General features: G+C 68.0%; 51 protein-coding genes and 2 pseudogenes (2 of these 53 cut by a window edge). 22 read left to right on the top strand and 31 right to left on the bottom strand.

Annotated features, from left to right (window positions below; genetic code table 11):
* The 7 genes from FHQ07_RS10595 to FHQ07_RS10570 all read right to left on the bottom strand — a co-directional run.
* Positions 1-1,093, bottom strand: the 5' portion of a protein-coding gene (locus FHQ07_RS10595; RefSeq protein ID WP_139716771.1) for a phytoene desaturase family protein. 527 nt of this gene lie to the left of the window's left edge; only the first 1,093 of its 1,620 coding nucleotides appear in the window; the start codon lies at positions 1,091-1,093; its stop codon lies off the left edge, out of view.
* 65 nt (positions 1,094-1,158) lie between these two features.
* Positions 1,159-1,674: an SET domain-containing protein gene (locus tag FHQ07_RS10590; protein WP_139716770.1), complete on the bottom strand. Its 516-nt coding sequence runs from the start codon at positions 1,672-1,674 to the stop codon at positions 1,159-1,161.
* 8 nt (positions 1,675-1,682) lie between these two features.
* Positions 1,683-2,201: a peptidoglycan-binding domain-containing protein gene (locus FHQ07_RS10585; protein WP_139716769.1), complete on the bottom strand. Its 519-nt coding sequence runs from the start codon at positions 2,199-2,201 to the stop codon at positions 1,683-1,685.
* 82 nt (positions 2,202-2,283) lie between these two features.
* On the bottom strand, positions 2,284-3,516 hold the full coding sequence (locus tag FHQ07_RS10580; protein ID WP_139716768.1) for a RuBisCO large subunit C-terminal-like domain-containing protein: 1,233 nt from the start codon (positions 3,514-3,516) through the stop codon (positions 2,284-2,286).
* Positions 3,513-4,172 (bottom strand): IspD/TarI family cytidylyltransferase, encoded by a 660-nt coding sequence (locus FHQ07_RS10575; RefSeq protein WP_168191543.1) that lies wholly within the window; start codon positions 4,170-4,172, stop codon positions 3,513-3,515. The genes FHQ07_RS10580 and FHQ07_RS10575 overlap by 4 nt, the downstream gene beginning before the upstream one ends.
* On the bottom strand, positions 4,165-5,502 hold the full coding sequence (locus FHQ07_RS14405) for a tetratricopeptide repeat protein (protein ID WP_168191542.1): 1,338 nt from the start codon (positions 5,500-5,502) through the stop codon (positions 4,165-4,167). Before FHQ07_RS14405 ends, FHQ07_RS10575 begins: the two co-directional genes overlap by 8 nt.
* Before the next feature lie 26 nt (positions 5,503-5,528).
* The gene (locus tag FHQ07_RS10570) at positions 5,529-6,770 is read right to left on the bottom strand and encodes a hypothetical protein (protein WP_168191541.1); all 1,242 of its coding nucleotides are present in this window, start codon (positions 6,768-6,770) and stop codon (positions 5,529-5,531) included.
* A gap of 347 nt (positions 6,771-7,117) precedes the next feature.
* Between FHQ07_RS10570 and FHQ07_RS10565 the strand changes: the two genes are divergently transcribed.
* A complete protein-coding gene (locus tag FHQ07_RS10565) occupies positions 7,118-8,266 on the top strand; it encodes a cytochrome-c peroxidase (RefSeq protein WP_139716765.1) in 1,149 nt (382 codons plus the stop codon).
* Here the strand turns inward: FHQ07_RS10565 and FHQ07_RS10560 are convergent.
* The 3 genes from FHQ07_RS10560 to groES all read right to left on the bottom strand — a co-directional run bounded on the left by FHQ07_RS10560 (position 8,263) and on the right by groES (position 11,968).
* The gene (locus FHQ07_RS10560; protein ID WP_139716764.1) at positions 8,263-9,735 is read right to left on the bottom strand and encodes a hypothetical protein; all 1,473 of its coding nucleotides are present in this window, start codon (positions 9,733-9,735) and stop codon (positions 8,263-8,265) included. The two genes, FHQ07_RS10565 and FHQ07_RS10560, sit on opposite strands and share 4 nt — an antisense overlap.
* A gap of 245 nt (positions 9,736-9,980) precedes the next feature.
* Positions 9,981-11,621: a chaperonin GroEL gene (gene groL, locus FHQ07_RS10555; protein WP_139716763.1), complete on the bottom strand. Its 1,641-nt coding sequence runs from the start codon at positions 11,619-11,621 to the stop codon at positions 9,981-9,983.
* A gap of 56 nt (positions 11,622-11,677) precedes the next feature.
* Positions 11,678-11,968, bottom strand: a complete 291-nt coding sequence (groES, locus tag FHQ07_RS10550) for a co-chaperone GroES (protein WP_139716762.1) — start codon at positions 11,966-11,968, stop codon at positions 11,678-11,680.
* A gap of 208 nt (positions 11,969-12,176) precedes the next feature.
* Between groES and cutA the strand changes: the two genes are divergently transcribed.
* The 14 genes and pseudogenes from cutA to purD all read left to right on the top strand — a co-directional run bounded on the left by cutA (position 12,177) and on the right by purD (position 25,482).
* Positions 12,177-12,500, top strand: a complete 324-nt coding sequence (cutA, locus tag FHQ07_RS10545; protein WP_425476912.1) for a divalent-cation tolerance protein CutA — start codon at positions 12,177-12,179, stop codon at positions 12,498-12,500.
* A gap of 10 nt (positions 12,501-12,510) precedes the next feature.
* Complete coding sequence (locus tag FHQ07_RS10540) at positions 12,511-14,808, top strand: protein-disulfide reductase DsbD family protein (protein WP_425476966.1); 2,298 nt, start codon at positions 12,511-12,513, stop codon at positions 14,806-14,808.
* Complete coding sequence (locus tag FHQ07_RS10535) at positions 14,808-15,413, top strand: TlpA family protein disulfide reductase (protein WP_240703470.1); 606 nt, start codon at positions 14,808-14,810, stop codon at positions 15,411-15,413. The genes FHQ07_RS10540 and FHQ07_RS10535 overlap by 1 nt, the downstream gene beginning before the upstream one ends.
* A gap of 237 nt (positions 15,414-15,650) precedes the next feature.
* A complete protein-coding gene (gene aroQ, locus FHQ07_RS10530) occupies positions 15,651-16,091 on the top strand; it encodes a type II 3-dehydroquinate dehydratase (RefSeq protein ID WP_139716759.1) in 441 nt (146 codons plus the stop codon).
* 18 nt (positions 16,092-16,109) lie between these two features.
* Complete coding sequence (accB, locus tag FHQ07_RS10525; protein WP_139716758.1) at positions 16,110-16,601, top strand: acetyl-CoA carboxylase biotin carboxyl carrier protein; 492 nt, start codon at positions 16,110-16,112, stop codon at positions 16,599-16,601.
* A 12-nt stretch (positions 16,602-16,613) separates the two neighbouring features.
* Positions 16,614-17,981, top strand: coding sequence for an acetyl-CoA carboxylase biotin carboxylase subunit (accC, locus tag FHQ07_RS10520; protein ID WP_139716757.1), 1,368 nt, complete (start codon positions 16,614-16,616; stop codon positions 17,979-17,981).
* Between the two features lie 78 nt (positions 17,982-18,059).
* Entirely contained in the window at positions 18,060-19,376 is a 1,317-nt protein-coding gene (locus FHQ07_RS10515; RefSeq protein WP_139716756.1) for a hypothetical protein, read from the top strand.
* A gap of 67 nt (positions 19,377-19,443) precedes the next feature.
* Positions 19,444-20,172: a hypothetical protein gene (locus FHQ07_RS10510; RefSeq protein ID WP_139716755.1), complete on the top strand. Its 729-nt coding sequence runs from the start codon at positions 19,444-19,446 to the stop codon at positions 20,170-20,172.
* A 43-nt stretch (positions 20,173-20,215) separates the two neighbouring features.
* A complete protein-coding gene (prmA, locus tag FHQ07_RS10505) occupies positions 20,216-21,127 on the top strand; it encodes a 50S ribosomal protein L11 methyltransferase (protein WP_139716754.1) in 912 nt (303 codons plus the stop codon).
* Positions 21,124-21,630 (top strand): DUF3426 domain-containing protein, encoded by a 507-nt coding sequence (locus FHQ07_RS10500; protein WP_139716753.1) that lies wholly within the window; start codon positions 21,124-21,126, stop codon positions 21,628-21,630. The genes prmA and FHQ07_RS10500 overlap by 4 nt, the downstream gene beginning before the upstream one ends.
* A gap of 101 nt (positions 21,631-21,731) precedes the next feature.
* Positions 21,732-22,034: a DNA-binding transcriptional regulator Fis gene (gene fis, locus FHQ07_RS10495; RefSeq protein ID WP_139716752.1), complete on the top strand. Its 303-nt coding sequence runs from the start codon at positions 21,732-21,734 to the stop codon at positions 22,032-22,034.
* Between the two features lie 55 nt (positions 22,035-22,089).
* On the top strand, positions 22,090-23,679 hold the full coding sequence (gene purH / locus FHQ07_RS10490) for a bifunctional phosphoribosylaminoimidazolecarboxamide formyltransferase/IMP cyclohydrolase (RefSeq protein WP_139716751.1): 1,590 nt from the start codon (positions 22,090-22,092) through the stop codon (positions 23,677-23,679).
* A gap of 2 nt (positions 23,680-23,681) precedes the next feature.
* Positions 23,682-24,194, top strand: coding sequence for a GNAT family N-acetyltransferase (locus FHQ07_RS10485; protein ID WP_240703468.1), 513 nt, complete (start codon positions 23,682-23,684; stop codon positions 24,192-24,194).
* Positions 24,191-25,482: pseudogene (purD, locus tag FHQ07_RS10480) on the top strand (phosphoribosylamine--glycine ligase). Before FHQ07_RS10485 ends, purD begins: the two are co-directional and overlap by 4 nt.
* Position 25,483: 1 nt before the next feature.
* Here purD and FHQ07_RS10475 read toward each other — a convergent pair.
* Positions 25,484-26,050, bottom strand: a complete 567-nt coding sequence (locus FHQ07_RS10475; RefSeq protein ID WP_277871791.1) for an arylesterase — start codon at positions 26,048-26,050, stop codon at positions 25,484-25,486.
* Positions 26,051-26,057: 7 nt separating this feature from the next.
* Here FHQ07_RS10475 and FHQ07_RS10470 point away from each other — a divergent pair, with 7 nt between their 5' ends.
* Positions 26,058-26,807, top strand: coding sequence for an ABC transporter ATP-binding protein (locus tag FHQ07_RS10470; RefSeq protein ID WP_139716749.1), 750 nt, complete (start codon positions 26,058-26,060; stop codon positions 26,805-26,807).
* A 20-nt stretch (positions 26,808-26,827) separates the two neighbouring features.
* Positions 26,828-29,293, top strand: coding sequence for an ABC transporter permease (locus FHQ07_RS10465; RefSeq protein WP_168191540.1), 2,466 nt, complete (start codon positions 26,828-26,830; stop codon positions 29,291-29,293).
* 3 nt (positions 29,294-29,296) lie between these two features.
* Here the strand turns inward: FHQ07_RS10465 and FHQ07_RS10460 are convergent, their stop codons facing one another.
* Positions 29,297-30,514 (bottom strand): NAD(P)/FAD-dependent oxidoreductase, encoded by a 1,218-nt coding sequence (locus FHQ07_RS10460; RefSeq protein WP_139716747.1) that lies wholly within the window; start codon positions 30,512-30,514, stop codon positions 29,297-29,299.
* A gap of 80 nt (positions 30,515-30,594) precedes the next feature.
* On the opposite strand from FHQ07_RS10460, the gene FHQ07_RS10455 reads away from it, so the two are divergent.
* Positions 30,595-31,056, top strand: a complete 462-nt coding sequence (locus FHQ07_RS10455; RefSeq protein WP_139716746.1) for a hemerythrin domain-containing protein — start codon at positions 30,595-30,597, stop codon at positions 31,054-31,056.
* 36 nt (positions 31,057-31,092) lie between these two features.
* Here the strand turns inward: FHQ07_RS10455 and FHQ07_RS10450 are convergent, their stop codons facing one another.
* From FHQ07_RS10450 to FHQ07_RS10425, 6 genes are all read right to left on the bottom strand, one after another.
* Entirely contained in the window at positions 31,093-31,368 is a 276-nt protein-coding gene (locus FHQ07_RS10450; protein WP_139716745.1) for a hypothetical protein, read from the bottom strand.
* A 132-nt stretch (positions 31,369-31,500) separates the two neighbouring features.
* A complete protein-coding gene (gene ygiD / locus FHQ07_RS10445) occupies positions 31,501-32,364 on the bottom strand; it encodes a 4,5-DOPA-extradiol-dioxygenase (RefSeq protein ID WP_139716744.1) in 864 nt (287 codons plus the stop codon).
* An 84-nt stretch (positions 32,365-32,448) separates the two neighbouring features.
* Complete coding sequence (locus tag FHQ07_RS10440; RefSeq protein ID WP_139716743.1) at positions 32,449-32,982, bottom strand: DUF4199 domain-containing protein; 534 nt, start codon at positions 32,980-32,982, stop codon at positions 32,449-32,451.
* 107 nt (positions 32,983-33,089) lie between these two features.
* The gene (locus tag FHQ07_RS14650; RefSeq protein WP_139716742.1) at positions 33,090-33,530 is read right to left on the bottom strand and encodes a LuxR C-terminal-related transcriptional regulator; all 441 of its coding nucleotides are present in this window, start codon (positions 33,528-33,530) and stop codon (positions 33,090-33,092) included.
* 172 nt (positions 33,531-33,702) lie between these two features.
* Positions 33,703-34,590: an NERD domain-containing protein gene (locus FHQ07_RS10430; protein ID WP_139716741.1), complete on the bottom strand. Its 888-nt coding sequence runs from the start codon at positions 34,588-34,590 to the stop codon at positions 33,703-33,705.
* On the bottom strand, positions 34,587-37,379 hold the full coding sequence (locus tag FHQ07_RS10425) for a DNA methyltransferase (protein WP_139716740.1): 2,793 nt from the start codon (positions 37,377-37,379) through the stop codon (positions 34,587-34,589). The genes FHQ07_RS10430 and FHQ07_RS10425 overlap by 4 nt, the downstream gene beginning before the upstream one ends.
* Positions 37,380-37,539: 160 nt before the next feature.
* Between FHQ07_RS10425 and FHQ07_RS10420 the strand changes: the two genes are divergently transcribed.
* Entirely contained in the window at positions 37,540-39,450 is a 1,911-nt protein-coding gene (locus tag FHQ07_RS10420; protein ID WP_139716739.1) for an MFS transporter, read from the top strand.
* 132 nt (positions 39,451-39,582) lie between these two features.
* Here the strand turns inward: FHQ07_RS10420 and FHQ07_RS10415 are convergent, their stop codons facing one another.
* From FHQ07_RS10415 to FHQ07_RS10400, 4 genes are read right to left on the bottom strand one after another with little or no spacing between them, the layout of a single operon-like run.
* The gene (locus FHQ07_RS10415; RefSeq protein WP_139716738.1) at positions 39,583-40,485 is read right to left on the bottom strand and encodes a regulatory signaling modulator protein AmpE; all 903 of its coding nucleotides are present in this window, start codon (positions 40,483-40,485) and stop codon (positions 39,583-39,585) included.
* 25 nt (positions 40,486-40,510) lie between these two features.
* Complete coding sequence (gene nudC / locus FHQ07_RS10410) at positions 40,511-41,437, bottom strand: NAD(+) diphosphatase (protein WP_139716737.1); 927 nt, start codon at positions 41,435-41,437, stop codon at positions 40,511-40,513.
* Entirely contained in the window at positions 41,434-41,799 is a 366-nt protein-coding gene (gene erpA / locus FHQ07_RS10405; RefSeq protein ID WP_425476965.1) for an iron-sulfur cluster insertion protein ErpA, read from the bottom strand. Before erpA ends, nudC begins: the two co-directional genes overlap by 4 nt.
* 56 nt (positions 41,800-41,855) lie before the next feature.
* Positions 41,856-42,560 (bottom strand): DUF6776 family protein, encoded by a 705-nt coding sequence (locus FHQ07_RS10400; RefSeq protein WP_240703467.1) that lies wholly within the window; start codon positions 42,558-42,560, stop codon positions 41,856-41,858.
* Positions 42,561-42,653: 93 nt separating this feature from the next.
* Here FHQ07_RS10400 and FHQ07_RS10395 point away from each other — a divergent pair, with 93 nt between their 5' ends.
* The 3 genes from FHQ07_RS10395 to FHQ07_RS10385 all read left to right on the top strand — a co-directional run bounded on the left by FHQ07_RS10395 (position 42,654) and on the right by FHQ07_RS10385 (position 47,392).
* Entirely contained in the window at positions 42,654-43,235 is a 582-nt protein-coding gene (locus FHQ07_RS10395; protein WP_139716735.1) for a DUF4126 domain-containing protein, read from the top strand.
* A gap of 96 nt (positions 43,236-43,331) precedes the next feature.
* Positions 43,332-45,122: an EAL domain-containing protein gene (locus tag FHQ07_RS10390; RefSeq protein ID WP_139716734.1), complete on the top strand. Its 1,791-nt coding sequence runs from the start codon at positions 43,332-43,334 to the stop codon at positions 45,120-45,122.
* Positions 45,119-47,392 (top strand): ATP-binding protein, encoded by a 2,274-nt coding sequence (locus FHQ07_RS10385; protein WP_425476909.1) that lies wholly within the window; start codon positions 45,119-45,121, stop codon positions 47,390-47,392. Before FHQ07_RS10390 ends, FHQ07_RS10385 begins: the two co-directional genes overlap by 4 nt.
* Positions 47,393-47,405: 13 nt before the next feature.
* On the opposite strand, the gene bfr is transcribed toward FHQ07_RS10385, so the two are convergent.
* From bfr to FHQ07_RS10335, 9 genes and pseudogenes are all read right to left on the bottom strand, one after another.
* Positions 47,406-47,876, bottom strand: a complete 471-nt coding sequence (gene bfr, locus FHQ07_RS10380) for a bacterioferritin (RefSeq protein WP_139716733.1) — start codon at positions 47,874-47,876, stop codon at positions 47,406-47,408.
* Between the two features lie 123 nt (positions 47,877-47,999).
* Entirely contained in the window at positions 48,000-48,203 is a 204-nt protein-coding gene (locus FHQ07_RS10375) for a (2Fe-2S)-binding protein (RefSeq protein WP_139716732.1), read from the bottom strand.
* 66 nt (positions 48,204-48,269) lie between these two features.
* A complete protein-coding gene (queD, locus tag FHQ07_RS10370; RefSeq protein WP_139716731.1) occupies positions 48,270-48,623 on the bottom strand; it encodes a 6-carboxytetrahydropterin synthase QueD in 354 nt (117 codons plus the stop codon).
* 35 nt (positions 48,624-48,658) lie between these two features.
* Complete coding sequence (locus FHQ07_RS10365; protein ID WP_139716730.1) at positions 48,659-49,138, bottom strand: DUF4019 domain-containing protein; 480 nt, start codon at positions 49,136-49,138, stop codon at positions 48,659-48,661.
* A gap of 71 nt (positions 49,139-49,209) precedes the next feature.
* Positions 49,210-50,112, bottom strand: a complete 903-nt coding sequence (locus FHQ07_RS14575) for a hypothetical protein (RefSeq protein WP_240703466.1) — start codon at positions 50,110-50,112, stop codon at positions 49,210-49,212.
* Positions 50,113-50,121: 9 nt separating this feature from the next.
* Positions 50,122-50,547, bottom strand: a pseudogene (locus tag FHQ07_RS10355) (helix-turn-helix domain-containing protein); the annotation flags it as partial.
* 563 nt (positions 50,548-51,110) lie between these two features.
* Positions 51,111-54,341, bottom strand: a complete 3,231-nt coding sequence (locus FHQ07_RS10345) for a type I restriction endonuclease subunit R (protein ID WP_139716729.1) — start codon at positions 54,339-54,341, stop codon at positions 51,111-51,113.
* Positions 54,342-54,366: 25 nt separating this feature from the next.
* Complete coding sequence (locus tag FHQ07_RS10340) at positions 54,367-55,494, bottom strand: restriction endonuclease subunit S (RefSeq protein WP_139716728.1); 1,128 nt, start codon at positions 55,492-55,494, stop codon at positions 54,367-54,369.
* 80 nt (positions 55,495-55,574) lie between these two features.
* A protein-coding gene (locus FHQ07_RS10335; protein WP_139716727.1) for a type I restriction-modification system subunit M crosses the window boundary here: on the bottom strand, positions 55,575-56,563 show its 3' portion. Its footprint extends 1,060 nt past the window's final position; only the last 989 of its 2,049 coding nucleotides appear in the window; its start codon lies off the right edge, out of view — the gene reads right to left on this strand; it ends in the stop codon at positions 55,575-55,577.

Genomic DNA, 56,563 nt, shown 5'->3' with positions numbered 1-56,563 from the left:
ACGGCCCGATCAGGATCCCGCTGGAGTGGTGCGGCTGTTGTTGCGTGCCCGGCATCGCGGTGAAATCCGGCAGTTCGCTCAGCGCCACGTTCATGCGGAAGGTGCCCGAACCGTTGCGATGGCGTTCGATGCGGTTGGCGGTGTCGTCGTCCAGTTGACCGCGTTCGACCAGCTTGGTGTACAGCAACTTCGGGTTGAGGTTGCTGGCGATGGTGGCCGCGCGCAGCTCGCGGCCGTCGGCCAACGCGACGCCGACCGCCTTGCCGTTCTCGACGATGAGTCGCGCGACTTCCGCATCGGTTTCGATGGCGACGCCGCGCGCCTCGCATTCCTTGCGCATGGCCTGGGTGATCGCACCCATGCCGCCGATCGCATGGCCCCACACGCCGGTCTTGCCGTTCACTTCGCCGAACAGGTGGTGCAGCAGCACGTAGGCGCTGCCCGGGGTGTAGGGGCTGGCGAAATTGCCGACCACCGAATCCCAGCCCAGCACCGCCTTCAGCGGCGCGCCCTCGAAGTAGTGGTCGAGCAATTCGCCGGCCGACTTGGTGAACAGGTCGAGCAGGTCGCGGCGGCCGCGCAGGTCGAGGTGCTTGAGCCGCTTGGCCACCGCGTAGGAATTCAGCCAGTCGGCGAAGGCGATGCGCTCGCCGATGTTCGGCGGGGTCAGGTGCACCAGCTCCTTCAACACCGCGACCACCCGATCCAGCATCGCGTTGTAGCCGGCCCAGCGCGCGACGTCGCCCGGCGCGAACTTGGCGATCTCGGCTTCGGTGTGGCCGCCGCCGAGGCGGAAGCTGCGTCCGTCCGGCAACGGCAGGAAATTCGCGTAGGGGCGCTCGACCACGCGCAGGCCGTGCTGGTGCAGGCGCAGGTCGGCGATCACCTTCGGGTTGAGCAGGCTGACCGTGTAGCTGGCCACCGAGTTGCGGAAGCCGGGGTGGAATTCCTCGGTCACCGCCGCGCCGCCGACCAGCTGCCGGCGCTCCAGCACCCGCACCTTCAGTCCCGCGGCCGCGAGATAGGCCGCGCAGACCAGGCCGTTGTGGCCGCCACCGATGATCAGGACATCGTCGTTCCGGGATTCGCGCACGGGTACCGCCTTCGCCTCGTTTGCCGCCGATGATCCCTGTCCGGCGCGGAAAACGGAAGCGTGCTTCAGCCCGGCTCCGGCTCGTTGAGGAAGCCCCGGCAAAGCGCCGCGCCGCAACGGCAGGGAATCGGGTCGATCTCGCCGCGCAGGTGGTAGTCGAACAGCAGTTCCTCGCCCGCGGCGATCGGCCGCAGGCTGAGCAGGAATACCCGGCGGTGGTCGAAGCGGGCGGCCAGGTTCGGTTCGCAGCCGTGGTTGATGTACTGCGCGCCGCTGCCGCCGATGCCGCCGTCGATCAGCCGGCGCGCGCTGCAGCGGAACAGGTACAACTGCGGACGCAGCCGGCGACGGAAGCCTTCGCGCAGGCCGATCCGCTGGCCGGTGTATTCGATCACCCGCCGTCGCGCCGGGATGTCCTGGTCGGCGTACACGCCCCAGCGGTGGATCCGCGAGCGATCCAGGCGCAGCCGGAACGCACTGGCCCCGGCCTCGAGCCGGGGTTGCTGCCACGGTCCGCCCGGCATCAGGACTTCGCGCACGAAGGCGGTGGCGTCCTCGCCCGGGTCAGCCGCCCCAACCATGCGCGGCCTCAATAGCCCTTGGCACCGCCGCCCTTCTGCGGGAACGGGAATCCGCCGCCCCCGCCGGGCGGCATGCCGCCACCGCTTTTCTGCCCGAATGGATCGCCGGGACTGCCGCCCTTGCCGCCCGGCTGGCCGAAGCCCTTCTGCCCGAACGGATCGCCGGGACCGCCGCCCTTGCCGCCCGGCTGGCCGAAGCCCTTCTGCCCGAATGGATTGGCCGGGCCTTTCGCAGCGGCGGGGCTCAGCGGCTGGTTCGGGTAGGGGTCGTTCGCCCTGGCCTGCAGGTTGCGCAAGGTGGCGCCGCCCGGATCCACCCGGCCATCGCAGACGCAGCCATTGCCGCGCTGGAATTTCTCGATCGCCGCGATGGTCTTCGGGCCCGCCGCGCCATCCACCGCCAGCTCCTGCATCGGCCCGCCGGCTGCGGCAGGCACGCAGTTGAGCAGGTACTGCACGGTCATCACGTCCAGCGCGGGGAAATTCCTGCCGCCGCGACCGACGGTTCCGCCAATGTTCTTGGGCATGGGCCACCTCGCGATCGGCATCGACGATGCCTCTGCCCATGCCAACGCATCCGCCATCCGATGGCGGACACGCCCATCCGGCTCAGCCCGGCGCCTGCCGGTCCAGCGCGTCGCGGAAGATGCCGGCGGCGTTGCGCATGCCCTGCGCATGGCCATCCACCCAGGACGCGACGATCAGCATGTAGTCGTCGCTGCCGATCGCCGCGCGGTAGCGCGCCAGTCCGTCGGGCGACTTGCCGCCCTGCAGGATCGGCATCGCCCGCTGCGGTCGCGCGAACGGCCAGGCATCGGCCATGCCGGCGCCGTCATGCGCGCCGTACTCGCCCGAGGTCACCACCCAGTCCGCGCCGAAGGCCTCGTGCAAGGCGCACATCACCGGATGCGCGACGCCCCAGCCGGGATTGCGGGTGAGCAGGTCGCTGAAGGTGTTGTGGGCCAGGATCGGCATGCGCCGCTGGCGCGCCAGCATCTCCAGCGTGCCCATGCCCTGGATGCCGGGCGCCACCAGCACCGCGTCCACGCCGGCCTCGCACGCGACCTCCCAGCGCGACTGCAGTTCCCAGGGCTCGCAGATCAGGTTGGCGAGGTAGCCCTTGCGCTGGCCGCTGGCCGCGCGCGCGGCATCGCGCGCGGCCACCATCGCCTGTACATGGCGGGCGAAATCCCCGCCATCCGCGAACACCTGCAATTCGTCGTCCTTGACCATGTGGAAGCCGCCTTCCAGCACCTCGCGGTTGAGCCGCGCCATGGTGTCGGTGTCCAGGCCGACAGCGGGCCGCATCGAGCGGCACAACACCGGCCCGCGCTCGATTCCCAGCATGGCGCGGATGCCGGACACGCCGAAGCCCGGACCGGGCCCGAAACCTTCCGGCAACGCCAGCGCGGCCAGTTGGAACCGGGTCAGGAACCCCAGCCGCGGGATTTCACCGACCACCACGTTCCACAGCTGGGCCGGCTTGCCGGCCAGCAATCGCCGGGGGATGGCCAGTTCGACGCGCCACGCGCTTTCGCCGCCTTCCTCGTCGGCGTACACCTCGGTCTGCAGGTGGTAGGGCGCCACCGCGCCCGCGGCATCGCCATCCGCCTGCACGTCGAGCACGCGGATCGTCCAGTCCTCCAGCATCGCCGGTTCGACGTGCCCGCGGATCGCGGTGGTCGCCGCGCTCTGTTCCATCGCCATCGCCATCGCGGTGGCGACGCCGTCGTGTTGCGACGCCACCCGATAGGTCGCCCGCAGGTAATCCGCCGGCGACAACCGGGCTTGCCACTGGAACAGTTCGGGGTGCTGCGTGCGCGGCATGTTGCCACTGCTCATGTCAGGTATTCCTCCAGCAATGTCGCGACCCGCCAGTCGATCGGCGTGGTCAACTTGATGTTGTGTTTCTCGCCGGCGACGGCGGCCACCTCGATTCCCGCGTCGATCGCCAGTTGCAAGGTCGATTGCGGCCGGTAGCCGCGTTCCTGCGCATGCGCCAGCAGCCTGCGCATCGTCTCGCGCGAGAATGCCTGCGGCGACTGGAACACGCCCGCTTCGTGGCGCAGCAGGACCGCTGCCACCTTGCCGTCGCGCAGCCGCGCCACCGGCACTTCGGGATCCACGAACGCGCCGGCGCAACCGGTTTCGCGCGCGCGGGCCAGCACCGCGGCACACAGCGCGATGCTGGAGAACGGCCTGGCAGCATCCTGCAGCAGCAACCAGTCGCCGCGCGCGGCGCGGGCCAGCAGGGCCACGCTGTCGTGGCGGGTTTCGCCGCCGACGATCACCCGGCAATCGGGCAACAGCGCGTTGGCTTCGTCGAGCCGGTCGGCCGGCACCGCGACCACGACTTCATCCGCGACCCGGCGCCCCTTGTCCGCCAGCCAGCGCAGCAGGGGCCGCCCGGCCAGTTCCAGGAAACCCTTGCAGCCGAGCCCGAGCCGATCACCGCTGCCCGCCGAGGGAATCAGGCATGACACTTCGACTTCAGCCATCGAAACGCAGCCCGTCATGGCCGGCGGCCTGCAGCCTGGCCAGCAGGCCGCGCACTTCGGCCAGGTCTTCGCGCGCCAGCAGTTGCGCGCAATAGGCCACCGCGCGCGCCCATTCCCGCCCGCGCAACGCATGCGCCAGCCGCAACAGGCCCAGCGTCACCGCGCGCGGCAAGGACTCCGCTGTCCGGCTCGGGTTCGACAGCATGGTGTCGCTGTAGCAGCGGTCGTATTCGATACCGGCATCCACCCGCCGCTGTTCGCGCCAATCGGCGCCGTACATCGCGCCCAGGAATGCATCCAGCGGCTCCGGGACCGGCCAGTCGCGGCCATCCCAATGGAAGGTCCCGATCCGGTACGCGGGCATTTCGGAGGCCAACTGGTCCGGCCAGCCCATCTGGTTGCGCATGCGCCCGTCCGGCCCGCTGCGCGGGAGCATCAGGTCCACGCCGATGCCGCTGGCGACATGCAGCAGTCCGATCACGGTGACAGGCGCCGACGGCGGCGGCGGGAACGCGCGATAGTCCGGATTGGCGGCGAAATGCGCGCGGACCCGCTCGCGGCCGTGCTCGGAAAGGTCGGGGAGGGCCAGGTCGATGTCCTTGTCGTGCGGGAACGGCCGCCCGTCCTTGACGATCGCCAGCAGGACGCCCGCGGTCAGGTGATAGCCGACGCCCAGCGCATCGAGCTGCGCGCACGTGTCGTGCAGCACCGCCGTCACCCCGGCATCCGCCGGCGGGCGCAGGCCGCTTCGTCCCGGCGCAGCGAAATCCGTCGCTGCGGACAGACCGCGCAAGGCCTGCAACACGGCTGCGCGCGCCTCGTCGTGGCACATGCGCAGGCGCGCCTGCTCTGCGTGGGCGAGCGCGAGTTGCCAATTGCCGGGCAGCCGCGCCGCGGCATCCCGCAGGACCTCCAGCGCGCGGTCGTCCCGCCCCACCGCGCGCTGCATCTGCGCATAGTTCAATGCCGCCGCTTCCAAGCCGGGCACCAGCACCAGCGCCTGGTGCATGGCCTGCGCGGCATCGCGCCGTCGTTGCAGCATCCAGCTGGCGACGCCGTAATTCACCCAGGCGTCGGCATGGCGACTGTCCAGCTGCAGCGCGCGCTGCGCATGCGCGCGCGCGCCGGCGGCATCGCCCAGGCCGATGCCGAGCGCGGCGAGGTTCGACCAGCTCGCGGGATGGCGCAAGGCCTCTTTCTGCGCCTTGCGATAGCCCTGTTCGGCCTCTTGCCTATCCCCCGCGTCGAGCGACCTGGCGGCCTGGACGATGGCATCCGCCGCCGGCTCCGGGGATCGCGCGACCCGGACGTTCCACTGCAATTGGCTCACGATGCCCCCTGAGAGCGCCGCGCATGTTACCGAATCCGACCGCCCGACAACCGTGCTTGCACCTCGCGCACCGCGTCCTGCTGTTCGACGGCGAGGATCTGGTGGCACAACGCCGCCGCCGACCGCATCTGGCCCTCGTGCAAGGCCGTGAGAAGCGACAGCAGGGCGCGGTTGAGCGCTGCCGGGCGACTCGCCGACGCGATCCCCGGGCTGTGCAAGCCCTTCTGGATGAATTCCCGGGGCACCGGGGTGCCGGCCACCATCTGGGTAGGCAGCGCCCAGTCGTCGCCGTAGATCCATTGCAGGTATTCGTCGAGCGGCTGCGGTAGCGGCAACGGCACCTGCATTCCCGCGCATGCTTCCTCGACGATCGAGAATGCGGGCGTGTCGAACACCAGGTGATCCGGGGCGCCAAACGAGCCCCGCCAGCGCCCGCCGCTCCGGTCCTGCAGCATGATGTCGATCGGAATGCCGCTGGCCTCGTGCACCAGGCCGAGCACGCCGATCGCGCCGCCACTCGGGGCAATCTGCCCTTGCCGGGCGAACGGACGGTAGCCGTCGGCGAAGGCGGCGCGCAGCGCGTCGTGGCCGACCCGGCTATCGACGACGATGTCGATATCCTTGCGCGGTTCTGGCAGCCCGCCGTGCAACGCGTAGATGCGCACCGCGCCACCCGCCATGCATGGATCGCAACGCAGGGGCGCCAGCCTCCGCAGGCAATCCTCCAGCACCCCGCGCCATGCCTCGAGCGAATGGGGAAGCTGCGCGGGCAGCTCGGGCAGTGCCGGACTCGGCAATCCCTCGTTCGCCATCAACTGCAATGCCTCCAACGCATGCTGGCGGCAATCGCCGAACCGCCCGAGGATCCGCTCCAACTCCGCCATCGCCCGCAACAGCGCCGCCGTCCGGGTGCCGCATTCGCGCGCCGCGCGCATCACCTCGTAGGCTTGGGTCACGCGATCCACGCTACGCAACATGTAGGCGTAGTCGATCGCCGCCGTTGCGTTCGCGGGCGCGAGTTCGACTGCATGCGCCATTGCCCGTGCGCCGTCCTTGCGCGCTCCGGCATGCCAACAAGCGACCCCTGCGTTCACCCACGCCTCCGCCTGCGCCGGCGCCATGCCGATCGCCTTGCGCGCATTCGCGAGCGCGGCATCGAAATCCTTCAGTCCCAGCGCGAGCGCCGACAGGTTCGACCAGCACTGCCAGGTCGAGGCCCGTCGCAACGCTTCGGCATAGGCACGCCGCGCCTGGTCGTGGTCGCCCATCGACAATCGACGCGTCGCCTCCGCGGCCAGACGGGCAGCCGGCGGAAACGCGACGGACGCGGGCTGAGTGATGACACAAGCGGAAAGCAATGCAGCGGCTCCGACCACACACGTACGGCAAGCATACCCAGTCGAGGTCCGCACGAAGGAAAGGCCGCCGAAGCCGAGGCGGCATGTCGATGCAAGGGCATGCATGCAACCGCGGATCGGAAATCCCTGCCGCTGGCCCATCGGCGCCGGCCCGTACTTCTCGGACCGGCGATCGAGGCGGCGGCGGGTGCGGCGATGCTGGCGACCCTCGGCAAACCGGCTAGGATGAATCGCGGACGAACCGGGAGAGGACGGGCTTGCGAAGCATCAGGGCGCTCACCTGCGCCGCGGCGATCCTGGCGCTGGCGGCATGCGGCCGCGAGGACGTCCCGTCCCCCACTCCGGCGGGCGTCGCCGCCGCCACCCGCATCGATTTCGCGCAGGTCGCCAATTACGCCGCGCCGCCGCTGCCCGCCTATTTCGACGGGACGGTGGCCGCGCTCGACAACAGCCCGGCGTCCAACCCCGGCGACGACCGGGTGGCGACGCTCGGGCGGGTGCTGTTCCACGACCTGCGGCTGAGCACCAACAACCGCAGCTCCTGCGCCGCCTGCCACCAGCAACGCATCGGCTTCACCGATCCGCTGCGCTTCAGCAACGGCATCAGCACCGCCGGCACCACCGACTTCCATGCCATGCGGCTCGGCAACCTGCGTTACTGGCGGCCGGGCAGCGCCTTCTGGGACCGGCGCATGCCCACCGCGGAAGCGCAGGCGAGCCAGCCGCTGCACAGCCTGGTCGAGATGGGCTGGGGCGAGACCGCGGGCGGCATCGATGCCCTGCTCCGCAAGATGGCGGCGACGGCTTACTACCCGGACCTGTTCGCCTGGGCGTTCGGCAGCGCGACGATCAGCGAGCCGCGCATCCAGCAGGCGCTGGCCCAGTTCGTGCGGGCGATGGTCTCGCACGACAGTCGCTGGGATGCCGGCTATGCGCGGGTGTTCTCGCCCACCGCGCCGAACCGGGCGCTGGACGTCGACCTGCCGAATTTCACTGCCCAGGAGAACCACGGCCGCCACCTGTTCATGACCTCCGTGGACCAGGGCGGCGCCGGCTGCGCGTCCTGCCACCGGCCGCCGACCTTCGCCCTGGCCGCGGATGCGCGCAGCAATGGCCTCGATGCCGGCGAGACGCGGCTGTTCAAGGCGCCATCGCTGCGCAGCGTGGGCCTGAGCGGGCCGTACATGCACGACGGCCGCTTCGCGACCCTGGCCGAGGTGATCGATTTCTACGCTTCGGGAATCCAGGACGGCCCGGCGCTCGACCCTCGCCTGCGCGACGGCGGCGCGCCACGACGCCTGCACCTCGATGCGACCGACCGCGCCGCGCTGGTCGCCTTCCTGAAGACGCTGGACGATCCCGCGCTGACAACGGATCCGCGCTTCGGCGATCCGTTCCGCCGCTAGGCGCGGATCGCGTACAGGGTCGCGTTGCTGATCGCGTAGACCCCGCCGTCGGCACCCACCAGGGTCGGCGTATAGGCCTGGCCGAGCCCGGCGTTGAGCCGCACGTTCTGGGTGAAGGTGTTGGTGGTGAGGTCCCAGCGATACAGGATGCCGTCCTCGTTGTTGGCCAGGATCGACTTGCGCGCCGGGTCCGCGGCCATGGTGTTGATGCACCATTCGCGCCGCGCCGTGGTCGAGCCGACGTCCAGCGTCGGGCCGAGGATGGTGAGCACTTCCTTCATCACCTGCATGGCCGGCACGATCGTGTCGGCCTGGCTCGCGCCCGGATCGAGGATGGCCAGCTGGTTGAGCCCGATGCCGGTGCCGACGCCGGCATAGTTGTTGTACTTCTGCGCAAGCAGGTAGGTCGAGGCGCCGGTGTAGGACGGCACCATCGATGCCGGGATCACGCTCGGCGACACGTCCCAGCCGAAGCTGCCCGGCACGCCCACCGGATTGAGCATGGCATCGAACTGCAGCAGCCAGCCGCGCGCGTTGTGGGTGCCGAACGTGCGTTCCAGCACGCCGTAGAACACGTGGCCATCGGGGCCGATCACCGGCGTCGCCGTGCCGTCGTCGCTGAGACGTGCAGGAACGCCCAGGTTCGGATCCATCAGGGCGACGCTGGCGCGGGTGGCCAGCGTGGTGCTGTTGAGCGCGAGCAGCACGCCGTTCTGGGTCGCGCTGGTCGCGCCGCGATTCGCCGCGATGTAGACGGTGCTGCCGTCGTTGGAGAGCGCCGGCGCGCAGTTGAGCACCGGCTTCACGATGGTCGGATCGGCGGCGGCGGCGGCGACGCCGACCCAGGTGCCGGTGCCGTCCGCGGCGATGCGGGCGATGCCGCTCACCAGCCCGGCCGGATTGCTCCCCGTCACCTGGAAGCCGAAGAACAGATTGCCCTGCGCGTCCGCGGTCACCGGCGTGTTGATGAAGACGGTGGCGTCGAACGCGGCCGGATTGGCGTTGTACTGCGCGGCGCCGTAGAACACCTGCGGCGTGAACGTGCCGGTGGCGGCGTCGCCGTCGGCCCGCATCAGCAACTTGCCGCCGGCGCCCGGCGCATACAACCGGCCCTGCGGGGTGAGCAGCAGGTTGTAGGGCGGAACCCAGTTGTGCGGCGGGGTCACGTAGTCGGTATTCGCCTGCCAGACCAGCGCGCCGTTGGCGCCGTTGCGGCCTTCCACGCGGTAAGCGCCGGTGGCCGTCGTCTTCACCGGGATGAGCACGGTGTTGTGGGTGGTCACCACCGGCGAACCGTAGTGGGTGAGCAGCGCGCCGGACGGTGTGTATTGCGGGGCCAGGTCGACCGGCGTCGTCCATGCCACGCGCGCCAGGTCCTGCGTGGCGATCGCGCTGACCGCGGTGTGCTGCGCATCGTGCCCGTAGCTGAACCAGGCCGGGCCATTCACTGCCGGCGGGGGCGGCGTCACCGGCGGTGGCAACGGCGACGGCCCGGGACTGGACCTGCCGCCCCCGCCGCCGCATGCGGCCAGCGCGATGGACGACGACAACATCGCCAGTGCTTGACGGCGCGAAAAGAGCAAGGGCTTCGGCGGCGCGGGATGGCGACTCATGGCGCGGGCATGCTCCTTCCTTAGATGCGCCGCACTCTGCCGCAAAAACGAAGCCCGGCACAAGGCCGGGCTTCGCATTCAGGCTGACGTGGCGGGCCGGATCAGAAATCCATGCCGCCCATGCCGCCCATGCCACCGCCGGCCGGCATCGCCGGCTCGTCCTTCTTCGGGGCCTCGGCCACCATCGCTTCGGTGGTGATCATCAGGCCCGCGATCGACGCGGCGTTCTGCAGCGCGGTGCGGGTGACCTTGGTCGGGTCCAGGATGCCGAACTCGATCATGTCGCCGAACTCGCCGTTGGCGGCGTTGTAGCCGAACGCACCGGAACCTTCGACCACGCGGTTGAGGATGACCGACGGCTCGTCGCCGGCATTGGTCACGATCTCGCGCAGCGGGGCTTCCATCGCGCGCAGGGCGATCTGGATGCCGTGGTTCTGGTCTTCGTTCACGCCCTTGATGCCGGCGATCGCGGCCTTGGCACGGATCAGGGCGACGCCGCCGCCCGGGACGATGCCTTCCTCGACGGCCGCACGGGTCGCGTGCAGGGCGTCTTCGACGCGCGCCTTCTTTTCCTTCATCTCGACTTCGGTGGCGGCGCCGACCTTGATCACCGCCACGCCGCCGGCCAGCTTGGCCACGCGCTCCTGCAGCTTCTCGCGGTCGTAGTCGGAGGAGGTCTCCTCGATCTGCGCCTTGATCTGCTTGATGCGGGCCTGGATGCCGTCGGCTTCGCCGGCGCCGTCGATGATGGTGGTGTTTTCCTTCGACACCTGGATCTTCTTGGCGCGGCCCAGGTCCTTGATGGTGGCCTTCTCCAGCGACAGGCCGACTTCCTCGGAAATCACCACGCCGCCGGTCAGGATCGCCATGTCTTCCAGCATCGCCTTGCGACGGTCGCCGAAGCCCGGGGCCTTCACCGCGCAGACCTTGACGATGCCGCGGATGGTGTTGACCACCAGGGTCGCCAGCGCCTCGCCTTCCACTTCTTCCGCCACGATCAGCAGCGGCTTGCCGGCCTTGGCCACGCCTTCCAGCACCGGCAGCAGGTCGCGCACGTTGGAGATCTTCTTGTCGTACAGCAGGATGAACGGGTCGTCCAGGTCGGCCGACATCGACTGCTGGTTGTTGACGAAGTACGGGCTCAGGTAGCCGCGGTCGAACTGCATGCCCTCGACCACGTCGAGTTCGTTGTCCAGGCCGCTGCCTTCCTCGACGGTGATCACGCCTTCCTTGCCGACCTTGTCCATCGCCTGCGCGATCAGGTCGCCGATGTTGGCGTCCGAGTTCGCGGAGATCGCGCCGACCTGGGCGATTTCCTTGCTGGTCGACGACGGCTTGCTGATGTTCTTCAGCTCGCCGACCGCGGCCTTCACGGCCTGGTCGATGCCGCGCTTCAGGTCCATCGGGTTCATGCCGGCGGCGACCGCCTTCATGCCCTCGCGGATGAACGCCTGCGCCAGCACGGTGGCGGTGGTGGTGCCGTCGCCGGCGTTGTCGGAGGTCTTGGAGGCGACTTCCTTCACCATCTGCGCGCCCATGTTCTCGAACGCGTCGGCGAGTTCGATTTCCTTGGCGACGGAGACGCCGTCCTTGGTGATGGTCGGCGCGCCGTAGCTCTTCTGCAGCACGACGTTGCGGCCCTTCGGGCCCAGGGTGGCCTTGACGGCATTGGCGAGCACGTTGACGCCGCGCACCATCTTGGAGCGCGCGTCCTCGCCGAAACGAATGTCCTTGGCAGCCATTGCAATTACCTCGATGAGAATTCAGTAGATAGGGAATGCGGGGAAGCGACGCGCGATCAGCCGAGGATCGCGAACAGGTCGTCTTCCTTCACCACCAGCAGCTCGACGCCGTCCAGCTTCACTTCGGTGCCGCTGTACTTGCCGAACAGGACCTTGTCGCCGACCTTGACCTGCGGCGCGCGGACCTGGCCGTTGTCCAGCACCTTGCCGGTGCCGACGGCGATCACTTCGCCCTTGATCGGCTTCTCGGTGGCCGAATCCGGGATCACGATCCCGCCGGCGGACAACTTCTCTTCTTCCATGCGCTTGATGACCACGCGGTCGTGCAGCGGCTTGATATTGGACATGGCAACCTCGTAAATGGTTGATTGACGTGGGAAAACCCGGCGATTTTAGCAGTCGGTCGAAGCGAGTGCCAAATTGCGGACAACAGCACCGGGCGAACCCGGCATGGCACCGAGATGGGGCGGCTGGCGGGGCTTTCAAGGGCAAACGGCAACCATTCGCGAACCTTCGGCAGGTTCGCCGGCCCGGGGCTGCCGCTACCCTATGCGGATGACTGCGCTGCTCTGCTACTGCACCTGCCCCGACGCCGATACCGCCGGGCGCATCGCCAGCGCGCTGGTGGAGGAACGGCTGGCCGCCTGCGTGAACATCCTGCCGGGGATGCGCTCGATCTACCGTTGGCAGGGCCAGGTCGAGACCGCGGATGAAGTCCTGCTGCTGATCAAGACCAGCCGCGAGGCCTACCCCGCCCTGCAGGATCGCCTGCGCGACCTGCATCCGTATGAACTGCCGGAGCTGCTGGCGGTCGAACCCGCGCTTGGCCTGCCCGGGTACCTGCAGTGGCTGGCCGATGAAACCCGTCGCAAGGACTGACCGAATGCCGTTGTCCCGTTTCCGTCGCTGGCTGGCTGGCTTCGCGCTGGCGATGGCCCTGCCCGCCGTCGCGGCCGATGTCGAGTTGCCGCCGGTCGACGAGGTCTTCGTGCTGTCCGCGCAGGCCACCGCGCCGGATCGCATCGAGGTGCGTTGGCAGATCGCCAAGGGCTACTACCTGTACCGCCATCGCACCTCGGTCAAGGCCGATGCCGCCTTCACCGGCGCCAAACTGGCGCTACCGACCGGCGACAAGCATCGCGACGAATTCTTCGGCGATGTCGAAACCTATCGTCGGCAACTGGTCGGCACGCTGCGCGGCACCCCCGCCGCGGGTGCGGCCACGACCACCCTGACCGTGAAATACCAGGGCTGCGCCGATGCCGGCGTCTGCTATCCGCCGCAGACGCGCACGCTGAAGGTCGCGCTGCCGGGCGAAGCCGCCGGCGACGGCGGCTTCGGTTTCGCGAAGAAGGGCGGCGGGCTGTTCGGCCTGGGCGGCAACGACGCGGGCGCGGTCGATGCCGCGCCGTTGCCGGTGGAACGCGCCTTCACCAGCGAGGTCATCGCCGATGGCGGCGACCGGCTGCTGCTGCGGCTGACCCCGGCCAAGGGCTACTACCTCTACCGCGACAAGCTGTCGGTGAAGCTGGACGCCGGCAAGGGCTTGTCCGCCTCGTTGCCGCCGGCATCGAAACTGCCGAAGGCCCAGCCTTACCGCGACGAGCATTTCGGCAATGTCGCGGTGTATTTCGACCAGGTCGAGATCGCGCTGCCGGTGACCCGCCGCGTGACCGATGCCGCCAAGGGCACGCTGGTGCTGGGCCTGCAGGGCTGCCAGGACGGCGGCATCTGCTATCCGCCGATGACCCGGCGGCTGGCGGTGTCGCTGCCGGCGGGCACGGTCACGCCGGCCGCGGCCATCGCGCCGGCGGCGGGCGGCGATGCCGCAGGCGCCAATGCCGATCCGGGCACTGCCAGCGATGCGCCGATCGCAGCGGCCCCGGCAAGCGATGCCACCGCAAGCGATGCCCCACCTTCCGGCGATGCCGAACGCACGCAACCGCCGCAGCAACAGACCCGCGGCCTGCTCGGCTCGTTGCTGCTGGCCCTGCTCGGCGGCCTGATCCTGAACCTGATGCCCTGCGTGCTGCCGGTGCTGTCGCTGAAGGCGCTGGCGCTGGCGCAGGGCGGCGAGAGCCCGCAGCGCGCGCGCAACCATGCGCTGGCCTACACCGCCGGCGTGCTGCTGAGCTTCGCCGCGCTGGGCGCGCTGGCGCTGGCCCTGCGCAAGGCCGGGCTGGCGCTGGGCTGGGGCTTCCAGCTGCAACAACCGCTGGTGGTCGGCGTGCTGGCACTGGTGGTGTTCGCCTTCGGCCTGAGCCTGTCGGGGCTGTGGTACGCCAATGTCGGCATCGGCCAGCGCGGCAGCGCGCTGATCCGGCGCGGCGGGATGTCGGGCGATTTCTTCACCGGCGTACTGGCGGTGGTGCTGGCCACGCCCTGTACCGCGCCGTTCATGGGCGCGGCGCTGGCCTATGCCTTCACCGGCCCGGCCGCGGGCGGGATGCTGGTATTCCTGATGCTGGGCCTGGGCCTGGCGCTGCCGTTCCTGTTGATCGGTTTCGTGCCGGCGTTCGCCCGCCTGCTGCCGAGGCCGGGCGCGTGGATGGAGACGCTGAAGCAATTGCTGGCCTTCCCGATGTACGTCACCGCCGCCTGGCTGGTGTTCGTGCTGGCCTCGCTGCGCGGCGCCGAAGCCGTGTGGCAATGGCTGCTGGCGGCGATCGGGCTGGCGTTCGCCGCCTGGGCCTGGATGCGGGCGCAACAGGGCGGGCGCAACCGCTGGAGGGCGGCGGCGCTGCTGGCCCTGATCGCGACGGCATGGCCGCTGGCCACGCTGCATGGCTTGCCGAAACCGGAAGCCGCGCCCGCCATGGCCGCGCGCAACGGCATCGCCAGCATCGCCTTCTCCGAACAGGCCTTGGCCGACCTGCGCGCGCAGGGCCGGGTGGTGTTGGTCAACATGACCGCCGACTGGTGCGTGAGCTGCAAGGTCAACGAAAAGGCCGTGTTCGCCCGCGACGGTTTCCGCGCGGCGATAGACGCCGCCGATGCGGTGTACATGACCGGCGACTACACCGATGTCGATCCGTCCATCACCGCCTACCTGGAACGGCACAAGGCGGTCGGCGTGCCGCTGTACGTGGTCTATCCGCGCGGCGGCGGCGAAGGCCGGATCCTGCCGGTGATCCTGACCCCGGGCCTGGTCGAGGACGCCCTGGCGCAGGCTGCGGGCGGGCGCTGATGCCATCGAACAAGGCGATCATCGGCGTCGCTTTGCTGGCGGCGCTCGCCGGGGCGGCCGCAAGCCTGTACTTCGAGCCCAGCATCGCCCAGCGCCTGGCCGGCACCGAACTCGGCCAGCGGATGCTCGGCGCGGTGCTGCAAACACGTGCCCCGGCGCCACCGCATGGGGTGATCGTCGCCGAACGTGGCGACATCGTGCCTGCCATGCGCCTTTTGACGGTCGATGGCGCCGCAACCGGCATCCCCAAGGCCTGGGCCGGCAGAACCACCCTGGTCAACCTGTGGGCCAGCTGGTGCGCACCCTGCCTGAAGGAAATGCCGGAACTTGAGGCATTCGCCCGCGAACAGGGGGCAAATGGCACGCAAGTCGTCGGCATTGCGCTGGACGATGCAGCTTCGGCGCAGGCCATGCTGCAGCGACTGCGCATCGCCTATCCCAACCTGGTCGACGCCCCCGGCCCCGCCGATGCCGGTGTGCGCCTGGGCAACCCGGCCGGCGTGCTGCCGTACACGGTGCTGGTCTCGGCCGAAGGGCGCGTGTTGAAGACCAGGATCGGGCCGTTTGAAAGCCGGCAGGACATCGCCGACTGGACGCAGCACTGAAGAGCCGGCGGGCATGCAAAGGAGCACGGGCGGCATTCGCGGCACTGCCGCCGCTCCGTCGTGATGACCGGATGAAGCGGTTGCACATGCCTGCCCCTCAGTCGCAGCGGCCAACCAGCCCATTAGAGCCTTCGCTCAAACAAGCGCTTAAAATTCCGTTATCAAGCTGAAGTTCGCCGAACTGGACAGCATCGCCGGCTTGCGCGACACTGCGCGCCCGCTCCGACGGCCTTGTCGATGGCACAGCTGCTGGTCCTGCACGGCCCCAACCTCGACCTGCTCGGCAGCCGCGAGCCCGAGGTCTATGGCCGCACCACGCTGGCCGACATCGACGCCGACCTGGCCGCCCGCGCCGCCGCCGCCGGCCATGCCCTGCTGTCGCTGCAGTCGAACGCCGAGCACGTGCTGATCGAACGCATCCATGCCGCCCGCAACGACGGCACCGCCTTCATCCTGATCAACCCCGCTGCCTTCACCCACACCTCGGTGGCCCTGCGCGACGCGCTGGCGGCCGTGGCCATCCCCTTCATCGAAATCCACCTGTCGAACCCGCACAGCCGCGAACCCTTCCGCCAGCACAGCTATTTCAGCGACAAGGCGGTCGGCGTGGTCTGCGGCTTCGGTGCCGATTCCTATCGCTACGCCCTCGATGCCGCGCTTGCGCGGCTCGCGGCCTGACCCAAGAGGACCCGTTCCATGGACCTGCGCAAGATCAAGAAGCTGATCGACCTGCTGGAAGAATCCAACCTGGCCGAGATCGAGATCAAGGAAGGCGAGGAATCCGTACGCCTGGCGCGCGTGCCGAAGGGCGGCCTGGTCCAGGCCGCCGCGCCGATGGTCCAGCACGTCGCCGCGCCCGCCGCCGCGCCGGCGCCGGCCCCGGTGATGCCGATGCATTCGCCGTCGGAAGCCGCCACCGGCGGCTCGCACAAGCCGCATGCCGACCTGCCGCCCGGCCACGTGGTGCGCGCGCCGATGGTCGGCACCTTCTACGCCAGCCCGTCGCCGGACAAGCCGGCCTTCGTCAGCGTCGGCCAGGCGGTCAAGGCCGGCGAGACGCTGGGCATCATCGAGGCGATGAAGATGTTCAACCCGATCGAGGCCGACGTCTCCGGCACCGTGCTCGCCATCCAGTGCGAGAGCGGGCAGCCGGTCGAATTCGACCAGCCTCTTTTCGTTATCGGGTAATCGGGGGTTCCCATGCTCGATAAAGTCGTCATCGCCAACCGCGGCGAGATCGCGCTGCGCATCCTGCGCGCCTGCCATGCGATGGGCATCCGCACGGTCGCGGTGCATTCCACCGTGGACCGCAACCTCAAGCACGTGGCGATGGCCGACGAATCCGTCTGCATCGGCCCGGCGCCATCCAGCGAGAGCTACCTCAACATGCCGGCGATCATCGCCGCCGCCGAGGTGACCGACGCGCAGGCCATCCACCCCGGCTACGGCTTCCTGTCGGAGAACGCGGACTTCGCCGAACGCGTGGAGCAGTCCGGCTTCGTCTTCATCGGCCCCAAGGCCGACACCATCCGCCTGATGGGCGACAAGGTGGAAGCGATCCGCGCGATGAAGGCCGCGGGCGTGCCCTGCGTGCCCGGCAGCGGCGGCCCCTTGGGCGACGACACGGCGACCAACGTGAAGATCGCCGCGGAGATCGGCTACCCGGTGATCGTCAAGGCGGCCGGCGGCGGCGGCGGCCGCGGCATGCGCGTGGTCCACACCGAAGCCGCGCTGGCCAATGCCATCGCCACCACCAAGCAGGAAGCCAAGGCCGCGTTCGGCAACGACATGGTCTACATGGAGAAGTTCCTGGAGAACCCGCGCCACGTGGAGATCCAGGTGCTGGCCGACGGCCAGGGCAACGCCATCCACCTGGGCGAGCGCGACTGCTCGATGCAGCGCCGCCACCAGAAGGTGGTGGAGGAAGCGCCCGCGCCCGGCATCAGCGACGAACAGCGCGCCGAGATTGGCCGCGTCTGCGTGGAAGCCTGCATCCGCATCGGCTACCGCGGCGCCGGCACCTTCGAGTTCCTGTACGAGGCCGGCCGCTTCTACTTCATCGAGATGAACACCCGCATCCAGGTGGAGCACCCGGTCACCGAACTGGTCACCGGCATCGACCTGGTGCGCGAGCAGTTGCTGATCGCCGCCGGCCACAAGCTCAGCATCAAGCAGAGCGACGTGGTGCTGAAGGGCCATGCGATCGAATGCCGCATCAACGCGGAAGACCCGGACACCTTCATGCCCTCGCCGGGCCTGGTGACCCACTTCCACTCGCCGGGCGGCCCGGGCGTGCGGGTGGATTCGCACATCTACGAGGGCTACCGGGTGCCGCCGAACTACGATTCGATGATCGGCAAGCTGATCGTGCACGGCGCGACCCGCGAGCAGGCGATCGCGCGCATGCGGGTGGCGCTGAGCGAGATGGTGGTGGACGGGATCAAGACCAACGTGCCGCTGCAGCAGCGGATCCTGGCCGATGGCGGTTTCGCCCAGGGCGGGCAGAACATCCATTACCTGGAAAAGAAGCTGGCGGAACGCAAGGACAAGGCGCTGTCGGTGATCTGACGCGCCCGCCGGCGTGACCGGTCTTGCCGCGAAAATCCGCTATCCAGTGGAAGATCGACACGAAAACCCGGAGCCGCCATGCAACGTCGCCACCTGCTCTGCCTTGCCCTGACCACCGCGCTCGTGGCCCTGCCCGCGTCCAGCCAGAAGGCCAAGAACCCGCCGACCAACCTGTACATCGACGTCCTCACCCACAACATGGCGGGAATGCCGGACATGGGCGGGATGATGGGCGGACTTGGCGGTTTCATGGCCAAGCGCATGGGCGGCGGCGCCGAGAACCGGTTCGTCTACCCGACCGCGCGCGTCGGCGGCATGACCGGGCAGTACATGGACATGGCGCTGCGCAACGACCTCAAGCCGGGCGTGGAAGCGCAGGACCTGATCCCGGGCGGGCTGAAGCTGGGCAAATCGCTGACCTTGATCGAGCCCGAACCCAGCACGCCGACCAAGGGCAGCACCCCGCCGGGCAAGATCCCGGATGTCGAGGTGAAGATCTCCGAATACTGGGGCTGCGGCGCGGCGGTGCGCCCGGGCCAGCCCAAGGTCGCGACCTTCAAGATCAAGGGCGGCGGCAGGACCATCGACCCGAAGAACCCGATGGGCGGCATGCAGGGCGTGGACTTCCAGTCCAGCGGCAGCCTGTCCAAGGGCCAATACGTGCCGGACCGCGACATCGACCTGAAGCCGGGCTGGGTCTACTGGCCTAACCGCAAGTCCGGCAAGCAGGTGCCGAGCGGCGCGCGGTTGGCCGGCGAGCACAGGATCACCGGCGACGGCATCCCGGCCTCGATGCAGTTCCAGGTCGAGCAGTCCGCCGACTTCATGCCCAAGCTGATGCTGCGCACGCAGGGCGAAGCCACCGCCGCGGTCGGCCTGAGCTGGCCGTCGGTGGATCGCGCGCGCGCCTATTTCATCAGCGGCATGCACATGCAGATTCTGGGCGAGAACTCGTACGCGCTCACCGTCTGGAGCAGCGCCGAAGTTCCCGGCGCCGGCCAGGAACTGCACGCCTACCTGAGCGGCAGCTACATCGACAAATGGCTGAAGCAGAAGATCCTGCTGCCTTCCAGCGCCACCAGTTGCACCGTCCCGAAGGGCATCTTCGCCGGCGCCTCCAACGTGCAGGGCCAGCAGGCCAGCATGCCGGGCATGCTGATGATGACCGCCTACGGCCCGGAAAGCTGGATCACCTATCCGCCCAAGCCGGCCGACCCGAAGCAGCCGTGGAATCCGGAGTGGAGCGTCCGCCTGCGCGCCAAGTCCACCGCCACCGCGATGCTGGGCATGGACTTCGGCAACATGCAGCAGATGGACGACGGCGACGGCCAGCAACAGCAGCAACAGAAGAAGCCCGGCATGAAGGGCCTGCTGAAGGGCATCCTCGGCGGCTGAGCCAGCGCGGCGCAGCGCCCTGCCCGCGTCCATGCCACCATGGGCGCGGGTCCGAAGCCAGGCCGCCATGTCCGATCCCGCATCGTCCCCGTCCAGCAACGCCGGTCCCGCGCTGGCGGCGCGCTCGTCGGCGAAGACCGCGCTCGACGCGACCGTGGTCAACATCGAGCTCACCCTGATCAGCATCATCCAGGGCCTGGCCCTGGGCGTGCTGGCGAGCGCCAGCGTGGCGCCGCTGGTCGAGCTGCAATGGCAAGCCTGGCCGTACATCGCCACCGGCCTGCTGGTGGTGCTGATCTTCTGGTCGCGCGCGCTGCTGCACACGCTTTCGTTCATCGGCTGGCCGCTCGAATTCGGCCATACCTTCGTGTATTTCGGCGCGACCCTGCTGGAGGCCGTGGCCCTGACCCAGGTCGGCGACCCGCAGCGCTGGTTCGCCTTGAACGCGCTCTACGCGATCGCGGTCTGGGGCCTGTACGGCTACGACCTGCGCATCGTGCGCAGGCATGCGGACGATTTCGGCACCGCAGACGAACGCGCCCTGCTCGACGACATCGTCAGCGACCAGCGCATCAACATCCGCTTCATGATGCCGGCCGCGATCGCCTTCCAGGGGCTGGCATGGTGGTTGGTGCGGACCTACCCGGCCATCTTCGTCGATCGCGGCTGGCACCTGTTGCTGATCGGCCTGACCCTGCTGTTCAGCGTCAACTACCTGCTTGGCGGCGTGCGCCTGCTGCAGCGGCGGCAGGCATGGATCGTCTCGCGCAACGCGCAGGAACGGCTCGAATCCTGAAACGGCCATTCCCGCGACGGCCGCAATGCCCAATACTTGGCGCATGCCCTACCTGCAACTCGCCATTCCCTGCACCGAAGACCGGCAACCGCGCGTCGAGCGCGCGCTCGAGGACGTCGGCGCGCTTGCCGTGACCCTGCAGGACGCGCACCTGGATGCCGCCGACGAGCAGGCGATCTTCGAACCCGGCGTCGGCGAGATCCCGCTGTGGCGGGAGATGACCCTGACCGCGCTGTTCGATGCCGACAGCGACGCATTGTGGCTGCTGGCCGCGCTGGAAGCCTTCGATCCCGGCATCGACTGGACGCAGGCGCGCTTCGAGAAGGTCGAGGACCAGGACTGGGAACGCGCCTGGCTCGACCAGTTCCAGCCGATGCGCTTCGGCGCGCGCACCTGGATCGTGCCGTGGAACCACGAGCTGCCCGATGCTGCACAAGCCGGCGATGCCGCGGTCGTGCGCCTCGATCCCGGCCTGGCGTTCGGCTCCGGCACCCATCCGACCACCGCGCTCTGCCTCGCGTGGCTGGATGGACTCGCCGCGCGCGGCGAACTGCAGGGCCGCGAGCTGCTCGATTTCGGCTGCGGCAGCGGCATCCTCGCGCTCGCGGCGCTCAAGCTCGGCGCGGCGCGCGCGGTCGGCGTCGACAACGATCCGCAGGCATTGATCGCCACCGCCGACAATGCCCAGCGCAACGGCATGGTCATCGACGTATTCCTGCCGCAGGACGAACCGGTGCGCGCCTACCCGGTGGTGGTCGCCAACATCCTCGCGGTCGCGCTGGACGCGTTGGCCGAGACCCTGGCCGCGCGCACCGAGGCGGGCGGACGCATCGCGATGTCCGGCATCCTCGCCGGCCAGGAAGGCGAACTGCTGGAACGCTATGCCGCCTGGTTCGACGAGCTGCGCGTCGCCCGCCAGGATGACTGGATCCGCATCGAAGGCCGGCGCAGGTGAGCCGCGCGCCCAGCTTCATCCGCGAAGCCGCGCCGCGCCGCGCGCGCATCGGCGAATGGATCGCGCTGGCGCTGCTCGCGCTGGCGCTGCTGGCGCAGTTGTTCTTCAGCCAGCGCGCGCCGCTCGCGGCGGATGCGCGCTGGCGCCCCATGGTGGTCGCAGCCTGCGGCGCGCTCGGTTGCAGCGTGCCGGCATGGCGCGAACCCGGCGCCTTCAGCATGCTTTCGCGCGACGTGATCGCAGTGCCCGGGCGCCCCGGCGTGCTGCGCGTGCAGGCCAGCTTCCGCAACGACGCCGCCTGGGCGCAACCGTGGCCGGCGCTGGTGCTGGCGCTGTCGAATGCCGAGGGCCGGCAGCTCGGCATGCGTCGCTTCCTGCCGCGCGACTACCTCGGCAATGCGCCGAAGGACGCGCTGCTCGCCCCCGGCCAGGCCACGCAACTGGCGTTCGACATCGTCGAACCGGCAGCGGGCGTGGTCGCCTTCGACTTCCGCTTCGAGTGACGCACCGCACGATTCCGCGCGGCGGCAGGATATTTTTCGATGAATGCGTCGGCGCGCTGCGCGGCGCAAACATTTCGCGCTAGACTCGCCCTCCCGCGGCGATGGATTCGCTCGACGCGGTTCGCATCGAGGGCTCCCGCTTGAACGTTTCCGCCGACCGCCAGGACGCCAGCCGCGCGCCGTTGCGCGACCACGTGGCAACCTCCGTGCGCCGCTACCTGCGCGATCTCGACGGCTGCGATACCGACGACCTGTACAACATCGCCCTGCGCGAGCTGGAAATCCCGCTGTTCGCCGAGGTCCTGAAGCACTGCGACGGCAACCAGAGCCGCGCCGCGACCATGCTCGGCATCCATCGCGCCACCCTGCGCAAGAAACTCAAGGATTACGGGCTCTCCTCCTGAGCCTGCGGCGGCAGCGCGTTTATAATTCGCGCTCCCCTCCGCACCGCCTCTCCGCATGACCGCAAACCTGTTCGAAGGCCCGTCCGTGGCCGTTCGCCGCGCCCTGCTGTCCGTCTCCGACAAGACCGGCCTGCTCGATTTCGCCAAGGCGCTGGCTGCGCACGGCGTGGAACTGCTCTCCACCGGCGGCACCGCCAAGACGCTGCGCGAGGCTGGCCTCACGGTGAAGGACGTCAGCGAGCACACCGGCTTCCCGGAAATGATGGATGGCAGGGTGAAGACGCTGCACCCGAAGGTGCACGGCGGCCTGCTCGGCCGCGCCGGCACCGACGACGCGGTGATGGCGGAACACGGCATCGACAGGATCGACCTGCTGGTGCTGAACCTGTATCCGTTCCTGAAGGTGTCGATGGATCCGGCCAGCAGCTTCGAGGACGTGATCGAGAACATCGACATCGGCGGCCCGGCGATGCTGCGCAGCGCGGCCAAGAACTTCGCCCGCGTCGCCGTCGCCACCGATCCGGCGCAGTACGCCGGGATCGTCGACGAGTTGAATGCCAATGCCGGCGCGCTGTCGGCGAAGACCCGCTTCGGCCTGGCCGTCGCGGCGTTCAACAACGTCGCCTTCTACGACGCCTGCATCAGCAATTTCCTGTCGGCGAAGCAGGACGACGGCAGCCATGCGCAGTTCTCCGCGCAGGCCAACGGCAACTTCGTCAAGGTGATGGACCTGCGCTACGGCGAGAACCCGCACCAGCAGGCCGCGTTCTACCGCGACCTGTGGCCGGCGCCCGGTTCGCTGGCGACGTTCACCCAGCTGCAGGGCAAGGAACTCAGTTACAACAACATCGCCGACAGCGATGCCGCGTGGGAATGCGTGCGCCAGTTCGAGCTGCCGGCCTGCGTGATCGTCAAGCACGCCAACCCGTGCGGCGTGGCGATCGGCGCCGGTTGCGCCAATGCCTATGAAGCCGCCTACGCCACCGACCCGACCAGCGCGTTCGGCGGCATCCTCGCGTTCAACACCAGGCTGGATGCGGCGACCTGCAAGGCGATCCTCGACCGCCAGTTCGTCGAAGTGCTGATCGCGCCGGATTACGAGGATGGCGCGCTCGATTACGCGCGCAAGAAAGCGAATGTGCGCGTGCTGCGCATCCCGATGGCCAAGCCCTCGCCCGGCTTCATCGACACCAAGCGCGTCGGCTCCGGCATGCTGATGCAGACCGCCGACGACCGCGTGATTACCCGCGACGACTTGAAGGTCGTGACCAAGCTCGCGCCCACCGAGGCGCAGTTCGCCGACCTGCTGTTCGCCTGGAAGGTAGCGAAGTTCGTGAAGTCGAACGCGATCGTCTATGCGAAGGACCACCGCACCATCGGCGTCGGCGCCGGGCAGATGAGCCGCGTGTATTCCGCGCGCATCGCCGGGATCAAGGCGCAGGACGCGGGCCTCGTGGTCGAAGGCTCGGTGATGGCCAGCGATGCCTTCTTCCCGTTCCGCGATGGCATCGACGCCGCCGCGCAGGCCGGGATCAAGGCGGTGATCCAGCCGGGCGGTTCGATGCGCGACAACGAGGTGATCGCGGCGGCGGACGAGCACGGGATCGCGATGGTGTTCACCGGCGTGCGCCACTTCCGCCACTGACGATGGCCGACGCGATCCTGCGCGATGCCGTGGCGGCGGACTTCGAGCGCGTGCTTGCGCTGAATGCCGCCGAAGTGACGCAGACCAGCGCGATGGATCGCGTGCGGCTGGAGGCATTGGCCGCGCTGGCCTGTCGCTTCACCGTCGCCGAAGCGGATGGCCGCGTGGTCGGCTTACTGCTGGCGATGGATCACGACGCCGCCTACGACAACGACAACTTCCGCTGGTTCGCCGCGCACGCGCCGCGCTTCGTCTACGTGGACCGCATCGTGGTGGATGCCGCCGCGGCCGGCATGGGCATCGGCGGCACGCTCTACCGCGACCTGTTCGCGCAGGCGCGCCGGCGCGGCATCGATCGCGTCGTGTGCGAATACAACCTGGCGCCGCCGAATCCGGCGTCGAAAGCCTTCCACGACCGCTTCGGTTTCGTCGAAGTCGGCCGGCAACATGTCGCCGGCGGCAGCAAACTGGTGTCCCTGCAGCAACTCGTTCTTGCCCCGGAGGCAATGTCATGAAAGTCCTCGTCATCGGTTCCGGCGGCCGCGAACACGCGTTGGCGTGGAAGCTCGCGCAATCGCCGCGCGTGTCCGAAGTGCTGGTCGCACCCGGCAATGCCGGCACCGCGACCGAAAGCAAATGCCGCAACGTCGCGGTCAAGGCCACCGACATCGACGGCCTGCTGCAGCTCGCGCAGATCGAGGACATCGCACTGACCGTGGTCGGCCCGAGCAGCCACTGGTGGCCGGCGTGGTCGATGCGTTCCGCGCGCAGGGCCGGCGCATCTTCGGGCCCACCGCCAAGGCGGCGCAGCTGGAAGGCAGCAAGGCGTATGCGAAGGACTTCCTGCAGCGCCACGGCATCCCGACCGCGTTCTACGCCGTGCATACCGATGTCGATGCCGCGCTTGCCTACCTCCGCGAGAAGGGTGCGCCGATCGTGGTCAAGGCCGATGGCCTGGCCGCCGGCAAGGGCGTGATCGTGGCGATGACGCAGGACGAAGCCGAAGCCGCCGTGCGCGACATGCTCAGCGGCAACGCCTTCGGCGACGCCGGCGCGCGCGTCGTCATCGAGGAATTCCTCGATGGCGAGGAAGCCAGCTTCATCTCGATGGTGGACGGCAAGACCGCGCTGCCGATGGCCACCTCGCAGGACCACAAGCGCGTGGGCGATGGCGACAGCGGCCCCAACACCGGCGGCATGGGCGCGTATTCGCCCGCGCCCGTGGTCACGCCCGAGGTGCATGCGCGGGTGATGCGCGAAGTGGTGAATCCGACCGTGGCCGGCATGATCGCCGACGGCATCCCGTTCACCGGCTTCCTCTACGCGGGGCTGATGATCGACGCCGACGGCGCACCGAAGGTGATCGAATTCAACGTGCGCTTCGGCGATCCGGAAACCCAGCCGGTGATGCTGCGGCTGGAATCCGACCTGGTCGAGCTGGTCGAAGCCGCCATCGACGAGCAGCTGCACGCCATCGAGGCGCGCTGGACGCCGCAACCGTCGCTGGGCGTGGTGCTTGCATCCAAACCGTATCCGGACACGCCGATCACCGGCGATGCGATCTCGGGCCTCGATGCCGTGCCCGCGAACGCCAAGGTCTTCCATGCCGGCACCGCGCTGGACAATGCCGGCAAGGTCATCGCCACCGGCGGTCGCGTGCTGTGCGTGGCCGCGCTGGGCGACAGCGTGGCCGATGCGCAGCGCAATGCCTATGCCGGCGTCGACGCGATCCATTGGGACAGCGAATTCCACCGCCACGACATCGGCTGGCGCGCGATCGCGCGCGAACACGGCACGGCCTGACTCAGCGCGCGGGCAACGCGTCCAGCGCCCGCAACATCTGGTCCGCCAGCAAGGGCTGCGCCGCGGCCACCGGGTGCAGGTTGTCGGCCTGGAACCATTTGCGCTGCGTGCCCAGCGGCGCCAGGAAATGCGGCACCAACCCGGCATCGAGGCGCTGGGCGATCAGCGCGTAGCTGCGCTGGAAATCCGTGGCGTAGCGGCCGAAGTTCGGCGGCAGCTGCAGGCCGACCAGCAGCACGCGCGCACCGGCCGCTTTCGATGCACCGATCATCCAGCCCAGGTTCGACCCCAGTTGCGTGAGCGGCAGGCCGCGCAGGCCGTCGTTGGCGCCGAGTTCGATCACCACGATGTCGGGTTTCGTCCGCGCCAGTTCGGCGGCGATCCGGCTGCGCCCGCCGGCGCTGGTCTCGCCGGAAATGCTGGCGTTGTGGAAGTCGTAGCGCGCGGATTTCGCCTCGGCCAGCGCCACCCAGCCCTGTTCCGGGCGCAGGCCATAGGCCGCGGACAATGAATCGCCCATCACCAGGACTTGCTGCCCGCGCGCCGCGGCCGCCGGAGCGGCTAGCATCAAAGCCATGACGCACACGCCCGATACCCACGCCCGCAACGACATCGACACCGCTCCCGTTCCAACGCCTGCCGCAGACGCTAGCACGCCCGCGCGCGGCAGCCTGCGCACGCGCGGGGTCGGCAAGACGGTGGCGTTGCCGGACAGTCAGCTGACCATCCTCGACGACATCGGCCTGGACATCACGGCCGGCGAACGCGTGGCCATCGTCGGCGAATCCGGTTCCGGCAAGACCACCCTGCTCTCGCTGCTGGCCGGCCTGGACGTGCCCAGCCACGGCGAGGTGTGGCTGGACGGCGTGCCGATCCACGCGGCCGATGAAGATGCACGCGCCGCCTTGCGCGCGCAGGCGGTGGGCTTCGTGTTCCAGAACTTCCAGCTGATGCCGGCGATGAGCGCGCTCGACAACGTGGCGCTGCCGCTGGAATTGCGCGGGAAGTCCGGCACGCAGGCCGCGCGCGAATTGCTGCAGAAGGTCGGCCTGGGCGAACGCCTGCATCACCTGCCACGCCAGTTGTCCGGCGGCGAGCAGCAACGCGTCGCCATCGCCCGCGCCTTCGTCGCCAGGCCGCGCATCCTGTTCGCCGACGAACCCACCGGCAACCTCGACCGCAAGACCGGCCTCGCCATCGAGGACCTGCTGTTCGACATGGACAGCGCGCGCGCGACCACGGTGGTGGTGGTCACCCACGACGAGCGCCTGGCCGCGCGTTGCGACCGCCAGCTGCGGCTGGATGCCGGGCGCCTGCGCGCATGACTTTCGCGGGGACGATGCGGATGGCCACGCGGCAGGCGTGGCAGGGCTGGCGCAACGGCGAATTCGGCGTGCTGCTGGCCGCGTTGTTCGTGGCGGTGCTCGCACTCGCGGGCGTCGGCAGCATCGCCCAGCGCACCACCGATGCGCTGGCCGAACAAAGCCGGCGCCTGGTCGGCGGCGATGCCGCGTTCAGCAGCGACGACCGCGCCATCGATGCCGCGCAACGCGATGCGCAACGCCTGCACCTGCGCATGTTCCGCAGCGTGGAACTGGCCAGCATGGTCGGATCGCACGAGGCCGCACCGCAGCTCGGCACGCTGAAGGCGCTGGCCGACGATGCGCCTCTGCTCGGTCCGTACACCGTGCGCACCGCGCAGGGCGTGCAGCGATTGCCGCGCCCCGCCGCCGGCACGCTGTGGCTGAGCGACACCGGCGCGCAGCGCATGCGTAGCAAGCTTGGCGGCATGGTCGAGGTCGGCGGTCGGCCGCTGCGCTTGGCCGGCATCGTCGTCGAGGAACCCGACCGTCCGCTCAACGGCGTGGAGCTCGGGCCGCGGGTGATCCTGCCGCTTTCGGAAGTCGAAGCCGGCGGACTGCTCGGCCCCGGCGCGCGCGCGACCTGGCGGGTGGCGGTGACCGGCGCACCCGTCGCCATCGCGCAATGGGTCAAGGCGCGTGAAGCCGAACGCATGCCCGGCGCCCGCGTCGAAACCGGCGACGACCTCAGTCCGCAATTGCGCAACGCGCTGGAGCGCGCGCAACGTTTCCTGTCCGTGTCGTTGGTGCTGACGGCCGCACTGGCGGCGGTCGCCATCGGCATGGCGGCGCGCCAGCATGCGGAACGGCATCGGCAGATCGCGGCCACCTTGCGCGCGCTCGGCGCGGGCCAGCGCGACATCGTCGGCCTGTACGTCGGCACGCTCGCCATCCTCGGCGGCATCGCGATCCTCGCCGCAGTCATTGCCGCCGCGGTGTTGCAGCAGATCGCCGGCGCGTGGATCGCCGAGCAACTCGGCACCGCGCTGCCACCGGCGAGACTGTTGCCGTTGCTGCAGGGCGCGCTGGTCGGCATCTGGATCCTGCTCACCTTCGCGCTGCCGCCGTTGCTGGCATTGCGCCGGGTGAGTGCGCTGGCGGTGCTGCGCAGCGACCTGCGCACGCCGTCGCCGCCGGCCTTGCTGCTGTTCGCGTTGGCGCTGCTTGGCCTGCTCGCATTGTTCTGGCAAGCCGCCGGCAATGCGCAGGCGGCCGGCATCCTGCTCGGCGGCCTGCTGGCGACCACTTTGGTGCTCGGCATCGCCGGCTGGGCGCTGGCCGCCTTGGTCGCGCGCGCCGGACGCGGCGGCAGCGGCATCACCCGTTATGCGCTGTTGAACCTGTCGCGACGCCACCGGCTCACCGTGGCGCAGGTGGTCGCGCTGGGCACCAGCCTGATGGCGTTGCTGCTGTTGCTGCTGGTGCGCACCGATGTGTGGGAGCAGTGGCAGGCCACGGTGCGCGGCGATGCGCCGAACCGCTTCGTGATCAATGTGCAGCCGGAACAGCGGCCGGCGTTCGATGCCGTGCTCCGGCGCCTCGACTACCACTCGGTCGGGCTGTCGCCGCTGATCCGCGCGCGCTACATCGGCCCCAGTGCGCAGCAGCGCGGGCGTCCCGCGCCCGAAGGCCGCGGCGAACGCCTGGCCGACCGCGAATTCAACCTGTCCACCGCCGATGCGCTACCGGCAGGGAATACGTTGAAGGCCGGAAAGTTCTGGAATGCGGCGACGGCGCGCAATGAATTTTCCGTGGAAACCAGGTTCGCCGAACAATTGCGCTGGCAGCTGGGCGACAAGATCACGTTCGATGTCGCCGGCCAACGCATCGAAGGCAAGATCACCAGCCTGCGCGACGTGCGCTGGGAAAGCTTCACGCCGAACTTCTTCGTGCTGGCCTCGCCCAACATGGCGCGCGAGCTGCCCGCCACCTACATCACCGCGGTGCGCGTGCCGCGCGGCGATACTGCGCTGGCCAGTGCGCTCTCGCAAGCGCTGCCGAACGCCAACGTGATCGACATCGATGCGATCACCGGCGAGATCCGGTGCATCGGCGACCAGGCCGCGCTGGTGATCCAGGTGGTGTTCTGGTTCGCCTTCCTGTCCGGCTGCCTGGTGTTCGTGGCGGCGGTGGCGGCGACCCGGCGCGAGCGCATCACCGAGCTCGGCGTGCTGCGCACGCTGGGGGCCAGCAGCGCGCAACTGCGCAATGCGCAGCTGGTCGAGTTCGGCGCGATCGGCGCGATCGCCGGCGGCATCGCCGCAGTCGCGGCGGCCGGCATCGGCACCCTGTTCGCGCAGCGCGTGCTCGACCTGCCGCCGACCTGGAGCGCGACCACGCTCGCCACCGGCGCCATCGTCGGCACCGTGGCGGCGATGCTGGCCGGCTGGCTCAGCATGCGCCGCCACCTGCACGCGACGGTGCGCGAGACGCTGGGCGCCGGCAGCTGAGGTTCAACCGCGCGACATGCGTTCGAAGCCGAACAGGGCCTGCAACGGATGGCGCCTGCGCTGCAGCTGCATGCGCAGGATGCGCGCGCCGATCGCCGCATAGGTGATGCCGTTGCCGCCATAGGCCATCGCGAACTGCACGCGCGGGCCATGTTGCGCATGCGCGCCGAAGAACGGCAGGCCGTCGCCGGTTTCGGCGAAGGTGCCGGCCCAGCAGAAGGCGGGCTGCAGCGTCAGCTGCGGAAACATGCGCTCCACCCGCTTGCGCAGCTGCCGTGCCTTCGACAGCACGCGGCGGTCGCGGCGCGCCGGCACGTCGACGGCATCGTCCGCGCCGCCGACCAGCAGCCGGCCATCGCCGGTGCTGCGCAGGTACAGGTACGGCCGCGCGGATTCCCACACCAGCGTGTCCGCCAGCGCGCGCAAGGCGCCTTCAGGCAAGGGATCGGTGATGTAGGCGTAGCTGCTCGCGTTGCGCGCGACGCGTGCATCCAGCCAGTGCTGCGCGGCATAGCCGGTGGCCAGCACCACCTGGCCAGCGCGCAGCGTGGCGCCGTGATCGGTCCGCAGCGCCACGCCACGCGAGCCGGCCTCCAGACTGGCGATGCAGGTGCGGTCGAAGATCCGCGCACCGCCGCGCTGCAGGCGCTGCAGCAGGCGATGGGTGAAGCGATACGGGTCGATGCGCGCGGCCTGCGCGCTCAGGATCGCGCCCGCCGCGCCGATCCCGAAGCGCTCGCGCAGCGCGGCGCGCTCCAGCCATTCCACCTGCAGCCCGTGCCGCGCGCGCAACGCGCATTCCTCGCGCATCGCGCCCGCATGCCAGCGACGGCTGGCGAAATACAGGCTGTCGGCACGCGCGAAGTCCACGTCGCCGAGCTGTGCGGCCAGCCCGGCCAGCGCATCGAGCGCCTGCGCGCAGGCGCGGTACGCCATCGCCGCATCGGCTGCGCCGTACCGTTTGGCCAGCTCGAGCAGCGGGGTATCGATCTCGTATTGCAGCAGCGCCGTGCTCGCCGCGGTGCTGCCCCAGCCGATGTCGCGCTGCTCCACCAGCACCACATCGAAACCGTGCGCCGCCAGTTCGCAGGCGATCAGTGCGCCGGTGATCCCGCCGCCGACCACCGCGACCTCGCACCGCTGGTCCCCGGCGAGCGGCGGGAAGGCCTGCATCAGGCCGTTCTTCACGGCCCAATAGGGGTATCCGCTCTTAAGGTCCACGCCTGCCCCGGCACTTGCCTCCGTGGGCGCAGCCTGTGCGCATTCCCGTGCAGGAAGAGTCAACGAGACAGGAGAACGCCATGACCACCGGGAACCTGTACGACGCCCTGCGCGAAAGCCACGAACGCCAGCGCGGCCTGTGCCGCCGGCTGCTGCGCTCCAAGCCCGGCACCCGCGCGCGCATCGAGCTGTTCGCCGCGCTGCGCCTGGAACTGGCCGCGCACGAAGCCGCCGAGGAGCGCTACCTCTACGTACCGATGCTGATGGACGACGCCGGCCTCGATGCCTCGCGCCATGCGCTGCACGAGCACCACGAGATCGACGAACGGGTGGCCGAGCTGCAGTCGCTGGATCCGCGCGGCGAACCGTGGCTCGAGAAAGCGCGCGGACTCTCGCACCAGGTGCACCACCACCTGCGCGAGGAGGAAAGGAAGTTCTTCCAGCTTTCCGGGAAGATCCTCGGCGCGGCCGCGAAGCTGCGCTACGCCGGCGGCTACCGACGCGACTACGCCAGGATGCTGCGCAAGCTGGCCGCCGAATGAGGGATGCGGCCGCGACCGGCCGCATCCGTTCCGGCCTCAGGCCACGGCCTCCTGTTCCGGCGGTGGCTGCAGTTCCTTCGCCAGGTCCTCCAGCAAGCCGACTTCCTCGTCGAGCACCTCGTGGAATTCGGCCTGGCGGGTCATCAGCTCCTCGAACTTGCCCGCCTGTTTCAATTTCTTCAGCGGGCCGTCGAACAGCAGCCATTGCGCGGTCAGCTGCTCCACGTAGGTCCTGGAGTAGTGCCGCATTTCCTTCAGCTGCGCCAGCGCGGCATTCACTTGTTCCAGCGGCGTCTTCACATCGGCCGTCATGGGGTGGCTCCTGGGTGGGGGAGGCGCCACCGTACCGACCCCGACCTGTCCACCGCGCGAACGCGCGCGCCGCGCACCGATCGCGGTTCCGTCGGGTTCAGCCGTGTCGACGCCTCGTGACGGCGTCGCCGTTCACACGTTCGCGTCTTCCGGCGGCAGGGTGGTGTCGATCGGCGCCGCGCCGCCGCCATCGCCCGTGGCTTCGGGGCAATGCGCCTGCAGCGTGTACGCGGTCATCGACAGCGAACCCAGGGCATAGCCATCGACCAGCACATCCGTGGTCTTGCCGGCGGCAGACGCCAGCCCGGCGACATACAGCAGCGGCAGGAAATGTTCGTCGGTCGGCACCGCGAGCTTGTAATCGCGATGCGAGGCCAGCGACGGCACGTCGTGCGGGCGTTCGGTCATCAACGCACGCGCGGCGTCATCGAACCGCTGCGCCCAATCGAACCCGCCATCCGGCTGGTGGCGATCCATCGCGCGCAGGTTGTGCACCACGTTGCCGCTGCCCACGATCAGCACGCCGCGTTCGCGCAACGCCGCCAGCTTCGCACCCAGTTGCAGGTGCCAGTCCAGCGGCTTGCGCGCATCGATCGACAACTGCACCACCGGGATGTCGGCATCGGGGAAGGCATGCACCAGCACGCCCCAGGTGCCGTGGTCGAGCCCCCAACCATCGAGGTCCGCGCCGACGCGATCCGGCGAGATGGCGTCGGCCACTTCCTGCGCCAGTTCCGGCAGGCCCGGCGCCGGGTACTGCACGTCGAACAGCGCCTGCGGGAAGCCGTAGAAATCGTGGATGGTGCGCGGCCGCGGCATCGCGGTGACCGCCAGTCCGTTGACGTACCAGTGCGCCGACACCGCCAGGATCGCCCGCGGCCGCGGCACCGCCGCGCCGAACGCGCGCCAGGCCTCGGTATAGCGGTTGCGCTCCAGCGCGTTCATCGGGCTGCCGTGGCCGAGGAAGGCGGCGGGCATCAGCGGGGTGGCGGACATGGCGGACTCCATCGGCATCGACCCCCTCACTCTATGGGCACGGCTGCGCAGGTGCGATGCCGATGGATGGAACGCAACGGTGCGTTACCGCGCCGGCAGCACCCGCGGATTGCGCAGCACCAGCGCCGACACCAGCGAGACCAGCACGCCGACCGGGAACACCTCGGCGAAGGTCATCGGCAGGCGGAACAGCGGGTTCGCATACTGGACCTTGAACGCCTCCATGTCTGCGGTCAGCCTGGCCAGCGCGGCCGGGTCGATGCCCTTGGCCTTCTGCGCGGCGATCACCGACGCGGCGTAGCTGCCGGCGAAGTCGTGGACGATGGTCGCCTGCACGAACTCCCACGCCGCCACGTAGAACAGCGCGGCGACGAACGAGATCCCCAGGCCCATGCCGAACGCCGGCCAGAACCGGATCACCCCGCCGCCGGCCACGTCGCGGTGGTGCTTGATGCCCATGAACACCGCGCTCAGCGCCAGCAGCATGGTCGCGTAGCCGATGACCATGCCCATCGCGCCGTGCGGCATGTCGCCGCCGGCCGACCAGAACCCCACGATCATCACCGCGCCGACCACCAGCCCCGCGATCGCGCCGTACTTCAGGATGTCGCGCCACATGCCCCACCTCCGATTGATTGCACCAGCCCGGATTGCAGGCGATTCGCCCCGCCGCGTCCATCGCCCGGAAGGGTGATTTCATCGGAATCACCCATCAAAACGCAGGCTTACGGCATCAGGCCCAGTTCCCGCGCCCGTCGCAAGGCCTCCGTGCGGCGCTTGGCCCCCAACTTCTCCAGCAGCCGCGCGACATGGGTCTTCACCGTGTTCGGCGAGACATGCAGGCGCGCCGCGATCTCCTTGTTGGAATGGCCGGCAGCGATCTCGTGCAGCACCTCCAGCTCGCGCGCACTGATCCCGAGCGCCGCCTGGGCTTGCGGATTGCCCTCGCCTTCCGTCGGCGGCGGACGCTTCGCCAGCAGGCGTACCCCCAGCCAGATGCCGAGCGCGAGGAAGCCGGTGGCCAGCAGGCCGTCGTAGACCAGCCCCGCGTTGCTGCGTACCAATCGCTGGTAGTCCAGCCACTGCAGGAGCACGGTGCCGGCCGCGAGCAGCGCGGCGTACAGGGCAACGTGGGTCCAGGGGATGGGGAGGCGGGAGCGCGGCATGGCGCCATGCTACTGCCGCAGGATCTTCTTCATAAAGGAAAAGGGGTCAGAGTAGATTTCGTGCCGACCCAGCCCGGCCAGCCCGTACACCACACCACGAAACTCTACTCTGACCCCTTTTCCGCTGACCTCTTTTCCGCCGTGACAAAACCGCTTGCCTTGGTCATCGGCACTATTCCTTGATTTCCGGGTAACGGAGCGCTAGCGACTGTGCAATCAGCGCACGTTGGTTCGCATCAATCCGTTCGGTTGGGTATGCCATGAAATCCGCCCCCCGCCCCATCGGCGTGAACACGCGAACGGGGGATGCCTTCGCTTGCTCCGTGCGTTCGATGTACCAGCCCGGCAACGACAGAGCGGGGATCACCGGGAAATCGCTCCCCAGCTTCTCTCGCAGGAAGCGCGCCAACCATTGCGCCCCTCGCTCTGCCTGCGGCACGGCTTCGACGTTAGTGAAATCGGGGAAATGCAGTGCCCGTCCGTCGAATCGGACGCGATGGTTTTCGCCATCGCCCTTCGGCTTCCGGAAGGATTTCGTCTCGATCGCAAACACCGCTTGCGGCGACACAACCACATGATCGATATTGCCGACCTCGCTAGGCAAGTCATGCAGCACCACGCATCCTTGGGCGACGAGCCGATTGAGCTGCATTCCCGTGACGCGTTCCGCCAAAAGTCCATCGCGCGCTTGCTCACGCTGCTTGGCATGGCGCTGGTACTGCCAAAAGCCATATCCGAAAAAAATGAGCCAACCTGCCACGAATATCAGCTCGGCCACCCCGAATCGAACGTTCGTCCAATCGATTCGCAGCGTTGCCCAGACCAGAAACAGCAACGGCAACGCGAGCGTCATGACGTCGACGCCGTAGCCGACACCTTCACTGGCCTTTTCGATTCGATCCAGCAATTGCTGTCCCGGCACATGGCCGATCTGCTTACCATGCAGTGGCGAACGTCGGCGCTGGTACTGGCGTAGCAGCTTGAAGCCAATCACGACGACGCCGGTGAAGAGCACCGACGCCACGAAGACGAAGTGACCGATGAAGACTTGCCATTTCATGCAACCGGGTCCTTGCGCTTGCGCGCCGTCTTCTTCTGCTTCGTGGCCGGCAACAGGCTGGTGAGGGCCTGGTAGCGTTCGAACAGGAAGGCCACTCGCTCGGCGTCGGTGGACAGTTTTGGTGGTTTGCGGCCTGCGGCCTTTTCGGCGGCGATGTAGGCGGCGTCAACGGCCTTGTCGAGGGCGGCATGCGCCTTGACCAGGGCGGGTGGCATGGTCAGTGGGTCGTAGAGATCGGCCAGCGTAGCATCGGGGAACTGGGCGCGGGCGCCCAGTACGCCTTGGGCGGCGGCTTCGATGGAGGTACGGTGTTTCTCGTCGCTGATGTCCGGCCAGGGGAAGTTGTTGTAGACGGCGGGCGCATAGCTGTAGCGACTTTCAAGTCGACCAGCGACGGCGCGCATCCAAGCCATGTGCATGGTCGATGTCAGAACACCGAGGTGGAAAAGCGTCGCACCCGGAATGATGATGAGCTTCTCGTGGGCGATGACATCAGGCTCGAGGTATCCCATCGGGATGAATGTGCGCCGTTCCGATGAAACTCTAGGGATTGCCAGATATGACGTCGTCGGCTGGCGATCCTGCGTGAAAAGGCTCGGGCGAATAGCCCACTCGCGCACACTTGCAGTTGAACTTCTCAGACGGGCCGCCTTCACTTTTTCAAGTCGATCAAGTACAGCCGGCATCTTCCGCAACGCGCTCGGCGGACAATCCTTTAGCCACAAGCAATATCGCATTGACCCATTGATCAACTCTTCGCCACCGATGAACGGTTTCACCCACTCGGCGGCAATTGGATCTTGTGCGAGCAAGTCTTCTCTTTCCTCTGGATCAAGAATCAGATGACCGCCATCAGTCGGCTGGCTGCCTTTAGTCATTAGTGGATAGCCGTGCGGCGGCTGTGTCCTGGACGGAAGTACCAACTCACCGCCTTCCACGAGATACGGACTCAGTGATCCGACGATCTGCTCATGTGGCTCGCCTTTGAGTTCGACGTAATCGAAAATTCGCTTAGGAACTGCATCCGTCAAACCGAATCCAACGATGACGCAATGAACCGCTGCTTTTCCCTTTGCCTCATTTGTCCACTGAAAAGTACGATGGCCGAAGTGAAGGCGCACTCCGCGAGCTAACAAATCTGCCCACAGAATGCCAACCTGTTCGCCTTGACTGATCGAATTTGTCGAAACGAATGCAGCCCGAATTGCTGGATTGCCTTGCATGTAATCAACAGCCAAGCGGTACCAAGCCGTGACGTAATCGAGCCGCCCGAACCGCCCTTCCGAGCCCCAGATGCGAGTCATGTCTGCCATCTGATCGGCGTCGCGCCACTGATGCCCGATAAACGGTGGATTTCCCAGGATGTAGCTCAGTTCCACCGCCGGCACCACGTCGTTCCAATCGATCCGCAACGCATTGCCATGCACGATGGTCGCGGATTTCTTCAGCGGCAGCCGCACCACGTTTTCGCCGAAGTGCTCGGACACCCGCAGGTTCATCTGGTGATCCATCAGCCACATCGCCACCTGGGCGATCTGCGCCGGGAACTCCTCGATCTCGATGCCGTAGAACTGGTCCACATCGATCAACACATGGTCCTGCACCCGCACCAGCACCGACTGTTGGGTGGCGAATTGGCGCTTCAACACCTCGAGCTCCAGTTCGCGCAGTTCGCGGTAGGCGATCACCAGGAAATTGCCGCAGCCACAGGCGGGATCGAGGAATTTCAACGTGGCCAGCTTGCGGTGCAGCTGGGCCAGCTTTTTCTCGTCCTTGCCGGCCTTGTCCAGTTCCACCTTCAGCCCATCCAGGAACAGCGGGCCGATCAGCTTGAGGATGTTCTTCTCGCTGGTGTAGTGCGCACCCAGGTTGCGCCGCGCCTTGCTGTCCATCACCGACTGGAACATGGAACCGAAGATGGCCGGGCTGATCCGGCTCCAGTCCAGCGTGCTGGCGTCCAGCAGCAGGCCGCGCATCTGCGCGTTGAAATCGGCCAGCGGCAGCATTTCCTCGAACAGCTTGCCGTTGACGTAGGGCAGCTCGGCGAGCTGCTCGTCCAGCGTCTTCTGGCGCGCCTCCGGCGGGGTGTTCAGCACCTGGAACAGGCGGCCGATCCACAGGCCGAGGTCGGCACCGTCCACGGAGGTGCGCTGGTCGATGAGGTCATGGAAGGCCTGCCGCGGAAAGATGCCGGTGTCATCCGCGAACAGGCAGAACAGCAGGCGCACCAGCAGCAGTTCCAGTGAGTGGCCGTCGTAGCCTGCGGCCTTCAACGCATCGTGCAGCTTGCCCATGCGCTCGGCGGCTTGCACGTTGACCGGGTCTTCTTCCTTGTAGGTACGGGCCTGGTAACCGCTGATGAAGCCGAAACGGCCGATCTGCTTGGGCAGGTCGGCCAGCTTGAATTCGACCGGAGCGGCATCGCCTTCGAGGTCGTGCAGCCGGAAGCGCTGGAAGTCGCTGACCAGCACGTAGCGTGGCAACTCGGCATCACCGATGCCGGCGAAGTAATCGGTGGCCTGCGCGTAGGCGGCATCCAGATCCACGCCGGCGCTCTTGTGCTCCGCCAGCATCACGCCGGGCCAGAACACATCGATGCGGCCCTGCTTGCTGCCGGAGAAACGCTCGGCCTTCTGCTCGAACACCGCCACGCGGCGGCGCTTGACGCCGAACACATCGAAGAAGCCGTTCCAGAAGCTCTGCGCTTCCGCACGCTCCGAGGTCTCTTGCGCCCATTCCTTGGCGAACGCGCGGGCGCGCTCCCGTATTTCGTTGAGACTCAGCGGCATCCGTTGCCCTCCCTGCCCGCGAGGCTATCGCGAAAAGGGGTCAGAGCGAAGTTTCTCGACTGTCGCTCAAGACTGAGCAGACATCGTGGACGCGAAATTCGATCTGGACTCCATTTCGCCTTTTCGGCTCCGCTAGACTCCGCAAAACCCCGGGGGACGCATGTCCGGCCACAGCCAGTTCGAACTGCTCAAGCAGCGCCGCTTCCTGCCCTACTTCACCGTGCAGGCGTTCGGGGCCTTCAACGACAACGTGTTCCGGCAGGCGATCATCGGCCTGCTGGGGGTGATGGCCGCGGCGGGCACGCTGGATCCGTCCACCCGCGGCACCTACACCCAGCTGGCGCCGGCGGTGTTCATCCTGCCGTATTTCCTGTTCTCCTCGATCGCCGGGCAGTTCGCCGAGCGCACCGAGAAGTCGAAGCTGATCCGCATCACCACCGCGATGGAGATCGCGATCATGTCGGTGGCGGCGGTCGCCTTCCTGCTGCAGAGCCTGCCGCTGCTGCTGGTGTGCCTGTTCGCCACCGGCGTGCAGAGCACGCTGTTCGGGCCGGTGAAGTATTCGATTTTGCCCTCGGTGCTGAAGCCGGAAGAGCTGACCGGCGGCAACGGGCTGGTGGAGATGGGCACCAGCATCGCGGTGTTGCTGGGCATGCTGTTCGGCGGGCTGATCTTCGCGGTGGCGGGCGAACACGGCACGCAGGCGGCGGCGGTGGCGGTGATCCTGCTGGCGGTCTGCGGCAACCTGGCCAGCCGCGCGATCCCGACCGTCGATGCCTCCGCGCCCGACCTGAAGGTGCAGTGGAACCCGATCCCGGAATCGCTGGCGATCCTGCGGCTGACGAAGAAGCAACTCGCGGTGCGCAATTCGGTGCTCGGCGTCAGCTGGTTCTGGTTCACCGGGACGGTGCTGACCGGCAACCTGCCGGTGTACGCGGAGACCCACTTGGGCGGCACGCCGACCCTCTACGTGTTCGTGCTGGCGGTGTTCTCGATCGGGGTCGGCGTGGGTTCGCTGCTGTGCGAAAAGCTGTCCGCGCGCACGGTGGAAATCGGCCTGGTGCCGATGGGCGCGATCGGCATGAGCGCCTGCATCCTGCACCTGGCGCTGGCGCCGGCGATCGCCGCGCACGGGCTGGACGTGCGCGGCTTCTTGGCGCAGCCGGGCGCATGGCGGATCGTGCTGGACCTGGCCGGGATCGGCCTGTTCTCCGGCTTCTACGTGGTGCCGCTGTTCGCGTTGATCCAGAGCCGCACGCCGAAGGATGAACTGTCGCGGGTGATCGCCGGCATGAACATCCAGAACGCGCTGTTCATCGTCGCCGCGGCGGTGGGCGGGGTGGCGCTGCAGCAGTGGCTGGGCTGGAGCATCCCGCAACTGTTCCTGGCGCTGGCGATCGCGAGCGTGCTGGTCGCAGCGTGGATCTTCAGCATCGTCCCCGAATTCCTGATGCGCTTCCTCAGCTGGCTGCTGGTGCGCACGCTGTACCGGCTCAAGCTGCACGGCATCGAAAAGCACGTGCCCGACGAAGGCGCGGCGCTGCTGGTCTGCAACCACGTCAGCTACATGGACGCGCTGATCCTGTCGGCCAGCATCCCGCGGCCGGTGCGTTTCGTCATGTACTACAGGATCTTCAACATCCCGGTGATGTCGTGGATCTTCCGCACCGCCAAGGCGATCCCGATCGCCGGCGCCAAGGAGGATCCCGCGGTCATGCAGCGCGCGTTCGACGCGGTCGATGCCGCGCTGGCCGAGGGCGAACTGGTCTGCATCTTCCCGGAAGGCGCATTGACCAAGGACGGTGCGATGGCGCCGTTCAAGTCGGGCGTGGAGAAGATCCTCGAGCGCCGCCCGGTGCCGGTGGTGCCGATGGCGCTGAAGAACATGTGGGGCAGCATGTGGAGCCGGCGCGCCAACGCGAAGCAAGGCGACCTGCTGGACCGCATGCGCGTGCCGCAGCGGCTGCGCGCGCATGTGGAGGTGGTGGCCGGCGCGCCGGTCGATGGCGCGACCGCGACGGCGGAATCGCTGGAGGCGCAGGTGCGCGCATTGCGCGGGGATGCGGCCTGAGGAAACCCGGGAAAACCGGGGTCAGAAAACCGGGGTCAGAGTCGACTTTTTGAACTGGAACCCGGTTCGCAGCAATTTCTCGGAAAAGTCGACTCTGACCCCGGTTTTCTTTTCCGGTTTTCCGGTTTGCTTTCAGCTCACCCAGCCGGCGACCACGAACAGCGCGATCACCGCCAGCCACAGCACCAGGATGCGCCAGACCAGGTTCATCGCGTCGCGCAGTTCGGGCAGCTCGCCGAAGACTTCGCTGAGCGCGGTGGAGGCCGACACGCCGGACTCGGTGTAGTCGGCCACTTCCTCGGCGATCTCGCAGCGCACGCTGGAACGCGCGGCGGCGGCAAGCAAGCCGCCGTGCAGGCCAAACGCGCCCTCCTCGCGCCATGCCGCCAGCACGCTGTCGAAATTGCCGACCAGGGCCAGCGCCAGGGTCATCAGCTGGGTGACCGGCCATTCGAGGATGGCGAGCCAGGTGTTCGCGCCGCTGGCGGTGTCGTGGGCGAGTGGCGCATCGTCGCGTTCGACCGCGAGCACGCTCAGGCGGTACAGCAACGCGCCGAACGGGCCGAGCGCGCAGAACCAGAACAGCACGCCGAACCAGCGGCGCAAGGCGTTGCGGAACACCGCCTCGACCAGCGAGGGGCCATCGAGCTGCACGCTGCCGCCCACCGGCCACAGCCGCGCGGCGGCATTGCGGCGCGATGCGGCGTCCGGCGCGTCGAGCACCGCCGCCACGTCCAGGTCGAGGTCGCGCGGGCCCCAGCAATAAAACAGCACGACGATGTCGAACAGCAGGCCGACGAAGCCCCAGATCGGCTTGTCCAGCGCGACCTGCAGCAGGCCGACCGCCAGCAACGGCACCACCAGCGCCAGCGCGATGCCGTACCTGCCGCGCCAGAAGCTGCCTTCGGGGAACTGCGCATTGAGCCAGCGCAGCCAGTTCGCGTACCAGCCGTACTGGCGCAGGCCGGAGGCGATGTCCGGCGCGAGGTGGCCGATGGCCAGCGCGACGAGGACGGCAAGCAGGGTGGCAGCCATGCCGCGAGTTTACTTGCTGGCGCGCCTACTTGTTCGCGTGCGCCGCATCGTGTTCGGCCAGCCATGCGCGGATCACGTGCCGCGCGATCGAGATCGGCGACGACAGTACGATGCCCTCGCCTTCGGCATCCGCCTTCGCCCAATCGTTGGCCAGCCCGGCGCGCACTTCCTCGGCAGTGAACCATTGCGCCTGCTCCAGCTCGTCGCTGGCGCGCGGGGTGTCCGCGTCCGCGTCGGCGATGAAGCCCAGCATCAGCGAGCCCGGGAACGGCCATGGCTGCGAGGCCAGGTAGCGCGCGGTCCCGGCGCGCACGCGCACGCCGGTTTCCTCCAGCACTTCGCGGGCCACGGTCTGTTCCAGCGTCTCGCCGGGCTCGACGAAGCCGGCCACCACCGACCAGCGCCGCGGCAGCCAGCCGGCCTGCCTGCCTAGCAGCAGCCGGCCGCCGTTGCCGACCGCGACGATCACCGCCTGGTCGGTGCGCGGATAGTGTTCGCTGCTGCAGCCGGTGCACACGCCCAGCCAGCCGGCACGGCGGAATGCGAGGGCCGCGCCGCAGGCGCCGCAATGGCGATGCCGCTGGTGCCAGTGCTGCAGCGCGCGCGCCTGCGCGAACAGGCTGGCCTGCCAGGCCGGCCAGTGGCTGGCGGCACTGCGCAGGTCGACGCGGTTCGGCGCCTCGAGGGAAAGCGTCGTCGCATCGGCGAAGAACCAGGCCCGGCCCTCGCGCAGGCCGAGGAAAGTCGCAGCGCCGGGGCCGCCGCCGAGTTCGGCGCCGGCGACGATGCGCAACGCCCTGTCGTCGTCGGCGAAGGCGCGTCCATCGGCATCCAGCACGATCACGCCGGCCTGCGGCCATGCCGCGTTCAGTGCGCCGGCGTCGTCGCGCAGGTGGTCGGCGCGATCCAGCGCGCCGTCGACGAAGGCGAAGGGCGAGTCGCGCCCGCTCACATCGTGAACGACGAACCGCAGCCGCAGGTGGTCTTCGCGTTCGGGTTGCGGATCACGAACTGCGCGCCGCTCAGCGATTCGCTGTAGTCGACGGTGGCGCCGGCGAGGTACTGCAGGCTGAGCGGGTCGACCAGCAGGGTCACCCCGTCGGTGACGATCGGAAAGTCGTCCTCGGCCTGGTTCTCGTCGAACTCGAAGCCGTACTGGAAGCCGGAGCAGCCGCCGCCCTGGATGTACACGCGCAGCTTGAGCCCGGCATTGCCTTCCTCGGCGATCAGTTCGCGCACCTTGGCCGCGGCCGCGGCGGTGAAATCCATCGGCGCACGCGGCGCGGCATTGGTGACGGTGTCGAGGGTGACGATATCCATGCGCACAGGATGGGGCGCAGACGCGCCGCATTCAACCGCATGGGCGGAAATCAGCGGCTTGCGGGTGCGCCTGCCGTGGCGTCGCCCCAGGTGAAGCTCTGCTCCACCGCGGCACCGGAGGACGGCACCAGCCGCGCGATCACCCGCACCGGCTTCACCCCGGCGGGCAGCACCAGGTCGCCCTCGACCTGCTGGAAATACTTGAACGAATACTCGATGCCGGGCGCGTTCTGCTGTTGGCGCAGCGCGCCCCAGGCGAGTTTCTGCATGCGTCCGGCATCGCTGACTTCGACCGACAACAGCAGGTGGCCGCTGTTGACCGCGCCGCGGTTGAGGTTCTGGGTGAGGGTGGCGACGAAGTGCCAGAGCTGCGGATCGCGTTGCGGCTCCAGCTTCAGTTCGTGCACGGTCAGGCCATGCCGCTGCCCGGTGGCGCCGACGAAGCGCTCGTAGAACGCCACATCGGCGCGCAGGCCGGCGATTTCCTCGTCGCGTTCGGCCAGGGTGCCCTGCAGGTCGGCATTGGCCTGGCGGCTGATCTGGTCGGAACGCTTGAGCGTCGCGGCTTCCTGTTCGAGCGCATCGATCCGCGCGGTCGCTTCGCGCAGGCGTTCGCCGGCATTGGCCGGCGTCGGGCCATAGGCGCGCCACAGTCCCCATCCCCCGAAGGCCAGCGCGGCCAGCACCAGCAGGACGAACGCCATCCGCGGATGGCCGCTGCCGGTGGCCGAATGCGGCGATGTGAAAAATTGCATGCGGCGATATCGCATCGCTTTTAAGCCTGCGTCAAGCCGCACTGCCGTATAGACTCGGGCCATGACGCCGCTGCGTGGCGTCGGGGAAGTGCCGTGGATCAAGCCCACCTGTTCGCCATCGGCGTGCTGCTGGCCTGGCTGGCCGGCATCCGCGTGTATCTGACCGTGTTCGGGGTGGGCCTGGCCGGCTACTTCGGCTGGCTGCACCTGCCCGAAGCCCTGCAGGCCACCCAGTCGCCGTGGGTGCTGGGCGTATCCGGTGCGCTGGCGGCCGGCGAATTCTTCGCCGACAAGATCCCGGGCGTGGATTCGGTCTGGGACCTGCTGCATACCCTGCTGCGGGTGCCGGCGGGTGCCTTCCTGGCCGCGGCGGCGATGTCGCCCAATGGCGAACTCGGCGCGGGCATGCTCGCCACCGGCGCCGGCGTGGCCCTCACCAGCCACCTGATCAAGTCCGGCTCACGCGCCCTGCTCAATACCTCGCCCGAGCCGGTGAGCAACTGGACGGCCTCCGTGACCGAGGATGCGGTGGTGGTCGGCGGACTGGCGCTGGCCTTCAGCCATCCCTGGATTGCATTGGCGATCGTGGTGTCGATCAGCCTGTTGTTCGCATCGTTCGTGTGGTGGCTCTGGCGCAAACTGTTCCGGCGCGCGCCCAGGCCACAGCCCGGCTGATGCCAGTGCAATGACCGCGCGGTGGCCGATCGCCAGCGTGTTTTGCGTCAGGTCTGGATACGGGTGCGTGCTGTTGGGCGCCCGACAGGGGGCAACATGATCGATCCGTCCATCGCCGCCGGCACCCCGCCGGCCAATCCGCAACCCATCGCGTCCACCACGGCGATCTCCGGGCAAAATACCGGGATCCCACAGACCACGGTTTCCATGGCCGATTCCACCACCGAACCACCGTACCGGATCCTCGTGGTCGAAGACGACCGCAGCCAGGCCCTGTTCGCCGAAGCCATCCTGCGCGGCGCCGGCATGCAGGCCGAGGTGGTCGCGGTCCCTGAACAGGTGATGGCGACGGTGGAGCGCTTCGGCCCCGACCTGGTGCTGATGGACCTGCACATGCCCGGTGCCAGCGGCACCACCCTGACCCTGCAGATCCGCGAACATCCGCGCTTCTCGCAGGTGCCGGTGGTGTTCCTGACCGGCGACCAGGATCCGGACAAGCAACTGGAAGTGCTGGAACAGGGTGCGGACGACTACATCCTCAAGCCGGTTCGCCCGCGCCACCTGATCGCCGCGGTGCAGAGCCGCGTGCGCCGTGCACGGATGGCGCAGACCAAGCAGGTGACCGCGGCCGAACCCGAGCGGCACCCGATCACCGGCCTGTATACGCGCCCCGTGCTGATGAAGAAGCTGGCCGAACTGCTGCCGCAACGCTCCGGCGGCGTGCTGATGCTGGAAGCCGGCAATGCCGCCGCACTGCGCAACCGCTACGGCTATGCCGAGTTCGAGCAACTGATGAGCGATGCGGGCCGCTACCTGGGCACGCTGGCGCAGGCGCATGCCTCCGCGCGCCTGAGCGACAACGCGTTCCTGGTGGTCGCCGCCGACCTCGGCGGGATCCCGCTCGAGGCGCTGGCGCGCAGCCTGCGCGACGGCATGGGCTACCACGATTTCCGCGTCGGCGTGGAGGCCGTCCGCCTGCGCACCACCATCGGCTATGCCGACCTGGTGCACGGCTTCCGCGACGCCGGGGCGACACTGTCGGCGGCCGAGGAAGGTGCGCGCCTGGCGCGCACCGAGCCCACCGGCATCGGCGCCTACGTCCCGCCCTGCACCACCGCGACCGATGCCGCGGACGGCCTGCTGGGCGAGATCCGCAACGCACTCGATGGCGATGGCCTGCAATTGGCGTTCCAGCCGGTTGTCGCGGTCGCCGGTGGCGACGAGGCGCAGTTCCAGGTGCTGTTGCGCATGCGCGACAGTGCCGGCAACGAGCGCAGCGCCGGCGAAATCGTGCCGCTGGCGGAAGCGGCCAACCTGTTGCCGCAGCTCGACCGCTGGGTCATCCAGCAATCGATGGCGCTGCTGCAGCGGCGTCGCGCGGAAAGCCGCCCGGTGCGGCTGTTCGTCTCGCAGTCGCCGCGCACGCTGGCGCAGGACAGCTACGCCGGCTGGCTGGCGCAGGAACTGGAAACGGCCAGCATCGATGGCCCGTCGCTGGTCATCGACATCCGCCTTGAGGACGCGCTGGTGCATTCGATGCTGCTGCGCCAGTTCTGCGAACAGCTGGTCCCGGCCGGCGTGCAGTTCTGCCTCAGCCAGTACCGCCACGGCCCCGATGCCGAACAGCTGCTGCAGCAACTCCCGCTGGGCTACCTGCGCCTGTCGGCCGAGTACGCCCGGCAACCGCTGCCAGCGAACTTGCGCGACGAAATGCGCGAAGCGATCGATCGCGCGCATCGGCTGGGCCTGCAGGTGATCGGGCAATCGGTCGAGGATCCGCAGGCCGCCGCCGCGTTGTGGATGGGCGGCATCGATTTCATCCAGGGCAATCTGGTACAACGCGCGGAACACGAACTCAACTTCGACTTCCAGCACGCGACCCTGTGAACGCCGACGACGATCGCGGATTCAACCTGCTCAGCGCACGCTGGCTCGCGCTGGGCGCAGCGGCCGGCGTCGCGTTGTCGCTGGCGCTGGCGCAATCCGGGATCCAGGGCCCCTGGCAGGGAATCGCGCTGGTGCTCGCGCTGCTGGCCCTGTTCGCCACCACCACCCTGGCCTTTGCCGCCGGCAAACATGAAGCAAGGCTGCGCGAGGAGAGCGAACGCAGCCGCCGCGGCGAAGCCGAAGTCAGCGCGTTGCAGCAGGAAATCAACCGGCACACCCAACTCGAGAACGAACTGACCAAGGCCAAGCAGGCGGCCGAGGCGGCGGTGATGGCCAAGGGCGAATTCCTGGCCACCATGAGCCACGAGATCCGCACCCCGCTCAACGGCATCGTGCCGATGCTCGACCTGCTGATGCATTCGCGGATGCCGCCCGACCAGATGGAGCTGGTGCGCACGGCATTCTCCTCGTCGCACCAGATGCTGCGCATCGTCGACGACATCCTCGACTATTCCAAGCTCGAAGCCGACAAGCTGGAGCTGGAAACCACCGGCTTCAACCTGCGCGAAGTGCTGGAAAGCATCATCACCCTGATGGAGCGCCCGGCCGAGGCCAAGGGCCTGCGCCTGCTGCTCAACATCGAGCAGGGCGTGCGCCTGCCGGTGCGCGGCGACCCGGTGCGCCTGCGCCAGGTGGTGAGCAACCTGGTCAGCAACGCGGTGAAGTTCACCGAACGCGGCTCCGTCACCCTCAACGTGAAGCGCCTGCGCGAGACCGCTGCCCAGCACCAGTTGCGTTTCGAAGTGCGCGACACCGGCATCGGCATCGGCAAGTCCGCGCAGGAACATTTGTTCCAGGCCTTCAGCCAGGCCGACGCCTCGACCACCCGCCTGTACGGCGGCACCGGACTTGGCCTGGTGATCTGCCAGCGCATCGTCACCCTGATGGGCGGCAGCATCGGCGTCGAGTCCGAGGCCGGCCAGGGCTCCACGTTCTGGTTCGAGATCCCGCTGCTCAAGGTGCAGGGCGACATGCCGGCGCGGGAAGCAGACCTGACCGGTGCGCGCGTGCTGCTGGTCACCGCCGATGGCCGCCTGCGCCAGCGCCTGGCCATGCTGCTGCCGAACTGGGGCATGCGCCTGACCACCGCCGAGAACACCCAGGACGCGCTGGAACGGCTGCGCCAGGCCGCCGGGCAGGGCGAGCCGTGGACCTATTCGGCGGTGCTGGCCGACCTTGGCACCATCCGCAGCACGGCATTGTCGCTGGCGCGCAACCTGGAACGCACCGCGCTGTACGGCAAGGTCCGCCTGCTCTACCTGCGCAGCGACGACACCACCTCGGTCGAACTGCCCGCTGGCGCCAGCGTGGTGCCGCGCGGCTCGCCGGATGCCGACCTGCGCGCCGCGCTCTCGGGCGCGCAGCTCGGCAACAGCGAACCCCTGGCCACCCGCAACCCTACATCCGCAGGAAGCGACATGACCCAACAGGCGATGCCGCGCATCCTGCTGGTGGAAGACAACCCGGTGAACCTGATGGTGGCGCAACGCCTGCTGCAGGTGATCGGCATGGAATGCGAAACCGCCGGCAACGGCCAGGTGGCGCTGGAGAAACTGCAGGCGACCGCCTACGACCTGGTGCTGATGGATTGCCAGATGCCGGTGCTGGACGGTTATGCCGCGACCCGCCGCTGGCGCGAGCACGAACACGCCAGCGGTGCCGCGCAGCGGTTGCCGATCATCGCGATGACCGCGAACGCGATGGCCGCCGACCGGCAGAAATGCCTGGACGCCGGGATGGACGACTACCTGGCCAAGCCGGTCACCCGCGGCGAACTCGAACGCTGCATCAGTCGCTGGCGCGGGGTGAAGATGCCGGTCGAAGCGGTGCCGGAGCACCGGCCCGCGCAGGCTGCGCCGGCAACGCCGCCGGTGCTGAATGCCAGCGTGCTCGACGACCTGCGCGACGTGCTCGGCGGCGAAGTCGACAAGATCATCGCGCTTTACCTCGAGGATGCGCCGCGACTGATCGCGCAACTGGAACGCGCAGTGGTGGGCAACGACCCGATCGCCCTGCGCGTCGCCGCGCATACGCTGAAGTCGTCCAGCGCGAATGTCGGCGCCACCACCTTGTCGGAAGCCGCGCGCGACCTCGAGCATGGCGCGCGCGACGGCACCCTGGCCAAGCCGGAAGCCCTGGTGGCGCGCATCGTCGGCGAATTCGCCCAGGTGCGCACCGCCCTGCAGGCCAGGTTGCCCGCCAACGCCTGACCCGTTGCGGGCCTTACTTGTCGAGCTGCTGCGCCAGGTAGTTCGACTCGCCGATCCGCTCGATCAGCGACAGCTGGGTCTCGATCCAGTCGATGTGCTCTTCCTCCGAATCGAGGATGTCGGCGAACAGCTGGCGGCTGGTGTAGTCGCCCACCGATTCGCAATACGCGATCCCGTCCTTCAGCACCGGCAGCGCTTCCAGCTCCAGCGCCAGGTCGCACTGCAGCAGCTCGCGCGGGTTCTCGCCGATCTTCAGCTTGCCCAGCGCCTGGAAGTTCGGCAGGCCGTCGAGGAACAGGATGCGGTCGGACAGCTTGTCCGCATGCTTCATCTCGTCGATCGACTCGTGGTACTCGTGCTCGGCCAGTTCCTTCAGGCCCCAGTTCTTCAGCATCTTGGCGTGCAGGAAGTACTGGTTGATCGCGGTCAGCTCGTTGTAGAGCGCCTTGTTGAGGAATTCGATGACCTTGGCGTCCCCTTTCATGGCCGCGCTCCTTCGTCTTGGCAGGGGTGGACTCTAGCGCGAAGCCCGCGCGCCGTGGCGGAACGCGAATCGTCCGCAACCAGCGGCGAAGGCCGGCATGGCGAGGGGGTCGGGCCGGCGCGGCTAGGCAGCGCGCTGCAATACCGGCAAGGGCAGCTCGCGGCGGTTGCGCACTTCGTCGAGGATGGCTTCGGCCGACGGCAGGCAGCTGCCGCAGTTGGCGCCGACGCCGGTGCGCATGGTCAGTTCGGTCAGCGACACGCAGCCGGCTTCCGCGGCTTCGCGGATCTGGTGGTCGGTGACCCCGTTGCAGATGCAGACGTACATGGCCCGGCTATCAGACCGCAAACGCGAATGATTGTCAATTCCGCAAGGCCGCGCGGGTGCGGGCGTTCAGCCGCGGTAGGAACAGCCGGAAGTGCAGGTCTCGTGCACCACCACTTCCGACAACAGCGGCAGGGCTGGCTTCAACCTGGCCCAGATCCACATCGCCAGGCGCTCGCTGGTGGGGTTGTCCAGCCCTTCGATGTCGTTGAGGTAATGGTGGTCCAGCTGCTCGTACAGCGGCTTGAAGGCCGCCTTGATGTCGGCGAAGTCCATGACCCAGCCGGTGTCCGCGCCCGGTTCGCCGGACACGCGCAGCTCGATGCGGAACGAATGCCCGTGCAGCCGCGCGCATTTGTGGCCTGCCGGCACGTTCGGCAGCCGGTGCGCGGCCTCGATGGTGAAGACCTTGAAGATGTCCATGCGCGGAATTGTACGCCGGCACCGCCCGCGCCCATTCAGCGCACGCTGTAGCCCATGAACCGCCAGGTGCGGTCCTCGTCGCGGTGGAAGGTGACCAGCTCGGTGCGCGGCGGCCCCTGCCGCAGGCGCAGCAGGAATTCGGCGGTGACGTACTCGCCGCCGGGGATGGACTGGCCATCGCCCAGCTGGCGGCTGATCACGAGCCATTCGCGGCCTTCGATGGCGGCCAGGCCGTGGCGGCTGGCCTGCACGCCGGCCACGAAATCCTCGCGCTTGACGCGCTGCTTCATCGTCGGCGAGGCCCCGTCCCACAACTGCGCCAGCTGGCCGCGGTCGACCAGGGCGAGCGCCTGCAGCGCCCACTTGCCGACCGAATTCGGATCGACCAATTGCGCCGCGGGGGCTCGCCGCGCGGCATCCTGCTGCACCGGCACCGACGGTTGCGCCGCGTTCGCGACGGACAGCAGGCCAACCGCGATGCAGCTGCCGGCGACGAATCTGAGGGCGGGATTCATGCTGAGGTTCCGTTTGCCTGTCGGTTCGGATGGATCGGCCCAGGCGCTCGCACGCCGGGGCCGCGCCGGTGTTACAGGTCGACGCCGAAGCCGACGCCGGCCGAGCGGTCGCTGCCGCTGAACGCGCCGCTGAGCGAGAACGAGGCGCGGTCGCCGAGCTGCTTGGCGTAGCCGATCGACAGCGCGCTGGTGCCGTTCTGCCAGCCGGCACCGATCGCCACGCGACCGCGCGGGCTGCGCGCGTTCGCCGCGTTCATCGCCATGTTGGTCATCGCCGCGCCCATCGCGCCCTGGCGGTCGATGCGGCGGTCCTGGTCGCCCAGGCGCATCCACACGTCGTCGCTGAAGCGGGTGAACTGCTGGTTGAGCTCGGCCACGCGGCTGTCGGTGTAGCTCTTGGCCTGGCCGAGGGTCTGCGTCGCGGTGGCGTCGGTGTACTGCCGGGCGCTGGCGATGGCGGCGGCGTCGCCGGCCTGCATCTGGCTCAGGTTCACCGCATCGGTGGCGGAAGTGCCCGCCGCCACGTCGGTGACAGCGGCGGCGAAGGCCTGCGAGCCGATCGCCACGGCGTTGCCGCCGCTGGCGAAGGTGCCGGCATCGCCGATCATCATGTCGCCGTTGTTGGCGCCGCCGAGGTAGAACCTGCCGCTGTTGACGCTGAGTTCGCCGCCCAGGCTGAGCGAGGTCGCACCGCTGCCGGCCGCATCGCCGTAGAACAGCGCGCGATCGGTCTGGGTGGCCGCATCGTCCGGCGCGCACTTGGCGGCGTCGGAAACGGTTGCCACGCAGCCGCTGGCGTCGTCGTGCACGGCCACGCAGTCGGCGTCGGTGCCGCTGTTGACATAGACGCCGTCGCCGGCGGATGCGCCGAACGGCAACAACGCGGCCAGGGCCAGGCCGATCGCCGCGGCCAGCGGGCGCTGTGCCGGCGAGTGCGCGCGGCTGCAGGCCAGCTTCACATGGGCGACGTCCAACGCCACTCACTGGCCACCGATAAAGGCGTACTCGCGGCTCCAGTCGAACTGGAAGGCCTCGCCCGGCGGGAACAGCAATGGCACGAAGGCGGGCCGGCGGCTGGCGCCACCGGCCACCTTCCACTGGCGGATGAAGGCGGTCACGCGCGTGTAGGTGCCGGGGTAACCGATCGCCTGCAACTGCGAGAACAGTACCTTGGCGGTGCGTTGCTCGCGGCGGGACCGATGGCTATCGGCACGCAGCCACGTCTCCAATTGCGTGCGGTAAGCATCGAGCCGGGAGGGTGAGGCTCGCTTCGGATAGACCGGCTCGGACTGGCCGCTGCGAAGCCAGCGCCGAATGGTGTTGCGGGACAGGCCGCTGCGCTTGGCGATCTCGCGCAGCGACAGGCCATCGCGGAAATGCATCCGCCGGATCTTGGCCAACATGACCATGGTGATCACTCCTGAAATCCCCCACGCCAAAAGGCGCAGGATGTGGGCTTCAGGGGGGTCAGTTTTGCCCGCGCATCACCGGCGAAAGTGGGTCAGTTCTGGATGCGCGCCAACACCCATCCGGTCGAAGCAGAAGGTACAAGCCGCCGCCATCGGTCAATTTGGCCGGTTTTGCGCCGGGCTTGGCCTTGCGGATCGCTACATCGCTGAGGGCCATAACGGTAACCCTTCTGACGGTAACAAGATTCAGGGTGGTGTCGTTACCGTCAAACGTGACGGTATTCCAGTCGCTCGCATTGGACGTTGCTGGACGTCAGGCAAAGAAAAACCCCTGATTTCTCAGGGGTTTTTGGACTTCCTCGGCTCCCGCGGGACCACTATGTGGTGGTATGGGTGCCCCGGAATATCATCCGGAAGATCCTGATTCAAAAGGATTTTTCCGAATTAGAACTTCGAGTTACCGTCAAACCTACCGTCAGCGCGACAAGCCTTGCCATCCCGTGAATGTGACATTGTCACATGATTCGGCGTACCGCGATGCGTCCTCTGGTCCTTTCGAGACGCTAGTTGGCATAGACCGGCGACGGCAGCGTCGGATAGACCCGCCAGACGTGCTCGTACACAGCATCCGTGGTCACTTCGACCTCGCGCTCGTCGTACAGATCCAGCGGCAGCCCGGTCTTGTCGTCGTAGAGGAAGTCGTGGATGGCCACGCGGACCGCGTCGCGATTGCCTTCGGTGGCCTGCCAGTCGGCGATCTCGGCCAAGCGGGCCTTTAGGGTGGCGAGCAGTGACTTGGAGACGCCCTTGAGCTTCTCGATGCCGCGCTTGTCCAGATCCGGCTTGCGTAGCAGGTCGAAGAGAGCGAGCGTTTCCTCGTCCAGCCCCAGCTCGACGGCCCTCTGTTCCTCCTCGCTGAGACCCTGGCTGAGGAGCAGGAGGCGTTGGAAGGTGGCCTCGATGGTGGCGCGGTCCACCTCGCGGTTGTAGTCGGCCACGATCTGCTCGTACTGCTCCTGGTAGTTCTTGCGTGCAGGGTTCATGGCCAGCAGCTTGGCCAGGCGAGACTCGATCGCCGCTTTCAGGCTCTGCACGGTGGTCTGCTTGCGCTTGCTGCGCTGAAACTCCTTCAGCAGCTTGGCGAAGTCGATCTTGCTGATGTCGAACAGGCGCTCTTCGCCCACCCCAGGTTTGCCCGCCGGGCTCGCCTTGGCATCTGCCGCGACGATCGCCTGGTTCACCTCCTCCCGAAGGGCCTGGAGGATGTGGCTGATGTCTGCCTTCTCCACGTCCTCGCGCAACTTCTTGTAGACGATCATCACCGCGTCCACCCGTTCGCGCCGATCGTTGACGCCCGCTACATGCACGCAGGACTTGAACCGCGCCAGCACCGCGCGCGCCATCAGCTCGAAGCGTTTGCGGGTCTCGTCGTTCTCGTTGATCGATTCCTTGGCGTCCAGGATCGCCTTGTTCCGCTGGAAGCCGGTGCTGTCCACGATCGCGGACAGCGGCACCTGCCGCTGGCTCAGCCATACCGTCACTTCGGACAGGCCCCCGTCCAGTAGCTCCAGCAGTCGCTCCTCCGGCTGCGCGGGGTCCATGCCTTCGCCGCCCGTGTCGCCCTCACCCGTCGCCCCGGCGAAGGTCGCCAGCGCGCGGCGCAGGTTCTTCAGGATTCCGCAGTAGTCCACGATCAGGCCATTGGTCTTGCCCTCCGCCACGCGGTTGGCGCGGGCGATGGCCTGCATCAGGGTGTGCGCCTTGAGCGGCTTGTCCAGGTACAGCGTGCCCAGCGTCGGCACGTCGAAGCCGGTCATCCACATCGCGCAGACAATCGCCACGCGGAACGGGTGGTCGGCCTTCTTGAAGGCATCCTCCATGCTCAGCGGCTTGGGCGCGCCGGGCACGCTCCAACCTTCCTTGATCAACCGGCGGTGCGGCTGGATGTCCAGCCCCAGCCGGCGGAAGCGGTCCACCTCGCCCTGCTCTTCGCTGACCATCACGGCGAAGCGGGTCTCGCCCATCCACTTGAGCTGCCGGGTCCGCTCCGCCAGCGCCTGGTCGTCAGTCTCGCTGTTGTTCCGGACCGTCAGCGCATGGATGTGTTCGGTCCAGTACTTCTCGATCAGCCCGTGCATTCGCACACAGGTGGGCTTGTCGATGCAGACGAACATCGCCTTGCCACTTTCCCAGCCCTCGGCGTAATGCCGGACAAAGTCGCGGGCGATGCGGTCCAGGCGCTCATCGGCGGTGATGACGTGGTAGTCGCGGCCCATGGCCGCTTCCAGCCGCCGCTGCGCGTCGGGGTCGGCATTGAGCTCGTCCTCGAACTCGGCCAGCTTGTCTGCGATGCGCTGGTTCAGGTCATCGGTGGCGACCTTGAGCTTCTCGCCGCGGGCGTCGTAGTACAGGGGCACCGTGGCGCCGTCGTCCACCGCACGCCGGAAATCGTAGGTGGAGACGTAGTCGCCGAAGACCCGGCGCGTCACCTCGTCGTCGCCCATCAGCGGGGTGCCAGTGAACCCGATGTAGCTGGCACCCGGCAGCGCGTTGCGCATGTTCAGCGCCAGCGTGCCGTATTGGGTGCGGTGCGCCTCGTCGCTAATCACGATGATGTCGTCGCGCTGCGAATACGGGTTGTTCGGGTCCACCTGCTCATTGAACTTCTGCACCAGGCTGAACACGTAGCCCTTGTGCTGGCCCAGCATCTCTTTCAGGTGTGCTCCGCTGGCCGCGCGGGCGTTGTCCCCTTCTGCCACCACGCCGCAGCCCACGTAGGTCTGGTAGATCTGGCCGTCCAGGTCATCGCGGTCGGTGACGATCACGAAGGTGTAATTGCCGCCCACGCGCCGATGCACCTTGCGGGTGAAGAACAGCATCGAATAGCTCTTGCCGCTGCCCTGGGTATGCCAGAACACGCCGAGCTTGCCCTGGTTCTGCGCGCGGTTGGCCACGGCGCGGATGGCGCGGTTCACGCCCAGGAACTGGTGGTTGCGCGCCACGATCTTGATGGTGCGCTCGCCCACGTCGTCGAACAGGATGAAGTTCTCGAACAGGTCCAGGAAGTTGCGCTTGTCGCAGACGCCCTTGAGCAGGGTCTCCATGTCCACCACGCCGGGCTCGGCTTCCTCCAGCCGCTTCCAGTTGTGGAAGTGCTCGTACTTGCCGCCCAGCGCGCCAACCTTGGCCTCGCTGCCATTGGCCAGCAGCAGGAAGGCGTTGTGGTGGAACAGATGCGGGATGGTGTCCTGGTAGTCCTTCAGGTTCTGATCGAAGGCCTTGCGCAGGTTCTTGTGGATGGTCTTGCATTCGATGAACAGCAGCGGGATACCGTTGACGAAGCCGATGATGTCCGGCCGGCGCCGGTACAGCTCGCCCTTGACCCACAGCTCGCGCACGGCCAGGAAGTCGTTGTTATCCGGGGTATCGAAGTCGAACACCCGCAGGGTGCGCGCCTCCAGCGTGCCGTCGGGCTTACGGTAGCTGACCTTCACCCCGTCGCGGAGAGGCTGGTACTTCTCGCGGTTGGCCGCCATGCCACGCAGGCCGGCGCCCACCTCCACGATCTGTCGCAGGGCGTCCCGGTAGGCGGCGTCGGGCAGGCCCGGATTCAGCGCCATAAGTTTCTCGCCCAGGATGCGGGTCAGCACCACATCCTGTTCGCTCTTGCGGCCGAAGCTGCCTTCCGGGCCCAACACCTCCGTGTTGTACGCATACTCGCTGCGCCAACCCAGCGCATCGCGCAGGTAGTCGGCGGTGGTCTGCTGGACCAGCGTGTCTTCGTTCAACGCCATGCGGGAGCCCCCTGTGCCCAGCCTATCAAACCACCAGGTCGCCGCTCATCAGGCGGGGAAGTAGGAGATCGCGGGCATCACGCAGTTTGGCGTTCTGCTGGCAAATATTTGCGATCTGCTGGTACATGGGCTTGATGGCACCGACGAACTCATCCAAGAGTTCAACAGTTGGTACAAGCATCTTCTGGCTGCGCAGCGTTTGTTGGCTGATATTTGTTTGAGCCGCACCCTGCCCAAGCCCAACCACGTGGCCGCGATTTTCTTGCAGCCACTTCTGGGCAAATAGGACATCGTCAGGGTGCCGCTTCGGCATCAACGCAACGCACGCCTGGTTCGAGGCAGCGGCCTTGGCTAACAACCCCGTCCTGCCGATATTCGTACCGCCGTAAATCGAGACTAATAGAGTCCCTTCCGGAAAGAGTTTTGCAGCCGAGTTCTTGAGCGCCGCTTCTGAGATGTGCTCTTCAGTATCGAAGATGAAAAGCTCATCCAGCTCCTGCGTCTTGACCCAGTTGATGTCACCAACGAAATACTCGGGGACCGACCGACTCGGTGTTCCGCCACTCGTAGTGTCAAACATTTCGGCGATCGAGTTGATAGCCCACCCCTCCGGCACACCATCCACCACCTTGACGTGCTCGTGGCCGGGGAAGCGCAGGTGCACGAACCATTCGCGGTACAGCAGGCGGGCGGATTGCTCCAGCAACGCGATGCGGCGGCGGTTGTTTTCGATCAGGTCGTCGTAAGCCGACAGGACATCGGTGATGCACTGCTGCTCTGTGATTGATGGAGTGGGAACCTCGAATTTTTCGATCATTCCTTTGGTAAGCGCATTGCGCGTACCACCCGATCCAGCGATCGAAAGCATGTGACTTTGCATCGCAGGCGAAATGAGGAAATACATCAAAAACTTGGACAGGAGTTTTTCGCGGTCTGGCCTGATGATGCATACATGCTGATTCACACGGGCCGGCAATACATCGGCTGGCGCTACGGTGCATCGGGCAACGGAGTCGCCGGTGATGTTGAGAAGCACATCTTCCGGCAGAACCGAAACGCCATTCATTTCTTCGGCCTGCTTATCGGTGATATGCGCAAGACCGCCGAGGTAGAACTCTCCGTTGTAAACATTCTGACTGCGAATCAGCGCCACCCCGTCCGGGACATAGACTGAGTCGCCACCACGGGGCGTAACCCCACTGCCAATCTTTGTGGTGCAAGTACTAAGCTGCGTCACGCGCCCAGCTCCTCGAAGTTGCGCGCAATCTTCGCCGCCAGCGCCACTGCCTCTTCGTTCAAGCCCGCCAGCTCGACGTGAATGTCGCGCAGCGCGGCCTCGAAGTCGAAGTCCTCGTCCACCTCCTCCGGCGCCACGCCGACATAGCGGCCAGGCGTCAGCGACCAGTCGTTGGCTTCGATCTCGGCGCGGCTTACGCGCTTGACCAGCCCCTGCACATCGCGCAGCTCCGCGTCCGGGAAGCGTTCCTGCAGCCACAGCGCCTGCCGGTGGAAGTAACGCACCGGCTTCAGCGCGTCCACGGCGGCCCTGCGGGCCTCGTCCGCGGCCTTGCGCACGCGGTTGAGGTCGCGGCTGTTGGCGTCGCCCTGCCTGGCGTCCTGCGCATGCCCGGCCAGCTTGTAGAGATGGTCCACCGCCTTGACCAGGTCACGGCTGGCGTCGGCCAGCGGCACAAGCCGCGCCGCGGCTTCATGGAGCTCGGTGTTGCCCGCACCGTCCGGGATCCCGTCCGCGGCGACGGCGTTGGACTGGGTGTTGAAGGCCACGACATCGCGGTTGAACTGCGTCAGGGCGTCATCCAGCGCCACCTGCGCCGTCAGCGCGTCGCCTTCCTGTAGGGGGCTGCGCAGCAGGTTGGCCCATGCGGCCAGCGCCGCGTGCGCCTCGCGCAGCGGGACCTGGCTGGCCAGCGCGGCCCGGATGCAGGCAAGCAGATGTTCCCGCACCAGCCACAGGAAGCGGCCCTGCTGGCCGCGGTAGAGCCAGACGATGCTGGTCAGGTTGGCCAGTTGCTCCGGGCTGAAGTCGTAGATCTTGCGCGTCACCTTGCGGTAGACGTTGCGGGCATCCAGCATCAGGACGTGGTCGCTGTGCTGCGCCGGCTTGGCCTTGTCGAAGAACCACAATTCGCAGGGCACGGTGCGGGTGTAGAAGAAGTTGCCGCGGATGGCCACCATCACATCCACGTCGCCGGTTTCCACCA

The organism is Thermomonas aquatica, from assembly GCF_006337105.1.
GTDB classification, from domain to species: Bacteria; Pseudomonadota; Gammaproteobacteria; order Xanthomonadales; family Xanthomonadaceae; genus Thermomonas; species Thermomonas aquatica.
Note: the sequence above shows the minus strand (reverse complement) of the source record. Positions and strands in the feature narration are given on the sequence as shown.

Excerpts from the sequence above, each read along its gene's own strand:
- FHQ07_RS10590 (WP_139716770.1), bottom strand. The coding sequence starts at position 1,674 with ATGGTTGGGGCGGCTGACCCGGGCGAGGACGCCACCGCCTTCGTGCGC.
- FHQ07_RS10585 (WP_139716769.1), bottom strand. The coding sequence starts at position 2,201 with ATGCCCAAGAACATTGGCGGAACCGTCGGTCGCGGCGGCAGGAATTTC.
- FHQ07_RS10580 (WP_139716768.1), bottom strand. The coding sequence starts at position 3,516 with ATGAGCAGTGGCAACATGCCGCGCACGCAGCACCCCGAACTGTTCCAG.
- FHQ07_RS10575 (WP_168191543.1), bottom strand. The coding sequence starts at position 4,172 with ATGGCTGAAGTCGAAGTGTCATGCCTGATTCCCTCGGCGGGCAGCGGT.
- FHQ07_RS10570 (WP_168191541.1), bottom strand. The coding sequence starts at position 6,770 with ATGGGCGACCACGACCAGGCGCGGCGTGCCTATGCCGAAGCGTTGCGA.
- groL (WP_139716763.1), bottom strand. The coding sequence starts at position 11,621 with ATGGCTGCCAAGGACATTCGTTTCGGCGAGGACGCGCGCTCCAAGATG.
- groES (WP_139716762.1), bottom strand. The coding sequence starts at position 11,968 with ATGTCCAATATCAAGCCGCTGCACGACCGCGTGGTCATCAAGCGCATG.
- cutA (WP_425476912.1), top strand. The coding sequence starts at position 12,177 with ATGACTGCGCTGCTCTGCTACTGCACCTGCCCCGACGCCGATACCGCC.
- FHQ07_RS10535 (WP_240703470.1), top strand. The coding sequence starts at position 14,808 with ATGCCATCGAACAAGGCGATCATCGGCGTCGCTTTGCTGGCGGCGCTC.
- aroQ (WP_139716759.1), top strand. The coding sequence starts at position 15,651 with ATGGCACAGCTGCTGGTCCTGCACGGCCCCAACCTCGACCTGCTCGGC.
- accB (WP_139716758.1), top strand. The coding sequence starts at position 16,110 with ATGGACCTGCGCAAGATCAAGAAGCTGATCGACCTGCTGGAAGAATCC.
- accC (WP_139716757.1), top strand. The coding sequence starts at position 16,614 with ATGCTCGATAAAGTCGTCATCGCCAACCGCGGCGAGATCGCGCTGCGC.
- FHQ07_RS10515 (WP_139716756.1), top strand. The coding sequence starts at position 18,060 with ATGCAACGTCGCCACCTGCTCTGCCTTGCCCTGACCACCGCGCTCGTG.
- FHQ07_RS10510 (WP_139716755.1), top strand. The coding sequence starts at position 19,444 with ATGTCCGATCCCGCATCGTCCCCGTCCAGCAACGCCGGTCCCGCGCTG.
- prmA (WP_139716754.1), top strand. The coding sequence starts at position 20,216 with ATGCCCTACCTGCAACTCGCCATTCCCTGCACCGAAGACCGGCAACCG.
- fis (WP_139716752.1), top strand. The coding sequence starts at position 21,732 with ATGGATTCGCTCGACGCGGTTCGCATCGAGGGCTCCCGCTTGAACGTT.
- purH (WP_139716751.1), top strand. The coding sequence starts at position 22,090 with ATGACCGCAAACCTGTTCGAAGGCCCGTCCGTGGCCGTTCGCCGCGCC.
- FHQ07_RS10485 (WP_240703468.1), top strand. The coding sequence starts at position 23,682 with ATGGCCGACGCGATCCTGCGCGATGCCGTGGCGGCGGACTTCGAGCGC.
- FHQ07_RS10475 (WP_277871791.1), bottom strand. The coding sequence starts at position 26,050 with ATGCTAGCCGCTCCGGCGGCCGCGGCGCGCGGGCAGCAAGTCCTGGTG.
- FHQ07_RS10470 (WP_139716749.1), top strand. The coding sequence starts at position 26,058 with ATGACGCACACGCCCGATACCCACGCCCGCAACGACATCGACACCGCT.
- FHQ07_RS10465 (WP_168191540.1), top strand. The coding sequence starts at position 26,828 with ATGGCCACGCGGCAGGCGTGGCAGGGCTGGCGCAACGGCGAATTCGGC.
- FHQ07_RS10455 (WP_139716746.1), top strand. The coding sequence starts at position 30,595 with ATGACCACCGGGAACCTGTACGACGCCCTGCGCGAAAGCCACGAACGC.
- FHQ07_RS10450 (WP_139716745.1), bottom strand. The coding sequence starts at position 31,368 with ATGACGGCCGATGTGAAGACGCCGCTGGAACAAGTGAATGCCGCGCTG.
- ygiD (WP_139716744.1), bottom strand. The coding sequence starts at position 32,364 with ATGTCCGCCACCCCGCTGATGCCCGCCGCCTTCCTCGGCCACGGCAGC.
- FHQ07_RS10440 (WP_139716743.1), bottom strand. The coding sequence starts at position 32,982 with ATGTGGCGCGACATCCTGAAGTACGGCGCGATCGCGGGGCTGGTGGTC.
- FHQ07_RS14650 (WP_139716742.1), bottom strand. The coding sequence starts at position 33,530 with ATGCCGCGCTCCCGCCTCCCCATCCCCTGGACCCACGTTGCCCTGTAC.
- FHQ07_RS10430 (WP_139716741.1), bottom strand. The coding sequence starts at position 34,590 with ATGAAATGGCAAGTCTTCATCGGTCACTTCGTCTTCGTGGCGTCGGTG.
- FHQ07_RS10425 (WP_139716740.1), bottom strand. The coding sequence starts at position 37,379 with ATGCCGCTGAGTCTCAACGAAATACGGGAGCGCGCCCGCGCGTTCGCC.
- FHQ07_RS10420 (WP_139716739.1), top strand. The coding sequence starts at position 37,540 with ATGTCCGGCCACAGCCAGTTCGAACTGCTCAAGCAGCGCCGCTTCCTG.
- FHQ07_RS10415 (WP_139716738.1), bottom strand. The coding sequence starts at position 40,485 with ATGGCTGCCACCCTGCTTGCCGTCCTCGTCGCGCTGGCCATCGGCCAC.
- FHQ07_RS10400 (WP_240703467.1), bottom strand. The coding sequence starts at position 42,560 with ATGCAATTTTTCACATCGCCGCATTCGGCCACCGGCAGCGGCCATCCG.
- FHQ07_RS10390 (WP_139716734.1), top strand. The coding sequence starts at position 43,332 with ATGATCGATCCGTCCATCGCCGCCGGCACCCCGCCGGCCAATCCGCAA.
- bfr (WP_139716733.1), bottom strand. The coding sequence starts at position 47,876 with ATGAAAGGGGACGCCAAGGTCATCGAATTCCTCAACAAGGCGCTCTAC.
- FHQ07_RS10375 (WP_139716732.1), bottom strand. The coding sequence starts at position 48,203 with ATGTACGTCTGCATCTGCAACGGGGTCACCGACCACCAGATCCGCGAA.
- queD (WP_139716731.1), bottom strand. The coding sequence starts at position 48,623 with ATGGACATCTTCAAGGTCTTCACCATCGAGGCCGCGCACCGGCTGCCG.
- FHQ07_RS10365 (WP_139716730.1), bottom strand. The coding sequence starts at position 49,138 with ATGAATCCCGCCCTCAGATTCGTCGCCGGCAGCTGCATCGCGGTTGGC.
- FHQ07_RS10345 (WP_139716729.1), bottom strand. The coding sequence starts at position 54,341 with ATGGCGTTGAACGAAGACACGCTGGTCCAGCAGACCACCGCCGACTAC.